Source organism: Sphingomonas sp. BL-S-28, from assembly GCF_055521515.1.
Genome location: NZ_CM145483.1, coordinates 1,092,584 through 1,150,254, shown reverse-complemented (window position 1 = coordinate 1,150,254; position 57,671 = coordinate 1,092,584). Strand labels below are relative to the sequence as shown.

General features: G+C 59.5%; 20 protein-coding genes and 1 pseudogene (2 of these 21 running past the window's edge). 5 read left to right on the top strand and 16 right to left on the bottom strand.

From position 1 onward, the window contains the following. A protein-coding gene (locus ACZ1JC_RS04785) for a recombinase family protein (RefSeq protein WP_465140296.1) crosses the window boundary here: on the bottom strand, positions 1-141 show its 5' end (the start). 1,530 nt of this gene lie to the left of the window's left edge; 141 of the gene's 1,671 nt are visible here — the first part of the coding sequence; the start codon lies at positions 139-141; the stop codon falls past the left edge of the window. Between the two features lie 1,098 nt (positions 142-1,239). On the opposite strand from ACZ1JC_RS04785, the gene ACZ1JC_RS04780 reads away from it, so the two are divergent. Continuing rightward, on the top strand, positions 1,240-2,472 hold the full coding sequence (locus tag ACZ1JC_RS04780; protein ID WP_465139058.1) for a tyrosine-type recombinase/integrase: 1,233 nt from the start codon (positions 1,240-1,242) through the stop codon (positions 2,470-2,472). 168 nt (positions 2,473-2,640) lie between these two features. On the opposite strand, the gene ACZ1JC_RS04775 is transcribed toward ACZ1JC_RS04780, so the two are convergent. The 5 genes from ACZ1JC_RS04775 to ACZ1JC_RS04755 all read right to left on the bottom strand — a co-directional run bounded on the left by ACZ1JC_RS04775 (position 2,641) and on the right by ACZ1JC_RS04755 (position 38,678). Then, a complete protein-coding gene (locus tag ACZ1JC_RS04775) occupies positions 2,641-4,035 on the bottom strand; it encodes an HlyD family type I secretion periplasmic adaptor subunit (protein ID WP_465139059.1) in 1,395 nt (464 codons plus the stop codon). Next, the gene (locus ACZ1JC_RS04770; RefSeq protein ID WP_465139060.1) at positions 4,032-6,221 is read right to left on the bottom strand and encodes a type I secretion system permease/ATPase; all 2,190 of its coding nucleotides are present in this window, start codon (positions 6,219-6,221) and stop codon (positions 4,032-4,034) included. The genes ACZ1JC_RS04775 and ACZ1JC_RS04770 overlap by 4 nt, the downstream gene beginning before the upstream one ends. Further along, positions 6,218-7,891, bottom strand: coding sequence for a TolC family outer membrane protein (locus tag ACZ1JC_RS04765; RefSeq protein ID WP_465139061.1), 1,674 nt, complete (start codon positions 7,889-7,891; stop codon positions 6,218-6,220). Before ACZ1JC_RS04765 ends, ACZ1JC_RS04770 begins: the two co-directional genes overlap by 4 nt. A gap of 383 nt (positions 7,892-8,274) precedes the next feature. Then, complete coding sequence (locus ACZ1JC_RS04760) at positions 8,275-38,073, bottom strand: tandem-95 repeat protein (RefSeq protein ID WP_465139062.1); 29,799 nt, start codon at positions 38,071-38,073, stop codon at positions 8,275-8,277. Continuing rightward, entirely contained in the window at positions 38,070-38,678 is a 609-nt protein-coding gene (locus ACZ1JC_RS04755) for a hypothetical protein (RefSeq protein ID WP_465139063.1), read from the bottom strand. Before ACZ1JC_RS04755 ends, ACZ1JC_RS04760 begins: the two co-directional genes overlap by 4 nt. Positions 38,679-39,194: 516 nt before the next feature. Between ACZ1JC_RS04755 and ACZ1JC_RS04750 the strand changes: the two genes are divergently transcribed. After that, on the top strand, positions 39,195-39,797 hold the full coding sequence (locus tag ACZ1JC_RS04750) for a toxin-activating lysine-acyltransferase (protein WP_465148502.1): 603 nt from the start codon (positions 39,195-39,197) through the stop codon (positions 39,795-39,797). 359 nt (positions 39,798-40,156) lie between these two features. Next, positions 40,157-41,307: pseudogene (locus ACZ1JC_RS04745) on the top strand (tyrosine-type recombinase/integrase). An 81-nt stretch (positions 41,308-41,388) separates the two neighbouring features. Here ACZ1JC_RS04745 and htpG read toward each other — a convergent pair. Beyond that, positions 41,389-43,269 carry a molecular chaperone HtpG gene (gene htpG, locus ACZ1JC_RS04740; RefSeq protein WP_465139065.1) on the bottom strand — a complete coding sequence of 627 codons (1,881 nt, stop codon included), beginning with the start codon at positions 43,267-43,269 and terminating at the stop codon, positions 41,389-41,391. A gap of 416 nt (positions 43,270-43,685) precedes the next feature. On the opposite strand from htpG, the gene ACZ1JC_RS04735 reads away from it, so the two are divergent. Further along, on the top strand, positions 43,686-44,558 hold the full coding sequence (locus ACZ1JC_RS04735) for a sugar phosphate isomerase/epimerase family protein (protein ID WP_465139066.1): 873 nt from the start codon (positions 43,686-43,688) through the stop codon (positions 44,556-44,558). An 83-nt stretch (positions 44,559-44,641) separates the two neighbouring features. Here the strand turns inward: ACZ1JC_RS04735 and ACZ1JC_RS04730 are convergent, their stop codons facing one another. The 8 genes from ACZ1JC_RS04730 to ACZ1JC_RS04695 form a co-directional block, all read right to left on the bottom strand. Next, positions 44,642-45,508 (bottom strand): SGNH/GDSL hydrolase family protein, encoded by an 867-nt coding sequence (locus tag ACZ1JC_RS04730; protein WP_465139067.1) that lies wholly within the window; start codon positions 45,506-45,508, stop codon positions 44,642-44,644. A 259-nt stretch (positions 45,509-45,767) separates the two neighbouring features. Further along, positions 45,768-46,907: a ThuA domain-containing protein gene (locus tag ACZ1JC_RS04725; RefSeq protein ID WP_465139068.1), complete on the bottom strand. Its 1,140-nt coding sequence runs from the start codon at positions 46,905-46,907 to the stop codon at positions 45,768-45,770. A gap of 83 nt (positions 46,908-46,990) precedes the next feature. After that, entirely contained in the window at positions 46,991-48,748 is a 1,758-nt protein-coding gene (locus ACZ1JC_RS04720; RefSeq protein WP_465139069.1) for a family 43 glycosylhydrolase, read from the bottom strand. 37 nt (positions 48,749-48,785) lie between these two features. Continuing rightward, positions 48,786-49,853 (bottom strand): alpha/beta hydrolase, encoded by a 1,068-nt coding sequence (locus ACZ1JC_RS04715; RefSeq protein WP_465139070.1) that lies wholly within the window; start codon positions 49,851-49,853, stop codon positions 48,786-48,788. A 71-nt stretch (positions 49,854-49,924) separates the two neighbouring features. Beyond that, positions 49,925-52,426: a glycoside hydrolase family 2 TIM barrel-domain containing protein gene (locus ACZ1JC_RS04710; RefSeq protein WP_465139071.1), complete on the bottom strand. Its 2,502-nt coding sequence runs from the start codon at positions 52,424-52,426 to the stop codon at positions 49,925-49,927. Then, the gene (locus ACZ1JC_RS04705; protein WP_465139072.1) at positions 52,426-52,710 is read right to left on the bottom strand and encodes a hypothetical protein; all 285 of its coding nucleotides are present in this window, start codon (positions 52,708-52,710) and stop codon (positions 52,426-52,428) included. Before ACZ1JC_RS04705 ends, ACZ1JC_RS04710 begins: the two co-directional genes overlap by 1 nt. Positions 52,711-52,731: 21 nt before the next feature. After that, positions 52,732-55,038: a glycoside hydrolase family 3 N-terminal domain-containing protein gene (locus ACZ1JC_RS04700; RefSeq protein WP_465139073.1), complete on the bottom strand. Its 2,307-nt coding sequence runs from the start codon at positions 55,036-55,038 to the stop codon at positions 52,732-52,734. A gap of 133 nt (positions 55,039-55,171) precedes the next feature. After that, positions 55,172-55,513 carry a hypothetical protein gene (locus tag ACZ1JC_RS04695; protein WP_465139074.1) on the bottom strand — a complete coding sequence of 114 codons (342 nt, stop codon included), beginning with the start codon at positions 55,511-55,513 and terminating at the stop codon, positions 55,172-55,174. Between the two features lie 335 nt (positions 55,514-55,848). Here ACZ1JC_RS04695 and ACZ1JC_RS04690 point away from each other — a divergent pair, with 335 nt between their 5' ends. After that, positions 55,849-57,321 carry an aldehyde dehydrogenase family protein gene (locus ACZ1JC_RS04690; RefSeq protein WP_465140297.1) on the top strand — a complete coding sequence of 491 codons (1,473 nt, stop codon included), beginning with the start codon at positions 55,849-55,851 and terminating at the stop codon, positions 57,319-57,321. A 123-nt stretch (positions 57,322-57,444) separates the two neighbouring features. Here the strand turns inward: ACZ1JC_RS04690 and ACZ1JC_RS04685 are convergent, their stop codons facing one another. After that, positions 57,445-57,671 carry the final stretch of a glycosyl hydrolase gene (locus tag ACZ1JC_RS04685; protein ID WP_465139075.1) on the bottom strand. It continues 3,109 nt past the right edge of the window, so only the last 227 of its 3,336 coding nucleotides appear in the window; its start codon lies beyond the right edge, outside the window; it ends in the stop codon at positions 57,445-57,447.

Here is a 57,671-nt window from a genome sequence, read left to right as displayed (position 1 = left end):
AATTGCGGCGTCCTTGTAGCTCGCGACCACTCGCCAGCCTTCGCGGGCAGCTTGTTCTCGGCAAATGCGCAGTTGATCTTCGATCGATGACGGGCTTTGCCGATCGGTGGAGTAACGGGCATAGAGGGCAGTGCGGATCATGAAAAAACTCCCGACAGCGAAAGGCCGTCATGCTCGCATGACGCCCGTGCCTCCCTTTCACCCTACGCTTTAGTGATCTCGGGATTCTCTTGGCTTTGAGGGGGTGGTGGCGTCGCGCTCAGCTCGCGGGCGATCTGACGTCCAAGCAGGCGTGCAAGGCAAACCAGTGCGTCCTGGGTTCGGGTTTGGCGCCCTTCGGCAGGTTGGAGGACGGCATCGCCATCCGCGGCAGCCTCGGGCGGGTTCAACGCGCCAATCGGCATGCTTGCAGCCTGGAAGCTGAATGCGGGATTGCGTCCGCCTGTACGCGCTGGCCTATGGTCAAATTATCCGAATGCCGGGGGGCTTCAGCGTCGAGAGACAAAGTCACGCGAAACGCAGGGCGGACGTCGGGAGACGCTCTGACAAGGGCGATCGTATCGGGGCATGTGCGCGGATCGGGCATGAGGAACCTGCTGTCTGACGGGGCGATCTGACAGCAATGGGGGTCTGCAACTGTACTTCAAGGGGCTCCAAAATGGGGCAAATCCTGTGCGTCGTCCATCACAGTGCCAGGGCGTCCACGATCGTGTTGCCCGTATGCAGAAATTTTTTTCCGCTACCTGGCCGAGGGTGATGTTGAGATCCGCTCAAGCAGGAAAGCAGGCATTCATGTGGGGCAGAGTCAACCAATGCCTTTTCGCCTGAGCTGAGGCGCTTGGTTGGCGTTTTGATGAGTTGCGTTGGAAGAGCCCACGCATGCCGTTCGCTGCGAGCTCAGGTCGGTGGCGATCTTTGTACGCTACGAGGGCTCCCTACCCGTCGTGTAGCAGCGCGATTACTAAGCGGTGCTACAGTTAAATTGATCCGCGGGCAGTCGTCCATGCAATCACTAGGCAGTAGTCTGTAGTTTTACATTTTTTAGAAAATCGCTCGTCCGGACCTAATGGTACGAGGTCTGAGTAACGGGTTAATATGCAAATTAAGAGGCTCGTGTTGTCGGTATCTCTCTAGGATAACATCTGTTGTGTACACGCGATAATTGCCCTTATTGAAGAATCATATTCGATGCGCGTATAAGTCGGAAAGATCGAACGAGCAGCGAGGGAGGGCGGAAAAATGGCGGAAAGCTGGGATATTGCCGCGGTAGCGGGAAATGGCGCCGCGACCGAGCTCACTGGGGCTGATTCAGTGATCGACTTGCCAACATTCTTCGTAACGCTGCGCGCTTTCGAGCGGATCACGCTCGATGCCGCGCTGCTGGCCGCCTATGCGGCTGCGAGCTCGCGGTATTCGCTGCTGGCACTGCGCTCCGATCTGTCCGCGTTCGACTTGTGGTGCAGGCAAGCAGGCCGCTTCACGCTGCCGGCGCAGCCACAGGATGTCGCCGACTATCTGCAGGCGCGGGCCGGAGAGGGCGCCAAGCCTGCTTCGCTGGCGCGGTACAAGGCTTCGATTGCCAAGCTCCACCAGCTGCTCGGGCTCACCGATCCGACGGCTGTGCCGCTGGTCAAGTTGACGCTGTCGGCGATCCGCCGCGACAAGGGCGTTGCCCAGCGCCAGGCCGCGCCGCTGCGCTTCAAGGGGCCGGTCCGTGATGTCGAGCGCGACCCGGCGCGCGGGCTCAATGTCCGCGCGCTGCTCGATGCGTGCGGCGAGGACATGACCGGGCTGCGCGACCGCGCGTTGCTCAGTCTGGCCTACGACACCGGGCTGCGTGTCCGCGAACTGGTGGCGGTTCAGTTTGAGGATGTGATGGAGGCGATCGACCCCGAGGCGCGGTTGCTGAGGATTGCGCGCAGCAAGGGGGATCAGGAAGGCGAGGGGGCTACTGCCTATCTTTCGCCGCGCACGGTGCGCGCGGTAGCGGCCTGGACTGCGGCGGCCGAGATCGACGACGGGCCGCTGTTCCGCCGGGTGATCGTGCGGCGCTACAAGGCGCGCGCGCGGCAACCGGGGCGCAAGCTGGCGACGATCTCCGGTCGCGAGGCCTGGGATCTGCGCAAGACGCTGCCCAAGCCGGCGGTGCCGGCACGCACCGAATATACGGTGGGGCAGGGCGCACTGCATCCGGCGTCGGTTGGGCCGATCTGGCGCGCGATCATTACCCGCGCGTTCGACAAGGGCGCGCTGCCCGATCTGACCCGCGACGATCTGGCGCGGCTGCTCGGCCAGGTGAGCGGGCACTCGACGCGTGTCGGGCTCAACCAAGACCTGTTCGCCAGTGGTGAGGACCTCGCTGGCATCATGGACGCGCTGCGCTGGAAAAGTCCGCGCATGCCGCTGGCGTACAACCGGAATCTGGCTGCCGAGGCGGGTGCAGTCGGACGGTTGACGAAGAAGCTGGGATGAGACGGCGGCAACGGGTTTCGGGTCGGGCAGCAAACCACAAGTGGACCCAGGAGTTCAGATAAATCAGGGCGACAGCCCTAATTCATCGGATTATCCGCCCCGCGTGACTAACCCGCTGTGGCGGCATATTTCTGCTGCTCGCTGATAAATTGAAGTCGGCGCGATGCATCATTTCTCATGTCCGGCTTGGGCGATGCTGGTTTGCAGCGGGCTCACTAGGTAGCTGATAATACGCCGTGTTCCGGTTTTCACATCGACGGTCGCAGCAAGACCCGGTGCGAGATTTACACGGCGACCGTCGGCGTCAATGTAGCCTCGATCAATCTCGATAGTCGCGACGTACACCAGGCCCAAATCCTTATCCTGGACCGCGTCACGGCTGATCGACCGAACCCTTCCCGGGATCGTGCCGTAGCGGGTGAAGGGGAAAGCTTCGAGCTTGACCGCCGCTCCCTGGCCAACGCGCACAAAACCTACATCCTTGTTCAGAATGCGGACTTCGGCCTCAAGTGCTTCCTTTGCAGGGATGACGGTCATCAGCGGCTTGGCGGCTTCCACCACGCCGCCCACAGTATGGACGTCAAGGCTTTGCACAGTGCCGTCGACTGGTGCCACGAGCCGTTGGAAACGGTTCATCTGGGTGGCTTTGGTCACTTCTTCCCGGCGCAGAATGGCGTCCGCCTCGGCCTTGGCGAGGTCGGCGAGAGCGGTGCGGCGAGCCTGCTCGCGGCTTTCACGGATCTGTTGATCGAGCTTTCTCGCCTCCGCATGCCCGCGCTCGATTTGCGCGAGGGCCACCTGGCGGTCTCCGACTTCCGAGCGCCGTTGACGTTCGAGCTCAAGCAATCGCTGTCCAGGAGCATAGCCATGTGCATCGAGCCGATTCATACGGTCAATCTGGCGGTCCAAAATAGGAACGGTGTCGGCGAGCCGCGCTGCGGTTGCAGCAGCAGCGCTGGCATCAGCTATGGCTGATGCTCGTGCATTGGCCAAGCCTGCAGCCCCGGCATCGAGTTCCGCTAACTGCGCGGCGATGAGGCGGCGCTGCGTTTCGGCAACCTCAGCAGGCGTGCCAGCGGGTGGTACGAAGTGGAGTGCGCTTCCAGACAGGGCATCGGCGATAGCGCGGTTGCGGGCAATATCGAGCTCTGCTGCAGCAAGAGCTTTCTGCGCCGAGGCAAGATCGGCACCGACTATGGTCGGATCAAGATCCAACAGGGGTTGCCCCTTTCGCACTGCATCACCGTTGCGGACGTAGATTGCTCTTACGACGCCGGTCCCGGGCGATTGCACGAGCTTGATGTTGCCCGTGGGGATCAAGCTTCCCGAGGCGGATGCTACTACGTCGACTTTGCCGAACACCGTCCAGAGGATTGTTATGAGCAGACCGACAAGCAATATCCAAGTCGCGAGACGCGCGGTGGGCGAGACGGGGCGTTCGGCGACCTCAAGCGCTGCGGGCAGGAAATCTGCCTCACGCGATGGCACGAAAACCTTGCGCAGTTCGCGGTCTGCGTGCAGCGAGGCTTTCAAAACCTCCCAGTGGTGGTTCCAGACTTTCATGCCATTGCCTCCACATGAAGCCCGCCGCCGCTTTGGCGGCGATGGAGGTCGGCGTAGCGGCCGCCCGCGCCGAGCAAGTCCTCATGGCTGCCGCGTTCGACAATTCGCCCGGTTTCCAGCGAGATGAGGTTGTCGCATTGACGAACCGCCGAGAGGCGGTGCGCGATGATGATCACCGTCCGTCCGGCTGAAATGGCCTTCAGGTTCTTCTGGATGATCTCCTCGCTTTCGGCGTCAAGCGCGCTGGTCGCCTCGTCGAGAATGAGGATACGCGGACCGTTCACCAGAGCGCGAGCGATGGCGAGGCGCTGGCGCTGGCCACCCGACAAATTGGTGCCGCGCTCTTCAACCGGTGTGTCGTAGCCTTGCGGCAGGCGTACGATGAATTCGTGGGCCCCGGCAAGCTCGGCCGCAGCCATAACCTTCTCGAGCGGCATGGCCGGATTGGAGAGCGCGATGTTTTCGCGGATCGAGCGGTTGAACAGCAGGTTTTCCTGCAACACGACACCAATCTGGCGGCGTAGCCATGCCGGGTCGATCTGGGCGATGTCAACGCCGTCGATCAGAACGCGGCCGGCCGCCGGGACGTACATCCGTTGGAGCAGTTTGGTGAGCGTAGACTTGCCCGAACCGGATGACCCCACGATGCCGAGAGAAGTCCCGGCGGGAACGGTCAGATCGATGTCATCAAGCGTCCAGGGGCCGTCGAGTCCATAGCGGAATTTCACGCCTTCGAACTTTACATCGCCTTTGAGTGAAGGAAGCGCGACGCGGCTTCCGGTGCCTGGCTCCACGGGTTGGTTCAGCACGTCACCAAGCCGTTCGATCGCAAGGCGGACCTGTTGAAAGTCCTGCCAAAGTTGCGCCATCCGGATCACAGGCCCGGACACGCGCTGTGCGAACATGTTGAAGGCAACAAGGCCGCCTACCGTCAGATCCTTATCGATGACGGCTCTGGCGCCGAAATAGAGAATCAGCACCATGTTGATCTTGGAGATAAGCTGAATCAGCTGGCTACCGGTATTTCCCAGGTTGATGACCTTCTGGGAAGCGAAGCTGTAGCCGGCCAGCTGACGCTCCCAGCGTTCCTGCCACTGGGGCTCGACGGCGCCGGCCTTGACCGTCTGGATTCCGCCGATGCTCTCGATGAGAAGGGCGTTGTTGGCGGCCGATCTTTCGAATTTTTCCTCAATCCGGGCCCGCAAAGGGGCGGTGATGAAGACGGCGACTGCGACGTAAGCCGGGATGGCAAGGATCGCGATCATGAAAAGCTGGGGCGAGTAGACCCACATCACCACGAGGAAGACGATTGTGAAGATGGGGTCGATCAACACAGTCAGCGACGTGTTCGTGAGGAATTCGCGAATGGTTTCAAGCTGGCGCACGCGCATGGCGATATCGCCCACCCTGCGTGCTTCGAAATAGGCAAGGTTGAGACCCAACAGATGACGGAAAAGCTTGGCGCCGAGCTCGACGTCGATTTTCTGGCTGGTTTCGGAATAGAGCCTGGTGCGCAGCCATCCGAAGAGCGTTTCCCACAGTGAGACCACGGCGTAGCCGATCACGAGGATGGTCAGCGTGTCGAGGGTGTTGTGGACCAGCACCTTGTCGATGACGTTCTGGAAAAAGAGCGGTGAAGCGAGACCGAGCAGGTTGATGCCGAGGGTGACCAGCAGGACTTCCCCAATCAGCCTTCGGTACTTGACGATCTGAGGGATGAACCAGGACACATCGAAAGCGCGCGTAACGCTGCCTACGCCCTCGCGCGTTGTGACCAGCAGCAGTTCGCCCGACCACATGGCCTCCAGGGCCGCGCGATCTATCTTCATCACTTGGGGCTGAACGCCTTCTGCACTGTGGCAAGGCGGCTGAATCAACGCTTCGTCGTCGCCGATCCGCGCGATGATGAACCAACCCGATGGTCCATTGGCGAGCGCCGGAAGCGGGGTTTGCTTGAGTTTCTCGTAAGATGTGCGGATCGATTTCGCGCGAACGTCATCCTGGCGCTTGGCGATGCGTTTGAGATCGTCGGCATCGACACCGCGCTCGTGGCCAAGACCGTGGCGGAGTTGGGCGGGATCAACAGCAATCCGGTGCAGAGCGAGCAACGTTGCATAGGCAATAAGCCCGGAATCATCACGGCATGCTGTCTCGGCTGCCGGAGGGGACGGTTGCTCGGCGTTCATGGGGTCTGCCTCGGAGTAGAGGTTGATGCAGGAGATGAGGCGGGGGCGATGTCACCGCGTATGAGAGTGGCTGGTGGCTGCGGTGCAGGCGCGGCCTTGGAAACGGGGGCATCGCTCGTCTGCTTGAGGGGTTTGGCAGGCCTTGGTTTGCCGCGGGGGGCTGCCAGTTTGTCGATCGAGCGGATCACACCGCCCCATGGCACAGCGCTGCGCTGCTTTACCTTGTGGAGGTAGTCGTCCGGTTCATATGCGGGCGGACTGGTGATCAGCCGGTTGGTTTCCAGCTGACCGAGATGACGCAGAAGGATCGCCTGCGCGACATAGCGGTCGCGCTTGCTGCCCAGTAGCGCGATCTGCGTTTCGTTGAGTGAATTCTGGGCATAGAGGACATCGAACGTCGAGCGTAGGCCCTCACGATATTCTTCCAGCGTCCCTTCGTAGTAGATTCTTGCTGCCTGTACCTGGAGGTCTTGAGCAAGTGCATTGCGGTCGGCAGTCACCCATTGGTTCCAGGCATTCACGATCGACTGGACCAATGTGCGGCGGGCGGCGTCAATGCGCAGCATGTCAGCGGTTTGCCGGTTGCGGGCTTGCGCGACGGATGAATTCACCCGTCCGCCTGCCAGCAACGGGATCGTGAGTGTCGCACGCCCCGCGAAGGAGAGGTCATGGTCCCTGCCATCCAGAGGGGAAACCGGTCCCGTCGTGCCGGCAGTGCCTCTGATGGTGAGCTCAGGGCGACCTTCCGCTTGGGCCGCTCCGATCCGCTCTTGTGAGGCCCGTGCGGTGGCGATGGCGGCTGCCAGATCGGGATTAGATGCTTCCGCCAAGGCAAATGCCTCGTCAGCCGTCTGAGGAAGGCCGGGCAGCGTCGGCTCGGGGGCAAGATTGCCGGGCGCACGCCCGACTATGGCCGTAAACGACGCCTTGCTGCTTTCAAGCTGTGCTTCGGCCGCGTTAAGTTGGACCCGCGCAGCTTGAATCTGCGTTTCAGCCTGCGCAATGTCGGTTCGGGTGAGCTCGCCTGCCTCGCGCCGGGCGACAATCTCGCCGAGAGTCGCCTCCAGCGTCTGCAAATTGCGCCGGCGGATCGCGAGCGATCGCCCATCTCGGCGAACGTCGCTGTAGGCTGCGATCAAATTGACCAGCAAATCCCCTTCCGTTCCCCTCAACGTTTCTCTTCCAGCGGCGCTGGTGGCCAGAGCGGATCGCAAGGCGGCTGCAGCACGGCCGCCGGTGGAAATTGGTTGATCGATGACGAGCTGGGAGGTGATATCGTTGCGCTCGATATTGGGGTCTTTCAACCGATCGGTGAGAGAACGACTGGCCTGTGTTATGGCCCCTGGCATTGTGAGATCGTAGCCGCCCGAAACCTGTAATTGGGCGGTGGGACGAGTTTGCGACATGGCGATACCCACATCGTCATCGGTGGCGCGCAAGTCATAGCGAGCGGCGCCAAGCTCGGGGTTGGTCGCGAAGGTGTCGGAAATCGCCGCAGCCAAGCTGTCGTCGACAGTGGGCTCGGGGGGCTCTTCGTCAAACGCCGTCTTCGGTGCGGGGTAGAGATCGTGGACTGCACTGAGATGCTGACCTTGCGCTTGGCTAGCCAGCGTAAGGGCTACGGCGAGCGCGGCAACGCCGGCAAAATGCCGATGACAGGCGAACCTCACGACAAATTTCCGAGCGCGTTACGAACGAACGAGGGCTGATGAGGGGACCATCTCTGCTCCACCAAGCAGATATAGGCAGCCGGAAAACCAGCGGCGCGCTCGACCGGCGGCCAATCTATTGTATTTCAAAACTGTAAGCCCCCAACCAGGGTCAAAACGACGTCTGGCACGCCCGTGCAGGTATCATGCGGGTATTATCGCAAGTCAACAGCTACTGCGGCGCTTATAAACCTTCATCTCCCCGGCGGCGCTCCACTTGGCGAGCAGAGCTCAGGTCTTACAATTTGTTCATAGGGTGAACTGGGAGGAAGTATGGAGGGCTCGACGTCTGCCGAGCCCTCCGGAATAGTCACGAATGCCTACGCCGACGATTGGCCTGGGTTTCAGGCAAAGAAATCCACAGGCTTTACGGCATCCTGCTTCCAGCTGGCGAGGCTTTCGCTGGTTCTCTCGGCCCCGAATGTAACCATACCCTCAATCATGGATGCAGCGGCGCGGTCGATGCGGGCCGTCTGCGAGGAGGAGACCCCTTGTCGAATCTTCCTGGCATCGAGGAAAAGCTCGTCATCGGGTGTGTGTTTTTCGAGCGCAGGAAGCTTCTCCAGGATCGCTGCAAGGTTGCCATGTCGCGATCCCGACCCGCTGACGAGGATTTCGGGGAATTCCATCGCATCGTGCAAGGCTGCGGCGATTTGGTCGGCCGCGGCGAATGGATCGACGATGGAGGGAGACGGCGCCTGCCGCGGCGACCCGTTTGTTTCGGGACGTCCCCTAAGGCCACCGATATCCGTCGCTGCGACAGACGCTGCGGAGAAATATGTCAGCGTCGCATCGACGAAGCCGGCAATTGAGCCATCGGTTCGAGTGAAGCTGCCGGTGTTGGCGACGATCACATCGCCGAGCGCGTAGCTCCCTTCGCTGGCCACTCCTGCGAGGTTTATGGACTGAACGTTCGAGCCTTGAAGGGTCGATACTTCGCCCTCGTCGACCGCTCCATCGCCATTCCTGTCTTGCCAGACATGGAAGCCGGCAAAGCGGGCATCGGCGGCTGATAGGATCCCGTCGCCATTGCTGTCGAATGCCCTGAGGCCTGCCAGATCCGTTGCCGCACCAGGAATGTCATTGATGAAGCTGAACTCGCCCGCGTTCGTGAGCGTCCCGTTCCCATCACGATCGAAGAACAGCATTCCTTCGCCGCTGCCCATCCAGCTCGTGTCATCGGCAAGGCCATCGCCGTCCATGTCGTAACGTGCATGGCTCATGGCGGCCGATAGGGTGGTTATACCGTTGCCGTCGAGATCGAGGATAATCGGGGCGGCAAGTCCGATCTGCACACCGTTCTTGAATTCGGCAGTCTCAACGCTTGTCAGGGTGTCGGTACCGTCATTGCCATCCTGAGAGGCGGCATTGTCGACGATCCGGATCGTTCCTGCGGACGCAGAGATGGAATAGGTGGTGTACAGACCGGCGTACACGGCGACGTCGGTCCCGGCACCGCCGTTGATCGTATCGTTGCCGGTGCCTCCAACTATCCGGTCGTTGCCACTGCCACCTTCGATAACGTTGGCTGCAGTTGAGCCGGTCAACGTATCGTTGCCCGAGCCTCCGCGGAGATTTTCGACATTTGTAATGGTGTCGCTTTCGCTCCCGGTCACGGTTTGGGCGGCGGTCACCGCAAGGCTCACGGAGAGATTGGCGGTATAGGCCGAATAATCGACCCAATCGGTTCCGGCACCGCCATTAAGGCTGTCGTTTCCGGTGCCGCCGATCAGGACATCGTCGCCGGCATCTCCAGTGATGGTGTCATTGCCATCACCGCCATTGAGCGTGTCGTTGCCGTCACCCCCGGAAATGACATTAGCCGCGCTGTTACCGAAAATGGTGTCGTTGCCGCCATTGCCGCTAATTTTCGTGATCGCGGTAAGCGTCACGTTTGTGAAGTCGAGGCTGTCGTCGCCTTCGCTCCCGGCAATCGTTACACCGCTGTAGCTTCCGCCGGAGATCGTCTCGATATTCGAGAACGCGGTGAGACGGATGACAGTATTATTGGCCAGTGTGACGATGCTGTCGCTTCCTGCCCCTCCGTCAACGATATCGTTGCCCGCAGCCGATCCGGTGAACTGGAAAATATCATTACCTGCACCGCCGGAAAGCAAGTCGCTGCCAGCGGAGCCCAGGATCGTATCATTTCCGGAGGAGCCGATGATCGTGTCATCGCCCAAGCCGCCGTCGATTTTGGTGATGTTGACGAGCGTCGTACCACTGAAATCAAGGAAATCGGCAGCGTCCGAACCCCGGACGTAGACGCCCGAGTAGGTGCCGGCAGTTATGGTCTCGATACCGCTGAGACTGATTAGGCCGATAGCAGTGTTGTTCACCTGTGCGGTAATCGTGTCATTGCCAGCGCCGCCGTCGATCGCGTCGTAGCCATCGGTTGTGCCGCTGACCTTGAACAGATCGTCGCCCGAGCCGCCGTTGAGTGTGTCGTTGTCGGCACCACCCACGAGCGTATCGTTGCCGCTTCCCCCGTTCAGGGTGTCGGTACCGGTACCGCCCTGGATCGTATCGGCTCCTGCGGAACCAATGATCTGGTCGTCGCCTTCGAGGCTGTTGATCGCAGCGATGCCCGACAGTGTTACAGAGGTAAAATCGAGTGCATCCGCTCTGCTGGTCCCCGTGACGGTCACGTTTGCGTGGCCGTTCGCTGAAATCGACTGCAATCCTGCGGTCGATCCAATCCGGAGAGCTTGGCCGTCGAGACCGGCGGTCAGTGCCGGCGGCTGTGTGACAAACAGGAAGTCCTCGGCATCAAGATCGGCCAGCGCGATATCCTCGATCACGATCGGAGAATGGCCGGTGATCGTGATGGTCACATTGTCGCCATCCTGCGCCATGAACGGAAGGATATCCGCGAAGCTTTCAAGGCCGTCGCTGCCGTTAAGGAAGACGAGCTTGTCGATGCCGTGGTGATAGTCGCCGATGGTAGCCCATCGCTCCCATCCATCGCCGCTGAGCTGGGCAGAGTCGAATACGAAGTAATCGTATCCGGCACCGCCCATCGCGTAGCCGCTCGGACCGAAGAGTTCGATGACGTCGTTGCCACGCCCGCCGTAAACACTCACGCTATATCCATCGACGGTGATGTAATCGTCGCCGTCCAAGGCTTCGACGGATGTTGCGTTAGTACCATTTCCGACGATGCGCTCGCTCGCGTTGCCGATGTTTTCCCAATCGTTAAGATACCGCGTAATCGACGTGGTGGGCCATGGCACCGAGCCGGCGACCGGAGCTGGGCCGGACCCGCCCGAGGTTGCCCAATTGCCGAACATGAAGTCGCTCGCATTTAGATCGGCAAGCGCGATGTTCTCGATGACGATCGCCGGTAAGCCTTTGAGGGCGATCTCCACATTCGCGCCGTTCTGGACGAGATGGCCAGCGAGATCGGCGAAACTATTGATGCCCCCCGTACCGTTGACGATGCCGATGCGGTCGGTTCCGTGCTCGAAATCTGTGATTGTCGCCCAGGTCGTATCCTCGCCGCCTGCAAGCAGCGCAAAACCGTCGAAGATGAAGGTGTCGATGCCGGTCCCGCCTTCGCCTCTTGCCCCATAGGACATGAATTCGAGGATGTCGTTTCCGTCGTCGCCTGAGAGGTTTACCGTCCAATTGTCTGCGGTCAGATAATCATCACCGCCGAGCCCCCAGAGGCTCGTATTTATGGCGCCTCGGCCGACGATGCGATCGTTTCCGTCGCTGAATTGCTCCCATTGGCCTGGCGTCAGTTCTGGGCCGGTCGGCAGCATGTTCACCGAGAGCGTGAAGACATCGTTGGAGGTCAGGCTGCCATCGCTGGCGGTGACACGAATTTGGTAATCGCCCAGTGCGCCCGCAGCGACGGTTCCGGTCAGATGACCGTTGGCAAACGTCAGCCAGGTCGGCAGCGGCGAGCCATCGGACAACGACACGGTGTACGACAGGGCATCACCGTCGGGATCGCCAAACGTGCCGACAGGGACCGCGACGTCAAACGCCGCGCCGCGGATGGCGGATACATTTGCCAGCGGTTGCAGAACCACCGGCGCATGGTTTTCCCAGCCCACAGCATCGATGGTCAGACGGAAGACATCCGAGGCTGCGAGGGTGCCATCGCTGGCGATCACTTCGATATCGAGGGCCGTAAAGCCTGCCGGAGCTGTGCCAGTGAAGCGCGAACCGTCGAACGCGAGCCAGGAAGGCAGTTCGCTGCCGCCAGCGACACGAGCCGTCAGTGTCAGCGCATTGCCGTCAACGTCGGTGAAGCTTCCGCTAGGAAGAGTGACGTCGATCGCCGTGGACCCGGCAATGCTTATGTCAGCAAGCGCGGTGGTCAAAACCGGAGCATCGTTGACCGCATCGATGACGATCGCGAACTCTTTGATGACCGAAGTAGTCTGGTCGGAGGCGTAAACCTCGAGCGACACGACGCCGTTGAAATTGGCAGGCGGTGTTCCGGTGAACGACCGGGTCTGTCGATCGTAGGCAAGCCAGGACGGAAGAGCCGTCCCGCCAATACCGCGAACCTCGACCAGGATCGCATCATCATCGACGTCGTAAGCCAGAGACGCGGGCAAAGTGGCGGCAAATGGTTGATCCTCGACACCGCGCAAGGCCGGAATGGCCGTGATGATCGGAGCATCATTCACGGCCGTAACGGTGACGAGGACTCGCGCCGTGTCCGCGAGGCCTGCCGAATCGATGACCTCGTAGTCGAACCAGGCCGCGCCATTGAAGTCGGCGTCCGGCGTGACGATGAGCTGGCCGATCCCGTTGTTCGTGACAGTCACCCCGTGCATCTCACCGAGGCCATTGAACACAATGGCCTGATCATCGGGCTCGATGTCGTTGCCGAGAAGCTCAGTGATGAACAGGGTTAACGGTTCGTCCTCGGTGAGTGCGAGGCTATCGTCGACTGCGATCGGTGCGTCATTGACGGGCAGGACCTCGATGTCGACGGTCGCCGTGACAGGGAAACCGGACGCGTTGGTTATTGCGTAGGTCAGCGTCAAGGTGCCGTTGAAATTGGCGGCTGGCGTTATGCGGTAGGTTCCGTCATCGAGCGCCGTGAGGGAAGCATTGGCTGGCGCACCCAGGAAGCCGAGGAAGGAGATTGTCTCACCTTCTGGATCGTAGTCGTTGGCCAGAAGCTGCGCCGGGTCGATGTCGATGTAGCTGTCTTCGAGTATTCCAAAGCCGTGGTCCGAGACCGCGATCGGAATATTGAACTGGGGGAGGATCGTGAGCGAGACCGTGCCGATGCTGTCGGCTCCATGGACGTCGGTTACCCGATAGGAGAAGGCGGCGTTGCCGAAATACCCTTCGCGGGGCCGGAATACGGCCGTGTTACCGACCATCTCGATGGTTCCATTGTCGCCGTCGAGCAACTCGACGATCGTGAAGGAGTCGCCTTCAATGTCACGATCGTTCACCAGCAGATCGGCAAGGTCGATCACAAGCGCAGTGTCCTGCTCGCCTATGAACACGCCGTCAGGGTTGTTGCCGGTGCCCACACCATCGGAATTGGCGTAAGGTGCGTCGTTCACTGGCGCGATCTCGAAGGAGAATGTGCCCGTGCTTGTCAATCGGCCATCGCTGACGGTGTACCGGAATGTGGCGGTCCCGCTTGCGTTCTCCTTGGGGATGAAGCTGTAGCGCCCGCTGGGCAAACGCTGGATGCGGCCGAGATCGCTAGCCATTTCGAGCGAGACGAAGCGGACCGTATCGCCATCGATGTCGCTGTCATTGCCAATGAGGTCGGCCGCCGTGAATTCGAAAGGCGTATCCTCGTTTGTGGCGAACACATCTGCGACAGCGGTAGGGGCGTGGTTGGTTGACTGCACGTTGACGACGACGGTCCCTGTGGTGGGTCCATCGACGTCATCGGTAATCACATAGTCGAAACCTGCCTGACCGCTGAAATCGTCGTCCGGCGTGAAGGTGATGTTCACGCCGTCGAAGCTCACCGTTCCGTGAGCGGCATTGAGAACATCGATGAACCGGATAGGATCGCCATCGACGTCGTGGTCATTCGCCAGCAATTGCGCTGCGGTGATAACGATTGGGGTCTCTTCGATCGTCGAAAAGCTGTCGGATCCGGCATTGGGGGCCAGATGGCGTCCGGCTACCGCGATGCGGACGCTGGAGCTGCTGTCACCCTGAAGGTCGTCAGTGATGACATAGCTGAAGCTGTCCTCACCAGACCATCCCGTTTCCGGAGTATAGGTGACGGTCGCGATCAGCTTGCCGTCAAACAGATGGCTTGCAGAGGCGCTTTGGCTGTTTCCTGCTGATGTTGCAGTCCAGACGATCTCAAAAGTCTGGCGCAGATCAAAGGGCACCGTCGCGGTAATGAGGCCCGTTGCGCTGTCGATAGTCATCCACGTGGGCAGGTCCGATCCGCCTGCCAGCTTCGCCGACCATGTCGATCCGGCCGAGGCGAGCCCGGCCGGTGGGCCGTACGTCAGTTGGCCGTTGTTCACAACGAGGGTGCCATGTCCGGTCGTGGATACGGATTTCACACGCAGATAGTCGCCGTCATCCTCGCGGTCGTTGGCAAGCAGGTCCATCAGCGCGAACGTCAGTGGCTCGCCCTGAATAGTGGCCAGATTGTCTTCAACCGCGACAGGCTTTTCGGCGGTTGGCAGGACGTTGACGACGATGACGCCGCTATTGTGCGAAATGCCGCCCTTTTCATCCGCCGTTGTGTAGGTGAGCGCGATCGAGCCGTTGAAATCCTTCGGCGCCGACAGATCGATCTGCTCGCCAGACGTATGGACTCCGATGCCGTTTGTGCCGCCTGGGGCAAGCGTAAAGCCGGCATCGACGACAACATCCGTGAGGATGGAGAAATTCGGCAAATTGCCGTTGGTGCCCGAGACATCGAGGCGGACCCCCAAGGCACCGACATAGGAAGGCGGGGGAGTGCCGTCGAACGAGAGCGTCTCGGCGTTGAACGACAGCCAGTCCGGCAGCGACGCTTCGCTCTCCCGCTTGGCGGATATTCCGGCGGCGGTGCCGAGATCGATTGCAAACAGCCCTTGCGACTTGAAGAAATCGCTTTGCTGCAGAAGCGCGTTGATGGCCGGATCGATCGGGGCAGCCGGATCGATGACGAATTCCAGCGTGAAACCGCGTTTGGCCGCGGAATAGGTTCCGTCCGGTACGATTGGTGTGTCAGGCGTAAAGGTAAGCTGGAATCGGACCGGCTGTGCGCCGGCACCGGGAAGCTCGCCCGTGAGCGAGAGGGTCATTGTATCAAGGTCGAATGCCAGCCAGTCTGGTAGCGACCGTCCGCCTTCGAGGCTGGCCGAGAAAGTGCCCTGGTGGACATCGAAGAGCGCAATGTCACTGTCGTAGCTAGCGCCTGTGCCCAGCGTGCTCGGATCGATCGTCACGGAATCGCTGAAGGATACCGATGGTTCGCCGGCAGCGCCTGCCGGACCCGTGAAGGTCAGGACGACGTCGAAAGGCGCGGTGCTCCCGCCGCCTGGCGTCCCGCTCAGCCGCAAGGTCGCGGGGTCGAAGACCAGCCATGTTGGCAGCGGGTCTCCATTGGCTAGGGTCGCAGTGACCGTAACGCCCACGCCGAGATTATCCGAGCCGAATGCGATTTCACTATGGTGGGCTTCGCGAACGGTGAAACCATCCAGAACCGTTCCAGCAACGGAGAGGCCCCCGGCCAGGCTTTGATTGTTGGCGCTACTGAACGTGAAGCGCTGGGCATAGCTACCTGCAGCTGCATCCTTGAGGATCACGTTGACCGTGACACTCGATCCGGCGGGCGCTTCACCTGTGAAGGTCATCGTTGCAGCATCGAAGCTCAGCCAGCTTGGCAGGTCTTCGCCGTTCGCCTGCTTGGCGATCACCGTGTAATCGGCCGACAGATAGCGCGTGTCTAGAACGCCAAGGACGCCCGCGCTGTGGAAGAAAAGCACATCGCCTTCCGGTTCGATATCGTTGCCGAATGCTTCGGCAGGGATAACAAACAGGGGTTGGTCTTCGAGACCTGTGACGAGATCATCCCGAAGCGTCGCGCCGTCATTCTGAGGCAGGATCGAGACGGACACATATCCGGTCGCGCTGCCCCCGTGGCCATCGCTGATCGTATATTCGAAGCCGGCATTGCCGTTGAAATCGGGGCGCGCCTTGAAGACGATCTGGCCCTGATCGTTGATGCTCACCTTGCCGTTGTCGGCAAAGCGTTCCACGCCAACGAAGGTCAAGACGTCGCCGTCCGCATCGCGGTCGTTGGCAAGCAGCGTGGCTATGTCGATGACGATCGTCTGATCTTCGAGGATCGTGAAGCGATCACCGACCGCCTGCGGCGCATAATTTGCCGGGAGAACGTGGATATAATAGGTGAGGGTGGCGCTCGCGCCGCGTTCGTCAATCACATCGAAAGAGATGGCGGCGGTGCCTTCACCGTCTGGAGTGAAGGCAATCGAGGTGCCATCCAGAAGCGCCGAGCCATTGGCCGCCGCATCGCCGTCGGCTCCGGCATGGAGGCCGACAAAGCTGATCGCGTCGCCCTCGACATCGTAAACGGTGCGCATGAGATCGGCCACAGAGATGCTGGTGGTTCGGCCAAAGCGAACACTCTGTGCATACTGACTGGAACCGCGCGGCGCGTCGTTGACTGCGTCGAAGTAGAGTTCGATCGGCGCCAGCGAACGAGCGCCCGAGGGATCCTCGAGAATATAGTTGAAGCCCGCGAACCCGTAGAAATCGGTGCGCGAGATGATCTCGAGATAGTCGCCAACGACACGTGCCGACAGGTTGGTCCCTGCGGTCCAGGATCCGCCGTTGCCATCGTAGTCAAAGGCATCGATCGGGTCGCCGTTCTCATCCAGTAGCGGCGTGATGCCGACGATGCGCAGGTCTTCCCAATTGTCGTCGATGTCATAATCGTTGGCTTTGAGGACCGTGTCGATGCGAATGCGCAGGACTTGGTCCTCAACTCCGTGCAGCGCGGCATTGCTGTCGGCAACCGCTACAGGAGCATCGTTGACCGCGGCGACATTGACGCGAACCTGGCCGGTGGATTCGCGTCCATACGGGTCGGCTACCACGTACTCGAAATGGGCCTGGCCATTGAAGTTTGCCGGGGCCTGGAACGCGATTCTGCCGTCTTCGCGGATCCAGGCGGTGCCGCCGTCCAGTCCTCTAACCGATTTCAGGACCAGCTGATCGACGCCTTCCTGCGCGTCGTTGGCAAGCAGGGTAGCCGGATCGATAATGGCGATCTCGTCTTCTACGCCGAAGAGATAGACGTCGTCCTCGGCATTGAAACGGCCGATGCGGGCGAGGTTGTCGATCTTGGTCCGATCCCAGACCGTGCCATTGGCAAAAACGATCTCTTCGATACCCGTTTCGCTGCCAAGGAAATGATCCTTGATGAGCATGGTATCGAAGGTCAGAGCCCCGGCGACGTTCTCCAACTCGATGAGGAGATCGTCGCCCTGACGAATCAGCGAGATGTCCCTGGGAAGGGCGCCTTCCTTGATGGCGACGCGGTCGATATCGCTCGCCGCGCCCAGTTCAATGACCTGATCGTTATCGCTGTCAAAGCCCAGCAGATAGGTGTCAGAGCCAAAGCCGCCCTTGAGTATATCCTGCCCGTAGCCACCGTCGAAACTGTCGTTTCCGGCCGAGCCGATGAATGTATCGGCGAATACCGAGCCTACAAGCATCTCGATGTCGACAAGCGTGTCGCCCAGAGCCTCGCCGGCGAGACCTTGACCAAGCGAGAGATCGACGGAGACCGCTTCATCGGCCGATGCATAATCGGCAATGTCGAAGCCGCCGCGCCCATCGATCAGGTCGGCGCCTCTGCCACCGCGCAGGCGATTGTCTGCTCCATCGCCGCGCATGATGTCGTCATGGTAGGAGCCCTGGACGATCTCGATGCCCGAAAGAACATCGCCCAATGCATCTCCGCCACCTGCCATGGTGTCGGCAAGGTCGATCGTGATGCCTTCGGACGAAAGCGAATAATCGGCAATGTCCTCGCCATCGCCTCCGATCAGAATGTCGGCACCGCGGCCCCCGATCAGAACGTCGTTTCCGGCGCCGCCGCGAAGAATGTCATTGCCGCGTCCACCCTCAAGCCGGTTGGCGCCGGCATCGCCCTCGATTTCATCGTCATAATCGGTACCGATGACGTTCTCGATGCTGATGAGTGTATCGCCCGCAGCGTCACCGCCCGAGGCAGTGCCATTGCCGAGTGAAATATGCACACCTTCGGTCGAAGCCGAGCTGTCCGTCGCATCGAAGTAGCTGACGGTGTCCGTTCCTTCGCCGCCGTTGATGACGTCTGCGCCAGTGCCGCCGTCCAACGTATCGTTGCCGAGGCCGCCGATCAGGATATCGTTGCCGGCCCGCCCTTCCAGCGTGTCGTTGCCGGCACCGCCTTCGAGGCGATTGTCGGCGGAATCGCCGCCGAGTTGGTCATTGTAGTCGGTGCCCGTGAGGGCTTCGATACCGATATAGGTGTCGCCAGCGGCGGTGCCGCCCTGGCCGACGCGCGATTCCAGGTCGGCGCGGACGCCGACATTGGAGCCTGCGAAGACCACGGTATCATAGCCAGCGCCGCCGGTGATGTGATCGGCTCCAAAGCCGCCGTCGATGATATCATCCCCGTCGCCGGCATCGATGACATCGTCGCCGTCGCCGGCTTCGATGCGATCATTGCCGCCCAGAGCAAGAATATAATCGTTGCTGGCGAGGCCTTCGATCACCTCATTCTGGGCATTGCCGACGATATAGTCGACGTACCGGCTACCGCGCAGCGAACCACCGTAAGTGCTTTCGACGGACGCGTGCACGAAGCCGGTGTCCTCGAGGCCAGTCGGGTCGGCGATCCGGTACTGGATCGTTGCTTCGCCCGCATAGCCGGGGTTGAAGCGTACGATGACGAACTGTTCGCCAGAGAAGGTGACCACTTCGGCCGTGCCGATGCTGACGCGGTTGCCAAGCGCCAACTGGACGGGATCGAGGACCTCCTCGATGGCCACAAAATAGGGCAGGGGCCCGCCGTCGACATCGAAATCGTTCGCCATGAGCTCGGACACACGCAGAACCAATGGCACGTCGAGCGGTGTCGCGAAGTCGAAGTCATCGACCGCGGTGGGATCGTCGGGCTGAGCGATGATCGACAGGTCGACGTAACCTTCGGCGATGCCGCCTTCAGCGGTGTCGTCGGTGATCTGGTAGAAGAACCCGCTCGTTTCTGTGGCATTCGCATCGGGCGTGAACACGATGTTGCCGTCGGCGTCGAATTCGAGGGTGCCGTTAAGGCCGAGATTGGGGCGGAAACCGATGAAGCGAATCGGATCACGGTCGATGTCGCTATCGTTGCCAAGCAGCGCCGAAATCGGAATGGTCACCGGAACATCTTCCAGGACTTCCACGAAATCGTCTCGGGCCACTGGCGGCGCATCGCCTACGTTGTCGAACCATAGCGTGACCTTGCCGTCGTCGAAGGCGCCGTCCGGATCGGAAACCAGGTAATAGAAGCTGGCCTCGCCCCAGAAATCGGCGTCCGGCGTGAAGATGATCGTGCCGTGGTCGGTGAATGTGATGTCGCCGTTGACCGCGGTGGGCACACTGCCCTGATCGGTCATAAATGTGAGGGTGAAGCCTTCCGGATCGAAGTCGTTCCTGAGCAGTTCGATGATCGGGATTTCGATCGCGACGTCCTCGGATCCACGAAGGAACTGATTGCCACTCGCCGCATAGTGATCGTCACCGGCGACGGGACGATCGTTCACCGCCTGGTAAGCGATCGTCGCGCGCGCCCACGAAAGGCCGCCCTGACCATCGCTGACCTGGTAGTCGAACCACGCATCGCCATTGAAATTGGTGGTTGGGGTAAAGAGAATGGTCTGGTTGGCGAGAAGCTGAGCCGAGCCGCCGTGGGCCGAGCCTACAGCCACGATCGTGAGGCTGTCGTTGTCCGGATCGATGTCGTTCGACAACAGGCCAGGAACGATCACACCGTTCACGTCCTGAGCAAGCGCATTGAGGATAATCGGATTGTCTTCGAGGACCGGGCCACCGCTTTGCGTGGTCTCAATCCGGTCGTTGGCTGCCTGCGGGGCGTCGTTGACAGGCGCAAAGTACAAATTGACGCGCGCGGTCGAGGTCGCACCGGATGGGTCCTTGACGACATAGTCGAACCAGGCATTGCCCCAGAAGTAGTCGCGCGGGCGGACCTGGATCATGCCGTCAGCATCAAGGTGAACGTCGATGTCGGGGTTGGAAATCACCGATTGGATGGCAAGGGCGTCGCCATCGGCGTCGCTATCGTTAGCGAGCAGCGAAAGCGGGTCGATTGCGAATCCGATTCCTTCGGTACCCGAAATGGTGCCATCGTTGCGCGCGATGGGCGCATCGTTGACGGCCGTGACGGTTATAAAGACCTTGCCCGTCGCCGAGCCGCCTTCCGGCGTATTGGCAATGTAGCTGAACTCGGCCGTGCCGTTGAAGTTGGCGGTAGGCGTGAAGGAAATGTTGCCATCGCTTGAAAGCGATACAATACCGTTTGCCGCGCCGAAAACCTGCCCGATGACCATGCGATCGCCGTCGAGATCGTTGGAAAGAAGGCGCTCGGCGCGAATGTTGATCGAACCGTCTTCCACAACGGCAAAGCCCTTGTCGTCGATTGCGGTCGCAACAGGGCGGATGCGAATATTGACCTCTGCCTTGTCGAAGGCATTGCGCCCATCCGACAGCATATAGGTAAGCGAAGTCGGGCCGTAGTAACTACTACTCGCCGTAAACACGACATTGCCGTCGGCGTTGAGCACCGCCGTGCCATTGGGCCCACCATCGACCGAGACGATGTGAAGCATGTCCCCATCGGCGTCGAAGTCGTTTGCCAGAAGTTCGCTGGCCGCAATGGTGATCGTCTGGCCGGCGACGAGCAAGTAATAGCCGTCGTCGATGGCGGTAGGCGCGCGGTTGTCGACCAGGTCGCGCATCATCGCCTTGGTCCATTCGACGCCATCGGCGAAGCGGATTGTCTCGGCGCCTTTGCCGTCGGCCGCGAGCGCATCGATGATGGTGAGGCTATCTGATGTAGACGAGGAGAAGCGGATGAGCACTGACTCGCTACCGCGGAACAGCCGCGACACCGAAGCTTCGGTCGAAGCAAAATCGGCGATCAGGACCGTGTCCACCGGATCCGTTTGGACCTGGGTGTCCTGAATGGTATCGTTGCCGCTACCGCGGCCGAACGCATAATTGTCGGCACCTTCCGCGCCTGCGAGCAGGTCGTCTCCCGCTCGCGCGGCAAACGTATCGGCCCCGTCGAAACCGTAGACCTTATCGTTGCTCGCCCCGTCGATATCGGAAAGAGCCCGGGCGCGCATGGCCCCGAGGTTCCAGACTGTGCCGTCGGCAAAACGGATGGTGAATAGGTTAGACGATGCCAGAGCGCCGGTCAGGACGATCTGATCGGTCCCACCAGCAAAGTTGATCACGAGATCCAGATTGTCCGGCCCGCCGCGCGCAGTGCTTGTGATGTCGGACGGGTTAAGGTTCTCAAGGCGAAGTACGTCGGGATCGAGGCTGTATCCTTCGATCCGATCGACACCGTCGCCGGAACGATAGATGAAGGTATCGGTACCGGCGCCGCCGCTGATAAGGTCGTTGCCGCGCCCGCCGGTGAGCATGTCGCTTCCCGAAGTGCCAGCGATAATGTCGTCGCCGTCAGTCTGCTGCGATGCGAGTGCGGCGGAGCGAATAGCGCTCAGGCTTATGACCACGTTACTGTCGGTCAACAGGATGCGCTCGATGCCCTGGAAATCGGCAAGCCCATTGCGGATGACGATCTCGTCGCCCGTCTGGGGCAAGCGGATGACGATGTCGTCGCTTTGCGGCGAGAGACGAGCGAAGCTAAGTTCACCGAACTCGTAGCCTGCTATTTCGAGGGTGTCGTTGACCGAACCGGAGGCGTCGAGGATCGTGTCGCGCCCGTCGCCCCGCGCATAGCGGTAAGTATCGTTCCCGCCGTTACCGATCAGCAGATTGTTGCCCGGACCGCTGGCGAGGATGTTGTCGCCGGCATCGCCGGTCACGATCGCGGTGCTCGCGACAGTGGCCATCGCAAGGAGGGTCTGATCCGTCCACACTGTGCCGTCCGCGAAGCGGACCGCTTCGATCTTCTGGCTCATCGCATTTTGGATGGTAATGCGATCGTTGGTGTCCCGGATCTTGAGGATCAGGTTCGTGCCGTCGAGGCTTTGCTCGACGATGATGTCGCCAGGCGCAATGCCCGCGTCGAACTGAATGGTGTCAAGGCCGCCATAATCGATGACGAGATCCTGGCCATCGCCGCGTCCGAACAGGTAGGTGTCATCGCCGATGTCCCCGACGAGCCGGTCGGCGCCAGCGCCGCCGCGTAGCACGTCGTTGCCGCCATTGGCGTAGAGTTCGTCGTTGCCCGCGCCGCCCAAAAGCGTCTCTGCATAGTCCGAGCCGTAAACGATGTCGTCGCCGGCAGTAGGATCGGTCGCCATGGCCAGTAAGGTCGCTGCTGACCAGACAGTACCATTGGCGAACTCGATGGACTGGATGCCCATGGAAAGCGCAGCTGCCTCGCCAAGGTTGATCCGGTCGCCGGTTCCGGCGATCGCGAGAATGAGCGTCGAGGCGCCTCGGATCAGTTGAAGATCCTCGGGTGCGATACTCTCGCCGAAGATGAGCTTGTTGACGCCGCTTGCGTCGGAGATGCGGTCCTGTCCGTCACCGCGATTGAAGAGGTAAGTGTCGTCGCCAAGCCCGCCGGCGAGGACGTCGTCCCCTGTGCCGCCTGCGAGCGTGTCATTGCCATTGGAGCCGGTTAGGGTGTCGTTGCCGGCGCCGCCAGCAAGCGACGTGATGCCGCCGACAAGGGTGATCGTATCGTCGCCCGCTGTCGCGATCACGGAGCGCGCGAGCACATCGGTCCAGGTCCATGTCGTCCCGTCAGCGAACGCCACCTGCTCGATCTTTCCGGCATCGCCTGCCGAAAGCGCCTGGGAGAGCCGGATGCGTCCGCCGTCGCTGCCAACCCTGAGCTCGATGTCGGCTCCAAGCTGGACGACGGTGACTTCTGCGGGAGCGATTCCGTCTGTGAATTCGATGCGGTCGCTGCCGCCGGCATCGCTAATCGTGTCGCGGCCATCGCCGCGAGTGAAGCGATAGCGGTCATTGCCGAAACCGCCGGTCAGGCTGTCGTCGCCTGCTCCGCCCTCGAAGACGTCATCATCGGCCAGGATTTGGTTGATCGTGCCACCGAAGATCGTGTCGTCGCCAGTCCCGCCCGCGAGGATATCGCTCCCAGCACCGCCGACCAGGAAATCGTTTCCATCCTGACCCGAGACCCAATCGTTGCCATCGCCGCCCTCGATTAGATCATGGCCCGTTCCGCCCGCGAGCTTGTCGTCACCGTCGTAGCCGTAAAGGGTGTCGTCACCGCCAAAACCGTAGATGCGGTCATCCGAGGGACTGCCAGTGAGGACATTACCATCGTCGGTGTCGTCGATGTCGACAGCGCCGTCCAATGGGAAGGCATAGCCGCCGAAATTCTCAGGCGTCAGACTGCCTGCAGCCACTCCCTGGAGACGCAAGAACGATCGCGGCGCGTTGTCGCCCAAGGTCGTCAGAATGATCGTGTCCGCGCCATCCTGCTTGACCACCAGGACGCCAAGTTCGAACGGATTGCCAGGATGCAACTCATTGCTGAATTGGATGATGTCGCCGGCGGCGCCAGCCTCGAAGTCGGTAATGACGTCTTCGGCATTGCCTAACCAGTAGGGATCGATCCTTCGATAAACGTCCCGGCCGCTGCCGCCCGTCATGGTGTCGACGGAATTGTCATCGGTTGCGTATTCGAAATAATCGTTGCCGTCGCCGCCGATCAAGGTATCGGCGCCATCTCCGCCCTCCAGAGAATCCGAGCCGAGACCACCCTCCAGGAGGTCATCGCCATCACCGCCGATCAGCGTATCGTCGTTGTTGGAGCCTGAGGGATCCGTCTCGCCGCTATCGCCGATGAGGTGGTCGTTGCCGTCACCGCCGTACAACGTGTCGGAACCGTAGCCGCCATCGATCTGATCGTTGCCCAGGCTGCCGCTAAGGCGGTCATTTCCGGTGGTGCCGACAAGCGACTGACTGTCGGTGGTGGCGAAACCCATGCCGCCGAAGTTGGCCGCGACAAGGTCTTGCTTATTGACGTTCTGGAGCACCAGTGCGGTGCCGAAGACGTGGCTGCCATCGCTTCCGGTCGATAGAATCGACTGGACGAGAACGTCTGCACCTGCCTGTTTGAGGAGGACGGTGTACCCATCCGAAGATTCGATCGCGGCCCAAGTGGGAACATTGACACTATCGCCGTTCGCGCCGACTTGGAAATCGGTCACCACGTCCGCGCCCGCGATTGTCTCGCTGCTTTCGGAAATGACGAAGGTGTCGCGGCCCGCTCCGCCGGTCAGGATGTCCCTGCCGGTTCCACCATCCAGATAGTCCTCCCCGAGACCGCCCTCGAGAGTATCGTTGCCGGCCCCGCCGTAGAGCTGGTCTTCATCGTGCGGGATTCCGGTGCTGAGCTGCGTTCCCCGAAGTTGCAGCGCCCAAACGCCGGGTTCACCCGTATTTCCGAGCGCATTGTCGAGATCGACTGGGCCCAACGACGGGAGGGGGATCTGGAATGTCTCCCACGGGGTGTAGACATTGGGCGTTCCCGTTTTCGCCCAGTTCAGGTTCTCGTAGCGGTAGACGATGTCGAAGGAGTCGGCCCCAAGAACCTTGATCTGCACCTGGAAGGCATTGGGCGTGGAGATGTTGTAACCGTAGACATCGTCCCAGGTGACCGTGATCGTGCTGGTCGCCGCGTCAAAGTCGACCCAGACGAGATTGCTGCCTGTGGAATTGCCGCCGCTACTGGGCGTGTGCGTGCCGGAACGGGTGTCCGCATCCTGCGGCCAAATGTTGAGGCCGAGATTTCCGATTGTAAGAGTGCCATTGGTCGAGATCTGTACGGCCGTGATGGCCACTCCATCGACGTTGACGACACCTGCGTTGAAGTCCGTGGGAATGCCAATGGTCTGGGCACCATCGTCGCTGCGGGTAAGCGCGGTTTCCCCAAAGCCGACTGGCCCGCCGAGCGTATTGACGAGCGCGTTGGAAAGGGGGCCAAAATAGCTGGCAAAATCGGGAGCATCGGTCTGTGGAAGTCCGCTGTCGCCGATCAGATGGTCATCGCCGTCGTCGCCTCTGATGGTATCGCTGCCATAGCCACCATCGATGAGGTCGTTACCCCATCCGCCGTCGAGTACATCCTTGCCCGCCGTGCCGGTGACGACGATGTCGTCGGTCCGCACAATCAGCGGCACATTGAAGTTTTCGGGCACGAGATCGTTTGCGTTGACGTTCTCGAGGGTCAGCAGGGTGGTGGGAACATAGGCTTGGGCATTGTCGTCCCACCGATTTACCCAAACGATTGCATTGGCACCGTCCTGCCGGACAAGGACAGAGCGGCCATGGATGCCCCAGTTTACGGACTCGGAATCGAGTTCAATGATGTCACCGGCTGCCCCGGTTTCGAAATCGGTGATGACATCGCCATGACCCGCGCTCACAGCTGCGCCGAATTCAGCAGACATGAGGCCGATCTCACCGCCGCCGCCGGCTCCGCCATCACCGATGACAAAGCGGTCGCGTCCGGCTCCGCCGGTGATCCGGTTGGACTGATTGCCGTAGGACAGGTTCCAGAAGGTGTCGTTGCCTGCGCCGCCGTCTATTTGGTTGGCACCGAGGGTATCCTCAAACCAGTCATCGCCATCGCCGCCGAGAAGGACATCGTCGCCCGCGCCGCCGTGGATTTCGTCGTTGCCGCCAAGCCCGGAAATCTGGTCATTGCCGAAACCGCCTTGCAGCACGTTGTCGGCATCGTCGCCGACGATGATTTGGTCCTGGACCAATTCGAAGCTGTTGTCGTCGAAATTGGCACGTGTCAGCGTTGACGCGTTGACCCCCAACAGGCGGAGAAGCGGCCGGGTTACGATAGCACCGCCATCGTTTACGGCCAGCGAGACTACGGTGTCGGCGCCGTCTTGGCTGACGAGCACGGAGCCCTGACCTCCTAGGTCTGGATCCATGAATATGCCCAGAATGTCTCCTTCATCACCCACCGTGAAGTCGGTGATGATGTCGATGCCCCCCGATCCTGTGGTCTGGCCGGCAAAGATTTCGAAATAGTCCCGGCCATTGCCGCCGGTGAGGACATCGCTTCCCTGACCTGTTCCCACGTCGATGAAGGTGTCGTCCCCGTCGCCGCCATCGATGACGTCATCGCCACCGCTCCCGCCGCTCAGAACATCGTTGCCGCCAAGACCGACGATAGTGTCTGCAAGGGCGCCGCCAATGAGCTCGTCGTCACCTTCCGTGCCGGTGAGGTTCAAGGCTTTGTCAATGATCGACAAGCGACCGTCGAGTTCGGAAAAATTATCGAGCGTAAGCAGGCTGCCGTCGATATCCGCCAGGCGAAGGAGGGGGATCAGGGCCGAATTATCGGCTTTGAAATAGACCATGACATCGCCGCCCTCTTGGGCGAAGACGATGCGACTGAAATCGATTGCCTCGAAAAAGCCGTTCCCGTTCCGGCTCGGCCTGAAGGTGATCACGTCGCCGCCTGCACCGGCAGCGAAGTCGGTCACGGTCGAAACTGTGCCGGTAAACGAAGGTCCATCGAGTCCTGGAACGCGAACGAAATAGGTGTCAGTGCCAGAACCGCCCGTAGCGGTATTCGTGGCGAAGGGTTGCGAGAGGTCGAAGACGTCGTTTCCGGCTCCCCCGTCCAGGGTGTTGTGACCTTCGCTGTCGAGGAAGGTATCGTTTCCGTCTCCGCCGATCAGCGTGTCGTCGCCAGAACCGCCATCAAGGATATCATTGGCCGCACCGCCGCTGAGCAGATCATTGCTGTCGCTGCCGTTCACAATATCGCCAGTGAACAGGATATCCGTGCGATCGTCGAAATCCTGGAAATTGTCTCGGGTGAGTAGTGACCCGTCGACAGATTGAAGTCGTACCAGTTCGATGAGAGCCGGTGCATCGGGATGCTCAGGTTTGAACAGCACCACCACGTCGGTGCCGTCCTGTATCAGGATAACGCGTTCCCAAAGGACCAGCGGTCCGCCGTCGACCGTAGCACCGCCGCCAAAGCCGAGCAGGTCCCCGCCCGCACCCGGCGTGAAATCGGTGACGATCGTGGGCTCACCGCTCACCCAATCCTGGTTTTCGGATGGCGTGCCGAGCCAATAGGTATCGCTTCCTGCCCCGCCTTCAATGGTGGTACGTGTATCGTCGGACCGGTCGAGGTAGAATTGGTCATCGCCCGCACCGCCCGACATCGTGTTGGTGCCTTCAAAATCCCAGAAATCGTCGTTCCCGTCACCGCCAATAAGGGTATCGTCGCCCACACCGCCTTCGAGAATGTCGTCGCCCACTCCGCCTTCGAGAATGTCGTTGCCGTCGCCCCCGTAAAGGCTGTCGTTCTGGCTCTGGGGGAGACCAATGATGTCGGAGCCGCGGATCTGGAACGACCACACACCGGTATCGCCAAGATTGCCAGGCGCGTTGCCGAGGGCAGTACCGTCGCCACCGGAAAGCTCAATGACCCCGGACTGATCCGACGTGTTTAGGCGGGGGTTGGAGCCGCCGGACCAGTCGATGGATTCGTAGCGATAGACGACGTCCAGAGCGTCGTTGCCGAGCAACTTGATCTGGAGCTGGAAAGCGTTTGGAGCCGAGCCGGAAGGGTAAGCGCCGACATCGTCCCAGGTGATTGTGATCGTTTGTGTAGCGACGTCGAAGTCATACCAGACCAGATTTGTGCCTTGCGAGGCACCGCCTGCGCTGGGCGTCAGCGGCCCGCCGCCATTGTCGACATCCCAGGGAAGGACATCGAACCTGTTGGCGCCAATCGACGCATAGCCGTTGATACCGACGGTGATGCTGGTGATGGCTTCGCCATCGATGATGAACTCGCCGCCAAGCGCGTCGATCAGGGAAGCTGGTAGCTCGATGACAAGTTCGTCGTCGTCGCCGGCGGGCAGCGCGGCCTCTCCGAAGCCTGCTGTGCCTCCAAGGCCACCGACGAGCGTGCTGGTTTGTGTTCCAAAATATGTCTGAAGTGCTGCCTGCACTTCAGGCCAGTCGCCTGCGGCAAAATTTTCCGGCGCGTCGCCGACAAGGTGGTCGTCGCCGCCGTTGCCGTAGAGCGTGTCCTGGCCGGCCTTGCCGAAAATTTCATCATTGCTGTCGGTGCCGTACAGGTCGTCCGCCCCGTTGGTGCCGATAAAGGTGTTACCCGGATTGCCGCCCGGCTCTTCTCCGCCCGGCTCTTCGCCTCCGGGCTCACCGCCGCCAGGCTCCTGGCTGCCTCCGTCGAAGATTACCGAGCCGAACGGGGTCGTGTCACGATCGGGATGGAGGATCGCTTGCGCGGCGTCTTCGGTAACAATGTGACTGCGCAGCGTCGCATAGTCCCAGGTCGTACCATCCGCGAAGCGGATCTGGTCAATGTCGTCGCCGCCGCTGCTGCCGCCGCCCTTGATAGTGATGCGATCGTCTTCGCTTCCGCGCAGCCGGATCACAAGATCGTTGCCCAGGATAGTAAGGGCGACATCGCTAGCGGTGATACCCTGACCGAAGCTCAGCGTGTTCGTCGAGTTCCATTGGTTGGGAACATCGATGGTGTCGCGGCCATCGCCGCGATTGAAAATGAAGGTTGCATCGCCGTTGCCGGTAATGAGCGTGTCATCGCCCTTGCTGCCGATGACGGTCAGCGTGCGCTCGAACCAGACCCCGAATTCGATCCGGTCGTTACCGTCGGTGCCCTGAGCCGCACGAGCGAAGATCTCGGCCGCGTTCCAGATGGTGCCGTCAGCAAAGATGAACTGCTCGATGACATTGTCGATATTGTCGACCGAGTTGTTCTCGTTGTTGCCCATGCCCTCGATCGTGAGGCGATCGGAGCTACCGGCGATCGCGAGGCGGATCGCGCCGTTCTCGACGCCGAGGAAGATGATGTCGCCCGGGGCAATACCAGGGCCAAAGCGGAGCTTGTCGACGCCGCCGTCGTTGTAAACGCCGGCATCAAGGATACGGTCCTGTCCGTCACCGCGCGCGAAATAGTATGTGTCGCTGCCGCGATTACCCTCGAGGCGGTCGTTACCCCGTCCGCCAGTCAGGATATCGTTGCCGTTTCCGGTTTCGATATAGTCGTTGCCATCCCCCCCATAAACCTCGAATTCAGTGTTCGAGGCGTCTGCCGGAATGATGATATGATCGTCGCCGTTCGTGGACGGAATGGATGATGCAAGCGTCGACAGTTTGATAATCGAGCCATCGGCAAACTTGAGCGAGGCAACTATTCCAGTCGTACGGCCAACCGGATCGACAAGCGTAAGCCGATCGTCGCCACCTGCAATCAGCAGGACAATATTGCCATAGGCATCGCGCTGAGCGGTCACGTCACTGCGGGCGATCCCAGAGCCGAATTCGATGACCGCCAGGCCATCCCATCCGCTCGTGCTCTGAACGCGGTCCTGACCGTCACCTCGGCTCAAGCGGATGACGTCGGCGCCGCCATTTCCGGCAATCGTGTCGTTGCCCTTGCCGCCGGTAAAGGTTTCCGCGGCCGGCGTCCCGACCAGAGAATCGTCGTTGTCGGTGCCTTGACCGCGCCAGAAGCCTTCAAGCTGCGCGAGCGTAAAGCTGGTGCCATCATCGAACACGATGCGGTCGACCGCATAATTGCTTGAGGACGCGTGGCGCAGCGTAATGCGATCGCTGCCGTCGGCAAAGGAGATCTCGGTTTCACGGAAATCGGGCGTGAACGTCACCCGCATGTCGGCCGCAGCGTAGCCCTTGATGCGCAACACGTCGTTGGAGCCATTGCTGTCCTCGACGACATCCGCGCCGTCACCGCGCGAGAAAACGTAGGTGTCGTTGCCGCCGCCGCCTGCCAGATAATCGGCGCCTTTGCCGCCAGTCAGCGTCTCGGCTCGGTTCGAGCCGAGGATCACGTCGTCGCCTGTGCCCGCCTGGTCGTTGACGAGCCGCTGGTTGAGAGCGGCACCATCGAGCACCTGGCCATCGGCGAACAGAAGGCTGGGCAGGGCGCCGTCGAGCATTCCGTTGACAAGGATGACCTGGTCGCCGGTCGAGAAGACGATGGCGATGTCGTTGCTGCCCTTGGCGAGCGGGCGGATCAGCGCGTCGGTGGCGCCGTAGTCCGCGAAATTGATGGTCGCAGACGTGACACCAGATGGCATTTCGATGCGATCGACACCATCGCCGGCGTGGATAGTGACCGTGCCGCCGTTGGCCATCAGGACACGGTCGTTGCCTCGTCCCGGTTCGACCGCCTCGCTGACGTCCAGCTCGCGTAAATCGATGATATCCTGGCCCGTGCGATCGCTCGCCGCAAGAATCAGGCTGCGCACTTCGGCAAGCGACAGGCTCTCGCCATCGGCAAAGACAAAAGATTCGACCGGCGCGGTCTTATAGCCGCCCAGGATGACCAATCTGTCGGCGCCATTGCCTACCGTGATCAGCAGATCGCCATCGACATTGGTGAACGTCACTTCATCCTGGGTGATACCTTCGCCGAATACAATCTGGTCGATCCCGCCCGTATCGGAGACCGCGTCGTAGCCATCGCCAATCCCGAACTTGTACGTGTCGTTGCCGGTACCGCCCGCAAGCGCGTCCGATCCGGCACCGCCGGAAATGACATCGTTGCGCCCGTCAAAGCCGACGATGCTATCGTCGCCCGCGCCGCCGGTGAGTATGCGATCAATGAGATTGTCGCGAGTGAGGACAGTGCCATTCGCGAAATGATACTCCTCGACGCTAGTCGTGCCGAGGCCCCCGACGATGCGCAGAACGTCCGCGCCGTTGCCGAGGTCGATGATCATGTCGCTACCGTCGCGGGTGACGATCAGGTCTTCGGCGCGTACCGAGGCACCAAAGACAACGCGATCGACAGATCCAGCGCGGTCCTGCTTTTCGATGATGGTGTCGAAATCGTAGCCGGCCGAGAATGCGTAAGAGTCACCGGCATTGCCGCCCTTCAACGTGTCGTCGCCCTGGCGACCATCGAGGGTATTGGGAACATCGATGAGAAGATCGCTCACCGCGATGACATTGTCGCCGCGGTCGCCGCCCTCGATCTGAAGCTCCTGCTCGATATCGCCGGCAGTGAGCACCGTTCCATCGGCAAAACGGAAGACCTCGATCGCGTCATCGATGCTGCGGAACTGATTGCGGATGCGCAGCGTGCTATCCGGCCGGCCGTCGATGGTGATGAGCAAATCATCACCTGACTTCGTGAAAACGATGTTGCGATCGCCAAGGTAACGGATGTCGGCACCGAACTCGACGGTATCGTTGACCGGAACGTTGGCACCCGTCCGATCTCCCCAGGAGGCTCGGGTACGTCGGTCGACAATGACATCGTTACCGTAGCCAACGTCGAAAATGTAGGTGTCACCGCCGTCGCCGCCGATCAATTGGTCGTCGCCGGCGCGCCCGTCGATGATCTCGCCAAAATCGGATCCGGTCAGGATGTCCGCGCCATTGGTTGCGCCGCCGGTGAACCGATCGAGGGCGATATCTTCCGGGTTGAGGTCGGTGAAGGAAATTTGGCGATCGGCGAACACAAACTGCTCAATCGCAGCATGCTGGGCGCCTTCGCGGATATACTGCCCTTCGACGATCAGTTTCTCGCCCGTGGCCTTGATCGTGAAGACAAGATCGAGCGCAGTGCGCGTGACCGTCACATCGGAGAAATTAAGGTTCGAGAAGACTATTCGATCGGAACCATCCTCATCATAGATGGTGTCGTTGCCGTTGCCCTGTGCGTAATAGTAAGTGTCGTTGCCCGACAGACCTTCCATACGGTCGTCGCCAGCGCCGTTCTTGAAGATATCGGCGATGCCTTCAAAGCCATAGATGACGTCGTTTCCAGCAGTTTGGCCGACATCGACAAAGTGCTGCAGAAGCTGGAGATAGTCCCACTGGGTTCCGTCGCCGAAGACGATGTCTTCGAGCGCGTTTACGTAGCCCAGGAACGGCAGTTGCTCGAGGAAATCGACCAGCGTGACCTGATCATCGGTTCCCTTGATTTTTAGAGCAAGAGTGTCGCTCTTGCCGGAGCGCAGATAGTCGAGATCGGTCCAGCGAATGTCATCGGCGAATTTGAGGACGTCATGCTGAGGGCCATCAAAGAGGCCGTAGGCCGGCCCATTGTCCTCGATGACGTCGTGACCATAACCGCGACCGAAGATGTAGGTGTCGTCGCCGCGGCCGCCTTGCAGGTAGTCGTCGCCCGCGCCGCCATCGAGCGTGTTGGCGTTGAGGAAGCCGTAAATGGCATCATCGCCCGCAGTCTTGGCATTGGCGAGGACCCTTTCGGCCACTTGCGTGAATTCAAGGCTGGTGCCGTCATCGAAGATGAAGCGCTCGACCAGATTCGGCGAGACATAATCCAGACCATCGCTTCCCCCCACGGAGTCGGCCAATAGGCCGAGGCCAAGGGACAGCCCGCCGAAATAGTCCTCGATTTCGATCGTGTCACCGGTCGGATTGCCGGATTTGTCCAGCAACGTAATCAGTAGGTTCGTGTCCGAGCCGCTTCGTGTCAGTCGCAGATCGTTGGCTGTAATGTCGCCGGTGAACTTGAGGAAATCGATGCCGGCCGCCGCTGCGCCGAACGAGATACCCCCGCGTTCGCTGATGACGTCCTGGCCATCGCCCCTGGCAAAGATGTAGATGTCGCCGCCAAGACCGCCTGTAAGAACGTCATTGCCTTTGCCGCCCCAAAGGACGTCATCCGAGCCCGAACCTGCATAGACGTCACCGCTGTCGCGCGGATCAGCCACCTCAAGCGCAAGACGGAAGCGGTCCCAGATAACGCCGTCAGAAAAGACGATCTGCTCGACGCCAGATTCGAACTGCTTGCCGTTCGAAAGGTAGGGGTTGAGCTCCCCGAGGAACTGGTCGGTCAGGCGTACGGTATTGAGCAGGGCGCCGTTGTCGTCGCGGACTTCAAGGATCAGGTCCTGGCCGTCACGAATGGCCGTGACATGTTTTGAATCGACGGCCGTGAAGCGCAATTCGTCGTCGCCGCCGAGGTCCTGATCGAAAATGACATCGTTTCCGGCATTCTTGCCAACGAAATAGTAGTCAGCGCCATTCCCGCCGCGCAGAGTTTGATCGCCGGCGGTCATGTAGAAGAAATCGGTCCCGCTCGTCCCTTCCACAACGGTGTCAGTGTTCGAATGCGTGATAATGCGGGTTTCATCGACGGATAGCGCGTGTGCGACGCCGCGGATGTCGAGGTTGACGCCTACGTTTTCGTAAGCCTCGACCAGCATCTGCATGATGTAGGCTTGGTCGATCCCGACCTTCGCTTCGAGGACGCCGCCGTCGCTATCTTGCGCGAAATCGGGATAGATCTGCCAAAGTAGCTCGTTCCAATCGGTCAGATAGTCGAGAATGGCATCGTTTGCATTCGACGTTGGAGCGGCCTCGAAGATCGCTTCGAACATCGGGGCCATCTGGCGGTCCGTCGTAGTGACGAAGACATCCCGCGACGCGTCGTATGTAAGCCCGCGCGCAAAGTCCTTTAGCCCGCCTTGAAGCGCGAGGCGAACTGCGAGGCGACGCGATGTTACGATGTATTGCTCCATGACAGGCTGGAGCATGGCGATCATCGTTTTGATGTCGCTTTGATAGGTGGTCGCCTGGGCCGTAGTTCCGTCGGAATACGTCACCGTAACCGGATTGCCGTCGGCATCGACCTCATTGACGTAGCGTCCGGCTCCATCAATGCCATTGACACTGTAGCTGAGCTGGCCCGTGACGTTATTGTAGGTTGCGGACAGCATTTCGGGACGGAAGTCGACGCCGCCGAGGCTGGTCGCGAAATGGAATTGCGCAGGCGTCAGCAACTCGACGCGATAGACGCTGTCGTCCGTCGAACCAACCTCATCGAGGCTGCTGAAATCGATTGCGTAGTTGCGGAGATTGAACTCGAAAGCGTTCCCATTCTTCGCCTGAAGCTGAAGCGCGCGATCGAGGTTGCGAGCCCAGACATAGAACGTGCCGTCATTGTCGGTAATTTGGACGGTATAATCAACTGCAACGCCGTTGATGAAATTGACCGCAATGGTATCAACCGGCAGGTCGGCCAACGAGTTGTATTGGATGTCTTCGCGGCGCCACTCGGTGCCGGTTGTATGCGGCAAGGCCAGGATGGCGTCGACCGTGGCGTAGGAAACGGACGGGTTGGAGGCGAGCACCCAGCTGCCGTCCGTCTGTCGGATGCCGTAGTCGAGGATGACAGCCCTGCCGTTCACCTGGCTCATCAGGTAAGGGGCTTCCTCACGGAAGGTGAGGGCAGTTCCTCGCGAAGAGGGTGACCATGCCTGTTCGAGGTGCCAGCTTTGCCCCTGAGCAAGTACCTGCTCAAGAGTTGGGCGGCCGATCGCAGTGCCCTGTGCGCTTAGGACAGGACTGCCGGATTCAAGAGTCCAGAAGCCCCCCGTCGAATCCTCGACGTAAATGGCACGGTCAAGGAGCGCTCCGTTCGCGTCGAGTTTGACTGCGACAAGCTCTCGGCTTGTTTCAAGCGTCATTCCCCATTCGCCGAGGACATCGCCAACCTTCGCCACAAGGTCTTTCATCTTGGGCGTGGTCATCGCAGAGGCGCGATCTTGAACCAGCTCGGCAAAGCCGGGGTCATTGGCGGCGGCAACCGCGAGATCGGTGACGCTACCAAACCCTTTCGCGTTCAGCGTCGTGTCCGATTGCCAGGGCGCCAGGCCACTCTCGCCGGCGTATTTGGTGTCGACTTCGTTTGCCGTGAACAGGGCTTCGAAGATGTTGGAAGTACGACCGGTGTCGAACGTGACCGTACTGCTGGAAACAAGCTGAGCGTTCGTGGGCGTCGTGACGCCAAGTGCGGTCGTTGAAAGGTTGATCGAGACAATGCCGAGCTGATCGAGCGTCCTTAGCTCGCCAGCATCGGTTATGCCGTCGCGATCCTTGTCTTGCCAAATCTGGAGGCTCGACCAGATCACGTCGGCGGACGTGATCTTTCCGTCGCCGTTGCTGTCGTACTGCGCAAGCTCTGCGAAGCCGCCGCCTGCGCGGCTGCCAAACATTTCGCCGATGTCATCGACACGGCCATTTCCGTTGCTGTCGAGGACAAGGAAGCCGTCGTCGCCCTTTAGCCAACCGGTTCTCTCAGCGAACAGGTCGCCGTCGACGTCGAAGTATGCAGAACTGTTATCAAGGCTGATAGTCTCGATACCATCGCCATCGAGGTCGATGACAAGGGGGTCGGTACCTTCTGCCCACTTGAGCGCCTTGGTGAAGCGTTCTGTCGCGGCCACGGTGGACGCTAGCGTGTCCGCCATGACGCTGTAGTAGAGTGCAGCACCGACCATACCCAAGAGGGGGCTGACCATCGGCAACAAGGTCTGAAGCGGATTTACCGCACGGAAGACCATGCCGAGGTCGCCTTGACCCGCAAGGCCTTCTTGTAGACTGCCTAGCCTCGAACCAACGACGTCGACGTTCTCGATCTTCATCCAGCCCTTGTTGACGCCAGATGTCGAGCTAGCCTCACTTCCGAGTGCGGCCATCATGCCATCGAATATCTGTTCGAAGGCATTGGTGATATACATGTCGACGTTTCCGTCTTCGTCGACCTTGAAGGTGTAAAGAATCCATGGCTGTAGATGGTCTACATAAACTTCACCTGTCCAATCGGTTGCTCCACCGGTCGAGTATCGCGCGATGTTCGCTAAACCGATCGAAGATCCCAATAAGTTATTGAGAATACCCAGTCCGGCAAGGCCTCCGTTTGCATCGCCGCCAGTTAACGGAATTCCAAAGTACTTAAGGACATCACTATGCTGCGCGTCCATCAATGTTGTATCGGCAAAATACCAGATGTTGTCGCTGTTGCTCGAATTGTCTTCGACTGGGACAATCTCCATCAACGGCTGGCCGGTCTCATCAAACATGAGCAACCCATCGGCATCGCGCTTTTGACGTTGATACAAACCGTCTTCTGTGTCGCCGTAGATTAATCCGCCCGGGGATGTGTTGAAAATCCAGTCGCGGCCAAGGCCGCCAATTGTGATGGCTCCTGCGTCGCCTTTGTTTGTGGGAGCATCGCCGAGGATGGTGATGACCCAGTCATTGCCCTCGCCGCCATCGAGTTTAAGTGTATAATCAACTTCGGCGCGAGTTGCGTGAGGGTCGGGAGACACCTCCTTTGGCGACCCGTCCGGATTAAATCCTCTTGGATCTCCGGTGCGGCGCCATTCTTCCAACTGTTGTTGTTGAGCGCGCTCACTATCGCGGATTTCTCGTGCCGACACGTAGCCGTCGGAGGTGCTGTAGCCACCGATAGCTTCGCCGGCCCGAATTAACTCGGGAAGCCATCCAACAAGAACGTCGTCACCTCCACCGCCCAAAACCTCGCCGGCAGAACGATGAACGAGCCAGTTGTCTTTGTCATCGCCGATCAGGATCGTGACATCGTCTCCAACTAAGATGTCATTTCCGTCTCCTACAATGGAAGCAGCCTGCTCAGAAACCCACTCAATTGCTCGCCCTGAAACCGCTTCCAACGTCCGCTCAGCGACATCTTTGAACTCGTTTGTCGCAGCGTCAATGTATCCCCGTATGGTTGTTTCGAAGGCAGTGAGGCTATCGCTGATGTCCTTTACGACCTTGTAGGTGTAGCCCGTCTTGTCGAGACCGAATTCATCACTTGCTAAGTAATCTACAATGTTTTTGATAGCCGCATAAGTCGCTACAGATGAAGCTGTAAACATCACAATCGGGCCCAGCGGCGAGATGGCTGCTGCCATCATTCCTCCCGCAAATGCCAGACTAGTCAATGATGTGGCGTCAGCAGCAGCTGCCTTTATGTACTGCTCAAAGGCTCCTGGTGTATCTTTCCGCCTATTCCATTCGACCCAAATATTTCCAACGGCCAGCGCGCTAGCCGCCAAACTCACTCCCAGTTTTGTCTTGTCAATATTTCCCGATGGGGTGGAGTAATAATCTTTGATTTTTCGTAAGCCTGCGCGAACAAAATCTGGCACGTCGTCGCCGCGTTGTATCGATGCATCAACGATAAGGTGAGCTCGATTTTCGATGTATTCAGCATACTGCGTCATTTTTGCAGTGTCTGAACGATATTCTGCAAGAAAATTTTTCTCGAGATCGGCCTGCGTAAAAAGTCCGTCCTGCGGAGATTTTGTTAGATCCGACGAGAGCAGTCTCGACCTTTTGACATGTTCGCGAAAATCATCAGATTCCAATATCGGCTCTAGCATTTGTCGATCGATGTAGAGCTGATCGTTGAAAAATTGCTTATGGGCATCTTCGGCTCTGGAAAACGCGTCGTATTGACTTAGAGCCTCATCGATTGAGTAGTTTCCAGTTATTTTTTCTCCATTCAACCATTGGTCTTCAAGATTAGGTATCTCAACTGCGCCGAAGCCTCGGAGAGGGCTCAGATTTTGCTCGTTGAAGAAACCTCTAAAATATCCTGCGCCGTTCTCTATTCCGTGCTGGATATAATCTTGAGAGCCATAGTTCCAAAGGATATCGGCAATAGAACCGTCACCTATTGGGTTGCCGTTATATCTGAGGAGGCCGCCAAATTCATCATTTAGTGCAGAAACCTGAGCTTCAAACGCGCCGTTTCTTGTGGCAAGCGTTAATTGCTTTCCAAAGGGTGTGTCGCCAATTGTGCCAGCTTTAAGGCCAGATATGCGCATTTCTTCGATGTAGCGCGTAGCATCAGCACCTGCACCATCGCCAGAGTAGACAACGTATACAGGCTGCCCCCCAGCGCCTATTCCTTCGGCTAAACTGAGATCCGCCGGATTGTCTCTGGTAAAATTGGCAGCACTTGTGTCGAAGCCAATACTCGTTAGCCGCGATTTGAAGCGCGCCACCTCGTCCGAGTTCAGTGAGCGCAACGTTCCTGAGCCGTCGTCGATCTGGAGCGTACTTGTAGTGCTTTCAATCGCACGATTAAACAGTTCTGCATCGCTCATCGCGCTCATGCGGCAAACTCCCGGCAGGCAACGCGTACAAGACCGTCTATGGGGGCGGGCAGCGGAGTGGTGGAATTTTCCGAAAGCTCAGCGGCAATTTTCGCCGGTAAGTACAGGCAAACTCTGCGAGAACACCATTGATTGCCATATTGGCTTTGCCAAATTGGCAGAATAACCGTAGACTTGAGGGCGTAAAGCGCGGTGTCCCACGCAAATTTGCTGACCAGATCTATGTCGGCCATCTCGATTAATCGCACGGATGTGCCAAGCGTAGCATCTTTTCCGGCGATGAGGATTAGTGATACCTCGTCACTATTTCGTTGAATGCTAACCTGATATGTTAATATGGTTCGACTTCTGTCGGACTCGAAGGGCACGTTTTTCGGCGGCGCACTGCCGAATGTCTCAAACGTCTGAGACAATTTGTTGGGAGGTGGCATCGTCCATCTCCCTGCAATAATTTCGGGGTCGTGAGATAGAAGAATGTCTATATTGCCACCAGAAGCATCTGCCTCGGGATTCCAGCGACCGGTTGTTAATCGAAGCTTGAGGTTTGCATCGAAAATGTCCGCGCAATCTTCAGTCGCGGGAGCAAAATTGTTCTCAATGGTCATAGGATTAACTTCCAGCACTAGCTCGAGGCAGTTGCATACGAAAACGTCGCCAATGGCCGCAACGTCGGAGTGTTTGGGTGGGCTTGGTGTCCTTCGGAATTCGAAGGATCTAGCACCGCGATTGCGACACGGCAGTAATGGGCCAGTCCCAGCAAAAATTCGATAAACTATGAATTCTTGACCGCTTGAACGACCTAAAACAGCCAAAAACCGCAGTGTGGCTACTGCAATGGAAAAGCATAGAGACGCACCCCTCGTTTCATTTGCTTAGATGCCAGAGACATCAATCTATGCAATAGAAAATTGCTCCTTTTTATGATGAAAGTGTGTGGTTCACCGCCATCAAAATTCCGAGCAACAGGTTACAGATTTTTAATTTCGGTGCGATCTCGTATATTATTCTTGCTTTCCGGAATGTGATGGTTGTTGGTGCGTAGAACCTTTTGGTTGTATGCTCACTGCGACCGGCGGCGATGTTGTTTTCCGAACCGGATTTGGAATTTAAGGGGACTGCTAATGGTTACCAATAGGTCTGACGAAGTCATTAACAAAAATAACGGCGAGGTTTCGGGAAGTTCGGAGATGAATTCGGACGTCGCGGCAAAGATTTCGGCAGTTCGTGCGCATATCCGCGAGAGCTTCGGCAAGATCGTGATGGCGATGATGGTCCAACCCCGCTACCGCAACCAGACCCTCGCCGACCTTCAGCATTTGGTTCTAGAACCGCTGATGCGTGACCGCATCTCCTTAGCCTATCGTGGCGACAAGGGGGATGACCCGCTGGCCGATATGGCGGGACTGGCGATTTGGGCGAGTGTCAGTGAAGAAGTGGATGGCCGCATTCGTGAGCAAATCCAGGCCGGGACGTTCCCAATCCGCTTGAAGACGGAGGAATGGAATTCGGGTAGCATTAATTGGCTGCTTGACGTGGTCGCGCCCGATCAGCGCACGACGGCCAATGTGATTGCCAATTTCAAGCAGGTGGTGAAGGAGGGCGCCCTGCGGCTCCATCCGATCGTTACCCGGCTTGTCGATGCCGAGACGTTACAGAAAATGGGGGCGGAGAAAATGGTTTCGCCGTCGTCCGCGTCGCTGCCAGAACATGCGAGCATCAATTGAGCGTTCGCGCATGATCTAGGTTTCTGTGCCGCATTAAGGTTCGCGCCGTTGCTACAGCTCGCGAACGAACGCAGCCAGCCCTGCTTCATCGGCAGTTCTGACGGGCTCTCGTGCCAAGCGGGAGCCCGTGTTGTTTCGTCGACATGGCGGGTGTGGGAATGGCTTCCTGCGAGCGGAACAGGCGATGAACATGCGGGTATGGCAGTTATCGCATGTCCATATCGCGCGGGTCTATAAGGATGGCAGCCCGCACAGCCGTGCGGCCCAAGGACGCGAAATGGCGGAAATCCGCGATATTACCGCAATGCCGGGAGACGGGGCCGCGATCGGGCCACCCCACAGCTGATCCGGGAACGGAGCTGTCGGCGTTCTTCGTCTCGCTGCGCGCGTTCGAACGGGTCGCGATCGATGCCGCGCTCCTCGCCGCTTACGCCGCCGCCAGTTCGCGGCATTCGCTGTTGGCGCTGCGCTCGGATCTCGCCGCCTTCGACTTGTGGTGCCGTCAGGCGGGACGCTTCACGCTGCCGGCGCAGCCGCAGGACGTGGCCGACTATCTGCAGGCGCGGGCAGGGGAGGGCGCCAGGCCCGTCTCGCTCTCGCGCTACAAGGCCTCGATCGCCAAGCTTCACCAGTTGCTTGGCCTCGCCGATCCGACTGGAGCGCCGTGGGTCAAGCTGACGCTGTCGGCGATCCGCCGTGACAAGGGCGTTGCCCAGCGCCAGGCCGCGCCGCTGCGCTTCAAGGGGCCGGTTCGCGATGTCGAGCGCGATCCGGCGCGCGGGCTCAATGTCCGCGCGCTGCTCGACGCCTGCGGCGAGGACCTGACGGGCCTGCGCGACTGTGCGCTGCTCAGCCTCGCGTACGACACCGGGCTGCGTGTGCGCGAACTGGTGGCGGTGAAGCTCGAAGATCTGATGGAAGCAATCGATCCCGAGGCGCGGCTGCTGCGGATCACGCGCAGCAAGGGCGATCCCGAATGCGAGGGCGCCACCGCCTATCTCTCGCCGCGCACCGTGCGCGCGGTGGCGGCATGGACCGCGGCGGCGGACATCGACGAGGGACCGCTGTTCCGCCGGGTGATCGTGCGGCGCTACAAGGCGCGGGCGCGGCAACCGGGGCGCAAGCTGGCGACGATCTCCGGCCGGGAGGCCTGGGATCTGCGCAAGACCTTGCCCAAGCCGGCGGTGCCGGCGCGCACCGAATACACGGTGGGGCAGGGCCATTGCATCCCTCTTCGGTCGGGCCGATCTGGCGCGCGATCATCACGCGCGCGTTCGACACGGGGGCGCTACCCGATCTGACGCGTGACGATTTGGCGCGGCTGCTCGGCCAGGTGAGCGGGCACTCGACGCGGGTCGGGCTCAACCAGGACCTGTTTGCCAGCGGCGAGGACTTGGCCGGGATCATGGACGCGCTGCGCTGGAAAAGCCCGCGCATGCCTCTGGCGTACAATCGCAACCTTGCGGCCGAGCATGGTGCCGCTGGGCGGCTGATGAAAAAGCTGGGGTAACGGCCCGCTAGCACATCGCCGACAGCTGAAAGATAGTCTGGGCAACGCCAGAGGGGAGCCAAGGGGCTCCCCTCGCAGGCTTCATAGAGATTTGGCCATCAAGCGCTCAAGCCGCTCCACGAAAGCCCGTGGGTCGGCCGGCGCTTCGCCCTCGGCGATCCGGGCTTCGTCGAGGAGAAGAAACGAAAGGTCGCGCCGTTCATCGTCTGTGGCGTTGCTTTGCGCCAGCTTCCCGATCAGCGTGTGCCCGGCGTTGACTTCCAGGATGGGCTTCGCCCGCTCTGGCCCTCGGCCGGCGGACGCCAGCATCTTCTCGAGCTGGAGGTCCATCGCGTTGTCGGGGGCGACAATGCAAACCGCGCTCGTGGTCAGGCGGTCCGAAACCCGAACGTCGGAGACATGGGCTGCCAGGGCTTCCTTGGCGAAATCGATGAACCCCGTCACATCTTCCGCGGCCTTGGTTGGTTCGCGACCTTCGACCAGGGGAATGAGGCTGAGATCGGCCGCACCCTGCGTAACCGACTTGAACGGCTTGCCTTCGTAGTCCGCGCCCATCGACGTCCAGAAGTTGTCGATCTGGTCGGGCAGCAGCAGCACTTCGATGCCGCGGGCTCTGAAACCCTCAAGCTGAGGGGAATCGGCGATCCGTTCGAGGTCGGTTCCCGTCGCATAGTAGATCGCCGTCTGGTTTTCCTTCAGGGCGGAGATGTAATCCTTGAGCGAGCGCCACTCACCGTTCGAGGTAGTGGTCTTGAAGCGAGCAAGGCCGAGCAGGGTCTCGCGCCGCGCAAAGTCTTCGTAGAGACCTTCCTTCAGCACGGCCCCGAAGTTCTCCCAGATTGCCGCGTAGCGTTCGGGCTCGGCGTCGGCGAGCTTCTCCAGCTCGGAAAGAACGCGGTTGCTCACGCCTTTCTGGATTGCGGAAAGGACGGGGCTGTCCTGGATCATCTCGCGCGACATGTTGAGCGGCAGGTCTGCGGAATCGACGAGGCCTCGCACGAAGCGCAGATAGCGCGGCAGGATTTCCGCCTCATCGGTGATGAACACGCGCCGGACGTAAAGCTTGATGCGCCCACTGCGATCGGGATCGAAAAGGTCGAACGGCTTGCTCTCCGGAATGAAAGTCAGCACCGAATACTCATGCCGTCCCTCTGCCCGGTAATGAAGCGTCAGGGCGGGCTTATCGAACTGGCCCGCCACGCTGCGATAGAAGTCGGCGTAGTCTTCCTCGCTGATTTCGGACTTCGGCTTGGCCCACAGCGCCGCACCGTCCGCGAGCTGCCGCGCTTCCTCGTCGCTTCCGGCTTCCTCGATGAAGATCGGCACCGGTACATGGCCCGACTGGGCCTTGACGATCCGCTCGACGGTGTAGGGCTCCGCATAGCTTTTCGCGTCATCCAGAAGATGGAGAATGACCTTGGTGCCGCGTGCAGGCGCCTGCGCCGGATCGACGGGCGCGATGGTATAAGTGCCAAGCCCATCGGACGACCAGCTCGCCGCGCCGCTTTCACCCGCTCGCCGCGACACGACGTCGACTTTGCCCGCCACCATGAACGCCGAATAGAAACCGACGCCGAACTGACCGATGAGCTGCTGGCCTTCTCCGTTCTTTTCCGCGGAGAGCCTGTCCATGAAAGCCTTGGTCCCGGAGCGAGCGATGGTGCCGAGCGTCTCGCCCATGTCGGCAGCGGTCATGCCGATGCCGTTGTCCGCCACGGTCAGTGTGCCGGCTTCCTTGTCCAGCGTGACGGTGATCCGCGGCTGCGGGTCCTCGCCCAGGAGCGACGGGTCGGCGATCGCTTCATAGCGCAGCTTCTCGCACGCGTCGGCAGCATTCGAGATCAGCTCGCGCAGGAATACGTCCCGGTCCGAATAGACGGAGTGGACCATCATGTGCAGCAGCTTGGAGACATCCGCCTCAAAGGCGCGGGTTTCAGAGGCGATAGCGGAATCGGTCGTCATCGTATCTTTGGCTCGCATGGTTCAGATTTGCCCCGGTCAGATGGAAAGGCCCTGGGCTCTCGTCAAGGCGTGAGCGTGACAAGGTTTGATGTGGGAGTCACCCGCTCCAAGAGCGACAAGCAGACAGTTGGAAACCTCGTGAAGGAGGTCCGGAGCACTGCAATTTACGATTGGTATAGCGTGACAAACGCCTAGGCGATATAAATGAACCGATGGTATATTAAATTGGCCTTTCGTTGCCGAGAGTGCCAGCAAAGTGCTCGTTTAGAGCGGACTTGCGGATCACGATTGCCAGATGCCGATGCTCTCGTGTGAACAAGATCCGTGCATATCCCGAGGTGTGGATCCAATGACGGGGATTTCGGAGATTTCCTATCGTTCTTTTGGAATGTCGCAGCAATCTTACGAGGCGCACAGTGGCGATTGACCGCCGTACCTTCCTGTGCACCGGCGTTGCGGTTGGAGTTCTGGAAGCTGCCCCGAACCTCCAGGCTCGTCCGCGTCCACAACTTGGCCTTGCGGATGTTACCGTCGGCAAGGAACTGAGGCAGGACTATGCGGGCACGATTCGCGCGATCGCCGCGATGGGCTACTCACATTTTGGTTTTCGCCTCGCCGCCTTCGCTCCCAATTCGTCCGAGCTTTCACCAGATTTGAAGGCCAAGATTGTGCGAGACGCTGGCATGGAAGTCGGCGTGGTTCGCTTCATTCCGAAGGGCGCAGATTACCAGAAGCAAATTGCCCAGGCCGCGGAAATAAACGCGCCGGCAGTTGCCATGACTGCCGCGCCACCTTTTCTTACACGACAACTTGGCGTGGCGACGCGCGCGGAGTTCGAGGCATGGTTGCCCGAACTCAGGAAAATAGGGACTGAGTGCAGGGCAAGTGGTGTACGCTTCGCCTATCATACCCACTGGTGGGACTTCCTGCCCTTGGACGGGGGAGAAACTCCTTTGGATGTGATACTGGGGACCACGTCTCCAAGCGATGTCAGCATTGAACTAGATCATGCCTGGTGCTGGTATGCGGGAGTCGCGCCGCTTGCGATACTAGCTCGCTTGGGCGAGCGCACCACGTCGCTCCATCTCAAGGACATAGATCGAACACGGGGACGAAGCGTCACCGATCATGCGGTTGTCATTGGTAACGGCGAGATGGGCTATTCCTCACTTTTGCCCAGATTGTCTCGTATCACTTCGGCATTGGGATATGTCGAAGTCGATGCGCCAACGGACGGGCTGGTCGCTGCAGCCGCAGGCGCCGGTTTCTTCTTCGAGCATCAAGGCTGAAGACAATAACGCCCCGGTTCGCAATTCTGCAAGCGGGCGCGCTCAGTCTGTTAATGGTGTCAAATTGCGTGACGAGGTGTTTTTCAAGAACCGGGAGCCGTGATGAACTCCTCAAGGGCCTTGGCGATTTCTTCCATGCCATGCGCATTGGGATGAAAGCGCGCGCCTCCAAATTCTTTTTTCAACGCCCAACCGTTACTCCACGGATCTGCGTCACAGGCCCCATGCTCGCTTGAGAGAGCCGATATCCTCAAGACCTGGGCGCCATCCGCCTCTGCAGCCCGCTGCGTCGTCGCCGCCAGACGCTCGGCAATAATGCGGCTTGCCTGAAGCTTGTCGGCGGGAATTGCCAGTTGCGGGCAAGTGCCTACTTTAGGCACGATAGTGACATAGTCGAGGAAGATGATACGCGCTCGAGGCGAGCGTAGGCGAACTTGCCTGACGATATCATGTATCGCACCTTCAAGATTTGCCCAGGCTTGCTCGTCGGGCTGGCTGCTATTGAGACATTGACTCGGGGCAGGCTTCAACTCGTTACACATGGCGGCCTTGATCAGTCCGCCGACATAGCCAACGTCATTGCCTCCAATAGTGATCGTGACCAGCTCGGTCTGCGAGGTTACCGCTGCGATCTGTGGCGGCAGTTCATTCCAGGCCTTGAGGACATTGGCGGTTGCAGCACCACTACAACTGACGTCAGTCAGGTTGAGATTCTTACTCCGCGCGAGAATATGAGCGTAGTTGACGGAGGATCGTGAACAACGGTCCGATTTCCCTTCGATCTCGGGAGGTAGACCAGGACCGGCCGCGAACGAGCTGCCCATGGCAACATAATTGCCTAGTGCGTCAGGTTTCGTTGCGGCAAGGAAATCTTGGGATGCGCAGCCCCCGGACACGGATGTGATCAGAGCAATCAGCACCGACAAGCCAACTTGCTTTATTACCTTCATAGCGTAGTTCTCCCAGGCGAGGCTGCGTGGATGAAGCCGTAGGCATTAGCACTGAGTTTGATTCATCTCTCCCTTTGGGAGACCGACTCCGGCGCGGGGGCAAAAATCACCAAAGAAGGATCGCGTATCTTAAGGAGATACTGACTGGTCGACTGGCCTCCTCCCTATCGTAATATTTAATTGCACTTGAACTGAGTGGTCGAATTTAAGCGTCACGTAGCAATCCGATGGAAACTACCGCCGGCGGAATGACGGTAGACTATCTTTGGGAACACGCCGATTTCTTGTTCGCCGTCCAGTCAATAGCAGCTTCGAGCATCGCCACGTTCTGTGGCTGGTTATAAGTCTGCGGCATATGGCCGATCGCGGAATAGAACATTCGTCCGTTACCAACGCAGTTCGTCCAGGCGATCGGATGGTCTCCCATGCGTAAATCCTGACCCATGCCTTCGGGCTTATAGGTGCTCTCATCTAGAGAGAGCAGCACGTCTGCTCCTACTGCACGTGGGTTGGTCGAGAACGAATACCATTCGTCCTCCATGATCCAATCGGTCGGTAATGTCGCAGCCAAGGGATGCTGGTGGTTCACGACAACCCGCGCCTGCTGGAATTGCGGGTTCATAGGATGTCCCTTGAAGCGCGCGCCAATCAGCTTGTCGGGATACCAATCCCAGAAGTACACGGGGTCGCCGGCGCTGCCATGAATGCCGACGAAACCTCCCCCGTCTTTCATGTAGTCTTGCAAAGCCCGTCGTTGGGAAAGGCTCAGCACATCGCCGCTGATGTTGTTCCAGATTACCGCGTCGAACTGGCGGAGGGTCTTCTTATTGAAGGCGCCGGCTTTGTCGGTCGTCTCAATTGTCCAGCCCTTACGTTGCGCCATTTCCGAGAGGGCTTGATGCGCTGCAGCAACTGAGGGGCCATCACGGAAACCTACGATTTTCTCGAACAAGAGAAGTCGCGGGCGTGCTGAAGATGGGGCGAATTTCGGCACTTCATTATCGTATCGGGCGCAGCGTGCCACCTTGTCCGCCGCGGTTACGGGCAGCGCACGCAAGCGTTGATCGAGTGGACCTAGTTGGTCCTGCTTCATGCCAGTGAAGCGCGAGGCCTCTTTGAGCGTAATGATGGCGCTGAAGCTCGGCACCTGTCCTCCGCTGAATTGCGCTGGGATGCGAGACTTCTGAGAAGGATCGGCACCATCGACCAAGGCTTTTGCGGCCGGGCTCAACAAGACGTCGATCAGTGGTGAATCGACGGAAAATGGCATGTCGCGCATCGGGCAGTCCGTGACGGAGCGGAGAGCTGCGGAACTGGCTGTTTTGCTTTCGGCATTGGCGGGTAGAGCGGCGGAGGCAGTGAACGCGGCGATTGCGAACGCCGAGAAATACATTTTCATGGGTCGAAGCCTTCGTGTTCGATCAGATACCATCTCTAGCACATCGCATCTACATGTCGTTGAAGCAATTAGATCGACTGCAATTAATCGAAACATGCAATCTTATCCGATTTCGCGATACCGTTTTCATTAACCGCATCTATCGTTGCGAAATAGTGCGCGCCGATATTAAGGCTTCTGACATCAATCCGAGTTTGGTTATCATATATTTGGAAGTTTTGATTCATAAGCTTCGGCGTCGTCCCGATCCTAACGATATAGAATTCTGCTCTGGCGCTGGGCGCCCAGCTTATTGTCGCATGACGGCCGTCGGATGCATCTCTCTGAACTATCGGAATGGGAACTTTGGTCGGCGGCTCGCCACCGCCGATGCCGAAAACTCGAAGATCATAAAGAGAAAATTTCCCTTGGTCCGGAGAATGGACGTTGCGGAGGCGGACGAACCGAGCCTTGGCTGCTTTAGGGAGAACTTGGTAGTCATGTGGAGCATCCTGCCCCGCATGCGAGTGGTCGATTACGGTCCGCCAAGACTGGCCGTCGTTCGAAATCGAAAGTTCGTACTTGTAGACGTCCGAGCTTATGCCTCGTCCCCGGCTGTCCTGATCTGCAAAATTGATCTGCACGGCCTCAACGCGCTTCACCTGACCAAGATCAATCTGGAACCATTCGCCGGGATTCCCAGTCTTAGCCGACCACCAGGTACGAACATCCTCGTCATTGGCGTTTTTGGGGGGCAGGCCGTCGAGGCTCGACGAGGCGGTTACCGCCTTATTGCGCGACAGGAGCATCCATCCCGTCAGTTTGCGCCCATTGCCTATGAAGTGCGGATAATCGCCGAGGTATGTATCCGCGATCAGGTCGCCGGACGATGTGAACTTCGTAGGGAACAGTCCCAAGCGCCGTTCGAAATTGTGGCGCTTGGAAATGGTCATAGTCCCGAAATGCCACCAGTTCCCATCAAGGCCTTTGAGCGTGCTTCCATGGCCTGCGCCGGCAATGAAGCCGGTCGGCTTAAAGGCGAACGGGCTGGATGTTTGGTAGGTAAACGGGCCAAGAGGTGATTCTGCAACCAACATTCCGTTGGCATATGTACGATATTCTGTCCCGGGTGCGGAGTATTCCAGATAATATCTGCCTTTATGTTTGGTGAGCCAAGAGCCTTCTACGTACGAGTAGCCTGAGACGTTCTCGTTATTATCGCCAGGTACTTCCCACCCCCGAGTTGCCTTATCTCGAGATTGCGGAATGTCGATCTTCGACAGGCGCTGGAATGTCTTGGAATCGAGTTCATAGCCGTGGAGGGGGCCAGCGGGGGCGAGGCCATCGTACATGTATAAACGACCGTCGTTATCGCGGAACAACGCTGGATCGACGTAGCCTGGTTTGATGGTCGCGGCTTCATGCCACTGTCCAGTCAACGGATCGTCAGTCGTCCAAATGCGGTTGGCAAATTCGCTTACGGCGAGATACATCTTGCCGTCGATGACGACGACAGTAGGTGCAAATTTGTCGATATCGTGCCCATAGGCAGCGATAAAATTCCATTTTTTTAAATCTTTCGAGTGCCAATAGCCCTTTGAATGTGAGGCAAAGAGCCAATATTCTCCCGCGAACGTTATTACGGTGGGATCGGCGGCCTCACGGTAGGGTTGATCGGGCGCGATCTGCAGCCTGTCTCCCTTGACAGGGACCTGATATCGATAAGGCAGATTGATGGGGTTGGCGTAGGTCGCCTGCCTGCGATCACTCGCACCGCTGGCAATTGGGATGACCAAACCCGCTGACAGTAACAAGCTGACTATCGAACGCGCGAGGCGGATTGGGCGGCGCTTCCGTTCCATACAGGCGGGCTTCCTTGGAATAGTGGGTGCGTTGCCTTCAGGCTGTGAAGGCAGCGGCGAGTGCAGCTATCAACGCGGCGTTGAAGTGCTCGCCGATACGTGTGCCGGGCAGACCGTCAAAACCGTGGAATGCGCCGGGAACGACATTGAGCGTGACCGAATTTCCAGTTGCAATCAGCCGGCGCGCATATTCGATATCTTCGTCGACAAAGAGATCGATGGAGCCCACGCCAATGAAGGCGGGGGGTAGTCCACGCAGATCTGTGACGCGTGCTGGCACCACTCCGTGCGGCACTTGATCCGACCCTGCGGGCACGCCAAGAAAGGCCGTCCAGCCAAATCGGTTATGCTCTGGCGTCCAAACCAACGCACCTTGATACGGCGGCTTGTGGACCGTGCTCCCGGTTCGGTCGTCGAGCATAGGAAAGGTCAGCGCCTGGTAGATCAACGGAAACTCGCCACGATCGCGAGCAGTGATTGCCAGGATCGCAGCATGCCCACCACCTGCACTGCCGCCCATCACGGCAATTCGATTTCGATCGACACCCAACTGCTCGGCGGATCCATATAGCCATTTCAGTGCCGCGTAATTGTCCTCAACCGAACCGGCGTAGGTCACCTCTGGAGCCAGTCGGTATTCTACGGTGACGATCACGCAGTCTAGCGCAGCTGCCAGTGGTTGTAGCCTGGCGATATCGCCTTTGGCTGAACCGATGACGAACCCGCCGCCGTGCATGTGGAGGATTGCGGGCTTGTGGTCCCCAGGCTTGGCGGGGTTCACGACGTAGACTGTCACTTCGGGGCCATTTTTTGGCCCAGGGATCGTTCGGGGAGCCCATGAAGGGGTTTGCAACGGCGGGGCGGCGAAGGATGCTGCACCCTGACGCATTCGCGGCAAGTTTTGCGCCGTCAGCGGGAAATGAGTCTGCAACAAAGCTTGCGGTATGAACCTGCGCAACTCGGGATTGACGTAGGGCGTTGGATCGAACTTTCCGCCGCCTCCGCCAAGTGGGGCAGGTCCATCTGCCCATGCTGACTGGCTCGCGATTCCAAGGACCCCCAGTGCGGCATTTGAAAACAGAGTTCGGCGCGACAGATCGAACATGGACGAGGCCTTTCAGTCTTCTGCGGAGCACAACGCCGGAAGAGGAATTCCGGCGTTGCACATGATGCTCATCACGCCATTGGCAGTACGATTGGTAATTCCGGTAATCCGATTGAGCGAACCCTGACAGTAACCGGTCCCTCGACCCCTGTGCCTCTCAAGATCAGGAGGGCTCGCCCTCTGAAAGTGTCGGTGCTGGAGCTCGTGAGGGAGCCGGTAGCCATTGGGTTGGCGCTACCGAAGCCGGCCAGACTTGCCGGGCCATCGATGGCGATATCGATGCGACGCCCATCGTCAGGAAGCAACCTGCCAGCGTCGTCGACTACTTCGATCCGAACGTAACTTAGTCTGTCTCGCCCGGATTGGCCTTGAGGCGTTTCGAGAACGGACTGTAGTCGAGAGGCAGGCTTCACGGTTTCGAGCTGCTTGCGGGCAAGCACTTGCCCTTTTCGGTAAGTTACAGCTTCGAGTTTCCCCGGAGCATAGGCGATCTCAAACTCTGTCCGGCGGTGATCCTGTGAAGTAAGCGCCTTTTCTCCAACCAGTTCCCCGTTCAGCCGCAGTTCGACCTTATCGCCTGCTGCATGCACACGGACATTGAGGGTTCGGCCTTCGGAGCCCGGCCATGTCCAACTGGCGAGTTCATCCGACCATCCCCAGTTCGACACATATTCGAACGTGCCTTCGGGCCCGGGGCGCTGAACCGTCATTTCCAGTGGACTGATGCCCCAGACGACGTCGCGAGCCAGGGAGGCCGCTTTCTGTTGCCCGATGAGGTCGAGGTCGCCGCACCACGCATTGACCCAGGGAAACGTAGGGAGATAGATCGGATAATTGCCGTTCTTGATCCGCGCTGTTGCGCCAATTCCGGCCTCACCGATGTAGTCCATGGCAGTCCAAAGGAACTCGCCCAGGAAGTAGGGGGCTTTCTCGCTCAGCGCCTGATAATCGTAAACATCGCGAGCGAATGTCTCGGATGCATAAATGACCCTTTCGGGGTGAACCGTCTCTTCGCTTTCGATGTCCTCAAGGCGATAGTTATATCCCGGAACGTCGAGAAAGATGGTGGAAGCATTATCCTTTTTGCCGGCTCGGCCGACGCGGGCGGTGCCTTCCTGCGCGATCATCTCGCTGCCGAGGACGCCATTTAGGCCAGCGGTGATCGGGCGTGTTGAATCCAGGTTGCGGACGGCATTGGCGAGCTTCCATTGCCACTCGACGCCCTCATCGGTCGAACGGAAGGGAATTTCGTTGCCGATGCTCCACATGATGACGGACGGGTTATTGCGAGCGGATTGAACCATCGCATCAACTACGTCGCGCCAATGCTCCTTGAATTCCCCAGCAAAGTCCTGAGGCTCCTTTCCGACATGCCAGGCATCGAAAGCTTCTTCGATCAGGTAGACGCCCACGCGGTCGCATGCTTCGCGCAGGCTGCGGGAAGCCGGATTGTGCGACGATCGAATGGCGTTGAAGCCGCGGGCCTTCAGCAGGCGCAGCCGGCGTTCATCGGCATCCGGAAAGGCGCAGGCGCCCAGCAGGCCGTTATCGTGATGGATGCAGCCGCCGCGCAGTTTCACGCGTGTTCCGTTCACAGACATGCCAATCCGTGGGTCGAAATCGACGATCCGGATGCCGAAAGGCTGCTCGATGCGGTCGAGTACATTTCCGTCGCGAACAAGCTCGGTCCGCAACGTGTAGAGATTGGGATTGTCAGCAGACCATAGCCTCGGTCCCCGTAGCTTCATGCTCTGTTTGACGGATTTGGCGGCGGGGCCACTGGCTTCGCACGCCACGCTGCCGTCTTGCTCGACAAGCTTCGTGCGGAGGATATCACGACGCCCCGGTGTTACTACAGTGGTGGCAACGTCGATGAAAGCCGTGCCCTGGCTCAACTTTGAGGTTGAGGCGGCGACACCCCAACGGTCGAGGCGGCTGTCGGCAGGCATCGCGTCCAGTTCGACGGATCGATAGAGACCCGATCCCGAATACCAGCGGCTGTTGCGGCCAAGGTTGCGGACGCGTACCGCAAGGACATTGTCGCCTGTCCGATTGAGTCGCGGTGTGAGGTCTACCGCAAACGGTGCGTATCCGGCGACGCTGCGGCCAACAGGTTGCCCATTTAACCAGACATCGGTCTCTGTGTAGGACCCGTCGAACAAGATCTCAATCCGGGCGTCGGCAGGGTAACCATCAACCCGGAAGCGCTTGCGATACCATCCTTCGCCGCCGCGCGTGAAGCCGGTGGCAGTTCGGCCGATGGCCTTCTTGTCGAACGGACCAACAACGGCATTAGGAGACTGATCGGGAAGGTCCTCGATGCTCCAGTCGTGCGGGAGATGGACGCTTCGCCAGTGCCCATCGTCGAACTGCCCGTTTTCGGCACCCTCGATCGTACCCAGCTGGAAACACCAGTCTGCATCGAAGGGCTCGCGGCGTGTCGACGCAGAAGGTTCGATTGCGCTGGTTCGCATCGAAGCAGCCTGGGCGGCCGCCGGCATGCCGGACACTGCACATACGGCCGCCGCTGCGAGCACCTGACGGCGATCGGCCTTCAAACCTTCGAAATCCATCAGCGTGCTCCCAGTGTTTTGAGGCGCTCATCTAGCCGGGCAAGCGCATCCGCTTTGACGACCCCGAACTGGATCAGCGATTGGAACGAAAAGTTTCCCAGGTGCGGCTTGATCATCTCGTTACCAATCCGGGCTTCGACATTGGGGATTTCGGCCGAAACCATGGCCCATGCCTCCGGAATTGCCCGAAGTTCGGCAATCGACGTTTCGCGCGTAGAAAGCGGACGGGGAATTCGCTGCGGTGCGACAAAGGCTTTGGCGGCGGGGTACTTGGGAGCGTCCATCTTCGCGGATCCTTTGGAGCTTCAATGGCCTGAAATTTCGAACTCGCCATGCAGGCTTGCGGCCGAGCTGCCGCCGATCCAGACATCAAAGGGGGCTTCGTCCTGAACCCAACCGCCTGTGGCCGCACTCCAGTACCGAAGGTCGTCGGGGCGAAGAGTGAAGGTAACGGTCCGGTGTTCGCCGGGCTTCAGTGTGACGCGCTGGAAGCCCTTGAGTTCGCGCACGGGCCGCGCCGAAGTGCCGTAGCGTTGGTGGATGTAGAGCTGCGCAACCTCATCCCCGGCCCGCCTGCCCGTGTTGGCGAGATCGACGCTGATCTTGACGTCCGCGGCCGGATACGATGGCTTCTCGACCTTCAGATCGTTGTACGCGAAGGTGGTATAACTGAGGCCGTGCCCGAACGGATAGGTGGGGGCGCTGGTTCCATCCCAGTATCGCTTGTCGGTGTTTGCCGGATCATGCGTGGTGAGATGGGCATAGGTCACTGGTGCCTGGGAAGCGCTGCGTATCCAGGAAATCGGCAACTTGCCGCCGGGCACAGCGTCGCCGACCAACAGATTGGCAGCAGCGGCAGCGCCTTCGCTTCCAGGATACCAGAGGTCCATGATCGCGGCAGCTTTGGTATCATGCAGATTGATTGGCCGCACGCTCATGAGCAGAACCACCACCGGCTTGCCGGTTGCGACGACGGCGTCGAGCAGTTCTTGCTGGCGGCCAGGCAGTTCGAAGGACGCACGCGAGGCGGCTTCGCCGCTCATGTCCTGACCTTCCCCAAGTACCAGCACGGACACGTCAGCATTTTGCGCTAGGCTGACTGCGTGCGCGATCTCGCTCGTTTCGTCGAGGGGCGGCCGTTTTGCAGGCGTTCCATCGATCATCACAAACGGTGAGGGGAACGTACGCGCCGGCATCCGGACGCCTTCCGAGTAGGTGATCTGAACGCTTGTGCCGAGCTTAGCTTTAATTCCGGTGAGAATACTGGCTCCCTCCGGCTTGTTCAGCGGGAACACCCAAGACCCCAGGACGTCCCTCGTGCTGTCGGCCAGAGGCCCGATCACGGCGATGGATTTGAGGGCATGGCGGTCCAGCGGAAGCACTGAAGCCTCGTTCTTCAACAGGACCGCTGATCGTTCGGCCGCTATGCGCGCTTGGGTTCGATGTGCGGGATCGGCCCAGACTTTGGCCGCTGCGGCTTCATCGACATATGGCTTCTCGAACAACCCCATGCGAAACTTCATTTCCAGGATGGGGAGGACGGCCTGATCCAACTCCGCAGTGGTAATCTTTCCCTGTGCCAGCGCCTCAACGAGATTCTGCATGGTTGCGGGACGGGTAGGTGGGATCATTTCCATGTTGGCCCCGGCCTTGAACGCACGGAGCGCAGCGTCGGCGGCATCCTTTGCGAAGCCGTGCTGGGTCAGAGAATTGACCGCATCGGCATCGCTAACGACAAAGCCCTTGAAACCCCAGGTTTCGCGCAGCACCTTGGTCAGCAGCCAATGGTTTCCCGTCGCGGGAACGCCGTTGACCGGCATGTAGGCGCTCATGATGTTGCCCGCGCCCGCGTCGATGGCCGCCTTGAACGGTGGCAGATAAACATTCCACAGATCGCTGTCGGAAAGGGCAACTTCATCGTAGTCGCGTCCACCGGTCGCGGCGCCGTAGCCAGCGAAGTGCTTGGGTCCTGCGATGATATGATCCGGTGCGCCTATATAGGAACCTTGGAAACCGCGAACCTGGGCTGCGGCCATCGCCGATCCCAAGTACGGGTCTTCACCGGCCCCTTCGAAGATCCGCCCCCAGCGCGCATCGCGCGCGATGTCGACGTTCGGTGCGAAGGTCCAATGCAGGCCAACCGCGCGCGCTTCTTTCGCCGCAACCGCCTGCGAGCGCTCCGCTACGGCCGGATCCCACGATGCTGCCATTCCGAGCGGCGCTGGGAAAATGGTATGCAGGCCATGGATGACGTCGAACCCGAACAGCAACGGAATGCCGTGAGGAGACTGTTCCACAGCGATCTTTTGCGCACGATTGATCAGCTTGGGATCGGTGACGAACAGCGCCGCGCCAGCGTGGCCTGCTGCGATCTCTTTTTCGACTTCCTGAGCAAGTCGGGGGACCTGAGCGAAGTAGAAATACTGGCTGAGTTGGCCGGCCTTTTCCTCGGGAGACAACTTGGCAAGCAATGCGCGTGCGCGGGCTTCTGCACTCTCACTACCTTGGTTACGTGTTGCAGTGCCAGCACCAGCGGGTTCCGCTGGAACGAATTGTGACCAGCAGAGGCCCGCGAGAAGTGCCGTTTTGGCAGTTGCCTTGAAGATACGCACGTTAGTCTCTTCCCTCGCGAACGCGCAAACGGGCACCCCACATTGAAGCTGTGGGGTGGTGATGTCCGGCAAGGGGGATCCCTGGCCAGGTGTGCGTGGAGCGGCTCTAAAAGCCACCCCACTGATCAGGAGTTCACTTCTTCGGAGGAAGCTTGGCGAGGTCTGCGTCAATTGCCGCTAGTTTTTCGTCCGTGATCATGTCGCTCGAATACTGCTGGATCGCCTTCAGCGTCATGCCGCGCGCCATGTCGATCTGATCGCTCTTCACCAGGTCGGGAAGATACTTGGCGAGAATTGCCTTCGAATCAGGGTCGTCGAGAAGCGTTCCGATGTCGGTTCCTTCGGTAGTGTAACGCGGAGCCTTTGAAGGCGCTTGCGCCGCCGGGGCGGACGTCGTCGACTTGGAAGCCTGGGCGTTCGCGGTTGAAGCCAGCGAAAGCACCGCTGCGAAGGCAATCGTTTTGTACGTGATCATGCTCAGGTTCCTTCTCCATTTTGCCCGTTGTCCCGTAACGATAGATTCGAGTGGGCCGTGCCTTAAATGTACCAATCGTCCATATATGGCGTGACGGCAAATTGCTATGCTGAATCGAAGCTCACGAGCGATTCAAAGGGCCGCGGAACCGATCGCGCCGCCGACGGATGTCAGTCACCGTAAAACGCACTTTCCGTAGCTTAAATGGCATCGTAGACGGTGAGCAAGAATATTCTGGCGCACCGTTGGGCCCGGAATTCTGCGGCGCACACCGCTTGATGGGAGACGGCGTGTCATGCCGTGAAGAAAGATGGAGAGGAATTTCGATGGGTGAAATAGATCGCCTTCCCGACGCGAAGTTGTTCATCGCCGGGGCGTATTGTGATGCGCAGGGCGGCCGAAGGTTCGACGTGATCAATCCCTGGTCAGGTTTGGTTGTCGGTTCGGCTGCAGATGCCAGCAGCGAGGATGTCGACGCGGCGATCGCCGCTGCGCGCGATGCATTCGACAACTCCGACTGGCAATGCGATCACGCGGGCCGCTTCGCCAAGCTGACCAAGATGTACGAGATAATGGCGAATGACCAAGAGAGCATCACTGCCTTGGCTCGCCTTGAAGCAGGAGCAGCTCTCGGTGCCGCGCGCCGCGCACACGTCGATCAAGCCATCACTTGCTTCAAGGATTTGCTATCCATTTTCCCGGATCTGCAATGGGAGCGAGACTTTGGAAATCGCGTGCACCACGGCAGCACGACGCGGCGCAAAGTCGTGTACGAGCCCATCGGTGTGGTGGGAGCGATTACTCCCTGGAACGTGCCACTTTACGTAAACGTTGGTAAGGTCGTGTCGGCGCTGCTCGCGGGCTGTACGGTTGTCCTAAAGCCAGCACCGGACACGCCGGGCATGGGCGCAATCTTCGGACGATGGGCTGACGCGGCAGGGATCCCGCCGGGCGTCCTGAACGTCATCACGGGTCACGATCCTGCCCTTGCGGGAGAACTGCTGGTAGGAGACCCTCGGGTCGATCTCATCAGTTTCACTGGTTCCACCGGCGTGGGTCAACGCATCATGGAGGCAGGAGCGAGATCGCTTAAGCGCGTCTTTTTGGAGCTCGGGGGGAAGTCGGCGAAGATCATCCTCGATGACGCGCCAGATTTTAGCCGCGAGGTCGCACAGTCCATGCTTGTGTTCCACGCAGGGCAAGGTTGCGCTGTGCAGTCCCGCCTACTGGTTCCGCGTAGCCGTTATGCCGAAGCGGTGGAGGCTTTGAGGCATGCCTATTCTGCCTTCACGGACAATTGGGGAGAATTTGATAATCCGGCCCATGTCATGGGCCCTGTGATTTCGCAGCGTCAACTCGATCGGGTTCATGGATATATCGAACTCGGCATCGCTGAGGGTGCGACGCTGCTCGCGGGCGGCCAGCTTCGCCCGGACAAGGGAAGTGGATTCTTTGTCGAGCCGACTTGCTTTGTCGATGTCACGAACGACATGCGCATTGCGCAGGAGGAAATTTTCGGCCCCGTGCTCGTCGTCATCCCCTTCGAAGATGACGACGATGCCATTCGCATCGCCAATGACAGCGCGTACGGCTTATCGGGCGGCATCGTTTCAGAAGATACTGGTCGCGCGGAAGCCATGGCCAGGCGCATTCGAACCGGTTCGGTTAGTGTCAACGGCGGAATGTGCATCGCCGGTGATCTTCCGTTCGGCGGCCGAAAAGCCAGTGGAATTGGTCGTGAGTGGGGCATTGAGGGACTGGAGGAGTTTCTCGAAAGCAAGGTGATAGCTACCGTCATTCCTGACTAACCAGTGGGATTGCCGGTGCATCGAAGATTACGCTGTTCCGATTGTGAAATGTCCCAGGCGGTAGAGCCTGGGACATGTGATCCGCCAGAAACAATGAATTAAATCAGGCACCGTCCCCCAGCTTTAGTTGGCCGGGGCACCTTCAGAATCCTTCTCGCCGAGCAACCGGATGGGGCCGAGCAGTCCCGAAGGCCTCAACTTGGATGTTTTGCTGTAAGCGGGAAAGCTTGTCCAAGTCACCTTGTCGAGGTCGCCCTGCTGGTCGCCGATAAGCCGATTGACCCACAGATTGGCGACCTTGATCTCGATCGCGTTTTGACCTGGCTGAAGGAACCCGCCGATCTCTAGGC

What these genes read in the sequence shown, in the direction of transcription:
- ACZ1JC_RS04780 (WP_465139058.1), top strand. Translation starts at nt 1,240, where the DNA reads ATGGCGGAAAGCTGGGATATTGCCGCGGTAGCGGGAAATGGCGCCGCG.
- ACZ1JC_RS04775 (WP_465139059.1), bottom strand. Translation starts at nt 4,035, where the DNA reads ATGAAAGTCTGGAACCACCACTGGGAGGTTTTGAAAGCCTCGCTGCAC.
- ACZ1JC_RS04770 (WP_465139060.1), bottom strand. Translation starts at nt 6,221, where the DNA reads ATGAACGCCGAGCAACCGTCCCCTCCGGCAGCCGAGACAGCATGCCGT.
- ACZ1JC_RS04760 (WP_465139062.1), bottom strand. Translation starts at nt 38,073, where the DNA reads ATGAGCGCGATGAGCGATGCAGAACTGTTTAATCGTGCGATTGAAAGC.
- ACZ1JC_RS04755 (WP_465139063.1), bottom strand. Translation starts at nt 38,678, where the DNA reads ATGACCATTGAGAACAATTTTGCTCCCGCGACTGAAGATTGCGCGGAC.
- ACZ1JC_RS04750 (WP_465148502.1), top strand. Translation starts at nt 39,195, where the DNA reads ATGGTTACCAATAGGTCTGACGAAGTCATTAACAAAAATAACGGCGAG.
- htpG (WP_465139065.1), bottom strand. Translation starts at nt 43,269, where the DNA reads ATGACGACCGATTCCGCTATCGCCTCTGAAACCCGCGCCTTTGAGGCG.
- ACZ1JC_RS04730 (WP_465139067.1), bottom strand. Translation starts at nt 45,508, where the DNA reads ATGAAGGTAATAAAGCAAGTTGGCTTGTCGGTGCTGATTGCTCTGATC.
- ACZ1JC_RS04725 (WP_465139068.1), bottom strand. Translation starts at nt 46,907, where the DNA reads ATGAAAATGTATTTCTCGGCGTTCGCAATCGCCGCGTTCACTGCCTCC.
- ACZ1JC_RS04720 (WP_465139069.1), bottom strand. Translation starts at nt 48,748, where the DNA reads ATGGAACGGAAGCGCCGCCCAATCCGCCTCGCGCGTTCGATAGTCAGC.
- ACZ1JC_RS04715 (WP_465139070.1), bottom strand. Translation starts at nt 49,853, where the DNA reads ATGTTCGATCTGTCGCGCCGAACTCTGTTTTCAAATGCCGCACTGGGG.
- ACZ1JC_RS04710 (WP_465139071.1), bottom strand. Translation starts at nt 52,426, where the DNA reads ATGGATTTCGAAGGTTTGAAGGCCGATCGCCGTCAGGTGCTCGCAGCG.
- ACZ1JC_RS04705 (WP_465139072.1), bottom strand. Translation starts at nt 52,710, where the DNA reads ATGGACGCTCCCAAGTACCCCGCCGCCAAAGCCTTTGTCGCACCGCAG.
- ACZ1JC_RS04695 (WP_465139074.1), bottom strand. Translation starts at nt 55,513, where the DNA reads ATGATCACGTACAAAACGATTGCCTTCGCAGCGGTGCTTTCGCTGGCT.